Here is a 56,436-nt window from a genome sequence, read left to right as displayed (position 1 = left end):
CTCGTCGTCAAACCGGAACTCAAGCGCGACTTCGAGGAGGCGTTCGGCACGAACGTGATCGAGGTCGCCGACCGCGAGGAGCTCGCGGACGTCGTCGCGGCCGCGAGCGAGGCGGGGATCGCCGTGATGGCCCAGAAGCGCGTCGACATCGCGACCGGCCGAGACCACTCGCTGGCGTCGTACGTGCCGCCCTCGGGCGTCGACGACGCGCTCGCGGTGGTCGGCAACGCGGCGGTCCGATACCCGCAGCAGTTCGGTACCTCGTGTCTGGTCGAGACGGCAGACGAGCCCGCGATCGAGGCGCGAGCGCTCGCCGTGCTCGACGACGCGGGATACCACGGGATCAGCGAGGCGGAGTTCGTGTACGACAACGACCGCGGCGAGTTCCTCCTGCTCGACGTGAACACGCGCCCGTGGAAGTGGATCTCGATGCCCGTCGCGGCCGGTGCGAACCTCCCGATGGCGGCGTACGCGGCGGTCACCGAGAGCGAGTACGAATCGCCGGGAGTCGAGCCCGCGCGCTGGGTGTACCTCCGGGACTACCTCGCGCTGCTCGCGGGCGACGACGCCGTCTGGGACCAGCTGTCGGCCGCGGACTGGCAGCGGTTGGTTTCCGGCGCGTTCGAGCGGGACGGTGGCCCGACGACGCCGACCGCGACGCTGACGACCGGCGTCTATCGGCCATCGGATCCCGCGCCGGCGGCGAAGCTGTTCGAGACCGAGTTCGTCGACCGCGACTACTACTGCGCCTGTTGAGCCACGAGGCGAGTCGGAGAAGCATATATAGACACCCGACCACGAGGACCTATGCTCCCGGAATCGCTCGCGCCCGTCGTCGCGAACCCGTACGGTGTCACCCTCCTCGTACTCGTCGCGTCAGTGCTCGCGGCAGCCGTGATGAACTTCGTCGTCGTCCGGTACCTGCGGATATACACCGACCGAACCGCGACCGACTACGACTCGATCGTCGTCGACAACCTCCACATCCCGCTCGTTATCACGGTCTCGCTGATCGGCTTTTCCGTGCTCGCGAGCGTCCCGTCGGTGACCCAGAACACGTTTCTCACCGCCGAGCAGGTGTCGACGTTCGTGGGAAAGCCGGCGATCACGGCCATCGTGTTGGTCTGGGCCTTCTACTTAAATAGGGTCGTTAACCGGCTAGTGAAGAAGATCAACGAGGAGGGGAAGGCGTCGGACAAGCGCGGGCGGGCCTACGAGTTCGCGCCGGTGTTCTCGAACATCTGGACGCTCACGGTCGTCGCCGGGAGCGCCGCAGCGGTGCTCCTCCTGTGGGAGTACGACATCTCGCCGCTGCTCGGTGCCGCCGGTATCGCGGGGATCGCGCTCGGCTTCGCCGCCAAGGAGAGCGTCGGAAACTTCCTCGGCGGACTCGCGCTGTACGTCGACGACACCTACACGATCGGCGACTACCTCGAGATCGACACCGGCGAGGCGGGGACCGTCGTCGCGGTCGGGATCCGATCGACGACGATCCGAACCCGGGACAACATCGACATCACGCTCCCGAACTCGATGCTCAACGAGGAGCGCGTCGTCAACCTCTCCGCGCCCCGGGGACAGACTCGACTCAAGATCGACGTGGGCGTGGCGTACGGCAGCGACATCGACCACGTGGAGTCCGTCCTCGTCGGCATCGCCGAGGACGAGGAGAGCGTCCCGGCCAACCCGCGGCCGAAAGCGCGGTTCGTCGCGTTCGGCGACTCCGCACTGGAGTATCGACTCGTCTGCTGGGTGACGCGACCGGAGCACATGGGTCGGGTCAAACACCGGCTCAACCGCGAGATATATCTCCGCTTCGCGGACCACGGCATCGAGATTCCGTACGCGACACACGACGTGAACGTGCGCCACGTCGCGACCGATTCCGTATCCGAGTCCCATCCAGACCCCTCACCTGACCCAGACTCCTCACCTGACCCAGACCCCTCACCTGGCCCCGATCCCGAACGACCGTCGGAGTCGGCCTGAGACCCGCGGCGACGGGGCGCCGCGGATCCGGCGATCCGCGTCGCCCACTCGAAGCGTTATCACCGAGCCGTTCGAGAACCATCCATGTACGCGATAGTCAACGGCACGGTTCACACCGCGACGGATCGAGGGACGATAGAAGGGAGCGTTCTCATCGACGACGGCGAGATCCTCGCGGTCGGCGACGTCGAGGTCCCCGACGAGGCGACCGTCGTCGACGCCGACGGCGGACACGTCACCCCCGGCCTCGTCGACGCCCACAGCCACGCGGGGATGGCGGAGTGGGGCGAACCGGAGGACGCCGACATCAACGAGGGAACGGACGCCGTCACGCCGCACGTGAACGCGTTAGACGGCTTCCACCCCCGCGACGAGGAGCTGAAACACGCGTTCCAGAACGGGGTCACCACGGTGTCGGCGCGGATGGGCTCCGGCAACGTGATCGGCGGCGTCATCTGCTCGATGAAGACCCGGGGGCGAACGGCCGACGAGATGCTGATCCGCGAGGACGGCATGAAGGCCGCGATGGGCGAAAACCCGAAGCGGTTCCACGGCGAGGAGGAGGGCCGACAGCCCTCGACGCGGCCGGGCGTCGCGGCCACCCTCCGGCAGGCCCTGATGGAGGCCGAAGACTACGTCGACCGGCGCGGGCACGCGCGTACCGAGGGCGAGCCGTTCGAGCGCGACCTCGGTATGGAGCACCTCGCACGGGTGCTCACCGAAGGCCTCCCGCTACGAGTCCACGCGCACCGCGCCGACGACATCATGACCGTCTTCCGGATCGCCGAGGAGTTCGGGATCGACGACCTGTCCATCGAACACGCGACCGAGGGGCACCTCATCGCGGAGGAGTTCGCCGCGCGCGACGTCCCCGCCGTCGTCGGCCCCTCGCTGTACTCCGGCGCGAAGTACGAACTGCGGAACATCACCTTCGAGACGCCGGCGATTCTCCACGAGGCGGGCGTCGACGTCGCGATCCAGACGGACGCGCCGGTGTTACCCCAACAGCACCTCGACGTCTGCGTCGGGCTCGCGGTGCGCGAGGGGTTCCCGGCGGACGCCGCCCTCGACGCGGTCACCAGGACCCCGGCCGAGATCCTCGGCATCGACGACCGGGTCGGGACTCTCGAACCGGGGACCGACGCCGACGTGGCCGTGTGGGACGGCGTGTTCCACGAGAACGGCAGCCGAACCACGCACGTGTTCGTCGACGGCGAGCACGCCTTCGACCGCGAGCGCGACGCGGTCGACCCCCGAGAGGAGTACGACTGGTAGGGCGGGGCACAAGCGCGGAGACACGTATAAGAGACCACCGAGCACCCGGCGGTGTGAGCGTTCACCCGTCCTGTGAGCGTTCACCCGTCCTGTGAGCGTTCACCCGTCCTGTGAGCGTTCACCCGTCCTGTGAGCGCACACCCGGCGGTGTGAGCGCTCACTCGTCGCCGTGGGTGTATCCGCGATCGGGAAGCGGCGTGCCGTCGACGGTGACACCCGCCGTTTCGTCGACGACGCGACCCACTCGCGTCAGCCCGTGAGGGCACGCCTCGCGCAGCCGCGCCACGTCTCCGTCCGGCACCGCACAGACCAACTCGAAGTCCTCGCCGAAGTGCGCCGCCAGCTCGAACCGGTCGGCCGCGTCTTCGGCGACGGCCTCGACCGCGGGATGAACTGGCAGCGCCGCCCGATCGACTTCGAACCCGACCTCGCTCGCCTCCGCGAGCTGGTGGAGCGACCGCGCGAGCCCGTCCGAGGAGTCCATCATGGCGGTCGCCTCCCCGGCGAGTGCGAGCCCGTCGGCGACGCGGGGCGTGAACCGGAACAGATCGTTCGCGCGCTCGACAGACACGTCGCCCCCCTTTTCAAACAGCCGGAGCGCGGCGGCCGACCGGCCCCACTCGCCGGTGATACAGAGCGCGTCGCCGACGGTAGCCCCCGACCGCCGCACGACCCCGCGGTCGGTCACGGAGCCGATGGCGGTCGAGGCCGTCGTGAACTCCTCGTGGGTGTCCAAGTCGCCGCCGACGTACTCCGCGTCGACCGCCTCGCAGACGTCGACCGCGCCGGCGATGAACCGGCCGAGGTCGCCCTCGGCGAACGACCGATCGGCGTAGACGGCCACCGCCGCGGTCGCGTCCGCGCCCATCGCCGCCACGTCCGAGAGCGACGCGCCGACCGCGCGCCACCCCGCGGTGTACCGCGTCGTGCCGGGCGGGAAGTCCGTCCGCTCGTGGAGCATGTCCGTCGTGATGACGGTGTCGTCGACGACGGCCGCGTCGTCGCCGGCGTGCGGGAGGTCGGCCGCGAGGGCCCGGAGGGCGTCGCGCTCGTTCACAGTGTCCGATCGATTCGGTACGACGAGTAATAAGTGTCCGATTCGAACGCGGTGACGATTCCCGCGCCGATCCCGGGGAGGAACGACTGCGTGAACCGGCCTCGTGTCCGCCGCACCACGTCGACCATGCGTGTTGTCACCACGAGCCATTTTAGGCGATAAAACACATTAACGAATATTATCATTATCAATCATTATGTTTATTACCACCCATCCGGACCTACCGAGTGCAATGTCAGTATCCGTACGCGGACACGCAGCACGACCCACGAACCGCTCGATCACCAGACGACCGCCGCAACCACCCACACGACCCGATGACACCTGACGACATCACGACCGCTGACGACATCGCGACGAACCGAGCGACTGATCGACCGACTGATCGACCGACTGATCGACCGACTTCTCCCCGAGCGATCCCCGGGCGCACCCCGATCACCGAGGAGGCCGGTGCGCCGATGGTCCCGACGCTGCGAGAGACGACTAGTCCACGGGATTCAACGGACCCCGACACCGGTACGCGTCGCCCGACCCGGCCGCCGACGGCCGAGGAGCGAGACGCGCCGCTGGTCCCGGACCTCCGGCCGAATCGCCGATCGCGAACCGACGGGGGCTCGCGGTGACCGCCGTCCCCATGGCGGGGACCGGCGACGGCCCCCGTCCCGATTCGACGACGTTCACGCGCCGCGCGACCGACCGCCACGACGACACGACAACGGAGTAACTTCGATGCATCCCAACGAACTCGACGACGACGTCTATCAGAGAGATATCGACAACCCGGCCGGCCGTCAGCTCCGCGAGCTGTTCGAGGAGCAGGAGTACACGTTCGCGCCCGGGATCTACCACGCGCTCGACGCCCGCCTCGCGGAGATGGCAGGGCTCGATGCGGCCTACATGAGCGGGTACTCGACCGTCCTCGGCCAGTTCGGCTTCCCCGACCTGGAGATGGTCACGATGACCGAGATGGTCGAGAACGCGAAGCGCATGGTCGAAGCGACGAACCTGCCGGTCATCGCCGACTGCGACACCGGCTACGGCGGCGTCCACAACGTCCGGCGCGCGGTCCGCGAGTACGAGAAGGCCGGCGTCGCCGCGGTCCACATCGAGGACCAGACCTCGCCGAAGCGCTGCGGCCACATCGCGGGCAAGCAGATCGTCTCCCGCGAGCAGGCCCGCTCGCGGTTCGAGGCCGCCGTCGACGCGAAGCAGAGCGAGGACACGGTCGTCATCGCCCGGACCGACGCGTACGGTTCCGCCAACGGCGACTGGGAGGAACACCTCGAACGCGGCCGGATCTACGCCGACGCCGGCGTCGACCTCGTCTGGCCCGAGATGCCCGACCCGTCCCGCGAGGACGCGATCGAGTACGCCGAGACGATCCACGAGACGCACCCGGACCTCGATTTGGCCTTCAACTACTCCTCCTCGTTCGAGTGGGGGGCACAGGAGGACCCGCTCACGTTCGAGGAGCTCGGCGATCTGGGCTACCAGTACATCTTCATCACGCTGTACGGGCTCCACTCCGGGGCACACGCCGCCTACGAGGACTTCGCGAACATCGCCGAGAACGACGAACGGGCGCAGTTCGACCTCGAAGAGCGGTACATCGGCCACGAGACGGAGAGCCACCACGAGCTCTCTTTCGTCCCGCGGTACCAGGAGACCGAGGCCGAGTTCGACCCCGACGCGCGGAAGCGACACGAGGAGTCGGCCGGTTACACCGAAGACGAGAGCGACCCGATAACGGCTTCCGAGACCGGCGACGACTGAATCCGAGACCGGCGGCGGCTGAATCCGAGACCGGCGACGACACGCCGTCGCCTCGCCCGTTTTTATTCTTGCGTTCGTTCCCGTTCGGGAATTGCGCCCCGTTCTGTTAGTTCCGCAATGTCGCCGTCGCCGTACCCGTACTCGCGTAACACCGCCTCCGTGTGCTCGCCGGCCGCCGGCGGGTGGCGTCGGACCGTCGTCGGCGTCCGCGAGAAGTGCATCGGCGACCCGGGGAATCGGACCGTTCCGGCGGTCGGGTGCTCGGCCTCGGCGACCATGTCCCGCGCGTGGATCTGCGGGTCGTCGAACAGCTCTTCCATGTCCCGGACGTGACTCGCAGGCACGTCGTGGGATTCGAGCGCGTCGAGCGCCGCCGCGGTCGTCCGCTCTGCGAACTCCGCCTCGAGTTCGGCGTCGAGCTCATCGCGGTGGCGCACCCGGCCCTCGTTCGTCTCGAAGCGCTCGTCGGCGGCGAGGTCCGGCCTGTCGAGGGCCGCACAGAGCGGCGGCCAGAACGGGTCCGACGAGCACGCGACGACGACGTACCCGTCCGCCGTCTCGAACGCCCGGTAGGGGGCGATGTTCGGGTGTTTGCTCCCCATCCGCCCCGGCGACTCGCCGCTCGCGAAGTAGTTGGTCGCCATGTAGCTCGTCCACGCGGCCTGTCCGTCGAGGAGGCTCACGTCGATCTTCTGGCCGTCGCCGTCGCCGAGTTCGCGCTCTAAGAGGGCCGCGAGGATCGCCTGTGTCGCGTACATCCCCGCACCGATGTCCGCGAGCGCGACGCCGATCCGCACCGGGGGGCCGCCCTCGACGCCGGTGAAGGACATGAAGCCGCCGCGCGCCTGCATCATGATGTCGTAGGCGGGCTTGTCGCGGTCGGGCCCCCACTCGCCGTAGCCGGAGATGCCGCAGTAGATCAGTCCGGAGTTGTCGTCGGCGAGGTCGCCGTAGTCGAGTCCCCACTCCGCCATCTTGCCGACGCGGAAGTTCTCGACGAGCACGTCGGCCTCCCGCGCGAGGTCGCGGAACACCGCGCGACCCGCCTCCGTCTGGAGGTTCAGCTGTACCGAGCGCTTGTTGCGGTTGACGCTGACGTAGTAGGCGCTCTCGGCGCCGTCGCCCTCGCCGAACGCGGGCGGGACCCACGTCCGGGTCTGGTCTCCCGCGCCCGGCCGCTCGACCTTGATGACCTCGGCACCGAGGTCGCCGAGCTGCATGGTACAAAACGGTCCGACGAGGACGCGTGAGGCGTCGAGCACCGTCACGCCGTCGAGCGGTCCCGTGTCGCTCGACGGACGCTCTGCTTCACCGACCATCGGGAGTCACCTGCCGCCGCGAAACCGGTTGACGGTCCATACGTTGGCGGTCCACCCGACGGGTAATGAGCCTCCCGGCGGCGACTCCCGCCGCGTCGCCAACCGTTAAACCGCCACCCGTCGATCGATCGGTATGGATCTCGATATCGAGGGGAACGTCGCGTTGACGACGGCGTCGAGCAGCGGACTGGGTTTCGCCGCCGCACAGGCGCTCGTCCGCGAAGGGGCGAACGTAGTGATCAACGGCCGCGACGCCGAAACGCTCGACGAGGCGAAGGCGGAGCTGGAGGCCGAGGCGGTCGGCGACGCCCGCGTCGTCGCCGTCCCGGGAGACATCACCGTCGAGGACGACCTCGACGCGCTCGTGGAGACGACGCTCGACGAGTTCGGGCGGCTCGACCACCTCGTCACGTCGGCCGGCGGGCCGCCCTCCGGCGCGTTCCTCGACACCGACGACGAGGACTGGGAGCACGCCTACGAGCTGCTCGTGATGAGCGTCGTCCGACTGACGCGCAAGTGCGCGGAGCCGCTCGCCGACGGCGACGGCGGCACGATCGTGAACATCACGTCGCGGTCGGTGAAGGAGGCGATCGACGGGCTCGTCCTCTCGAACGCGGTGCGGATGAGCGTCATCGGCTTAGAGAAGACCCTCTCGAAAGAGCTCGCGCCCGACGTCCGCGCGAACGCCGTCCTCCCCGGCCCTCACGAGACGAGCCGGATCACGGAACTCGTCGAGCAGGCGATGGAGCGCGGCGAGTACGACTCCTACGAGGAGGGGCTCGCCGACTGGGCGAACAACCCGCTGGACCGCGTCGGTGACCCGATCGAACTGGGCAACACCGTCGCGTTCCTCTCGTCGCCGAAGTCCGGGTTCATCAACGGGCAGTCGGTCGTCATCGACGGCGGCGCGGGCAACGCGAACTTATAACCGACGACGCTCCCGGCGTCGGGAGCGGCACTTACGGAGAATCGAGGAGAAAGCCTCGAGCTTTAGCGCGGGGATGAATCCGACACTACCCTCCACAGTCCACTGTCCGATGCCACGGCGGGATATTCCACGCTGCCCCAACACACACCATCAAGTAAGTTTGTCTACATAGGTTATGTATGGCGAAACAGGTCGTTACTCGCACCTACACTGCTTCCATACGGAATCAGTCTCGGGTGCAAGACGACCTTGATTCGCTCGGGTTCGCCGCCTCAAAACTCTGGAACGTCGGACGGTGGACGTGTAGCCGGATCTTGGACGAAATCGATCACATCCCGAACCACACCGAACTCACCGCGTACCTCAAAACCCACGAACGCTATGGTGACCTTCATTCTCAGTCAAGTCAGCGAGTCCTTCAGGAACTCGCTGAAGCGTTCAACGGTTGGTACGGTAAACGACAAAACGGACATTCGAAATCGAACCCGCCCGGCTACCGCAAACACGGCGATGAACACCCGCGTTCCACGGTCACATTCAAGCAGAAAGGCTTCAAACTCGACACTCAGTACGACCGTGTTCGACTCTCAAAAGGATCGAACCTGAAAGAGTACTGGTCGGATTTTGTCCTGTGTAAGTACCAAACTCGCCCCGACGTTGACCTCTCCGCCGTGGAGAACGTCCAACAAGTCAAGATTGTGTGGACGGGCGACGAATGGGAACTACACTTCGTCTGTAAGGTCGAGATCGACGTGGCTGAAGTCTCCGGCGAGAATACTGTGGGTGTTGATCTCGGGATCAACAACTTTGCCGCGCTCGCGTATGAAGACGGTCACAGCGAGCTGTACCCGCTGAACTGCTTGAAACAAGACGACTACTACTTCAGCAAGCGAATCGCTCGGTGTGACGACTCGGACTCCGAGCAGGCCACGCGGCTGAACCACAAAAAGTCGGCTCGCCGCATTCACTACTTCCACACCCTCTCGAAGCACATCGTCCAGCGGTGTGTTGACGAGGAAATTGGAACGATCGTGGTGGGCGACCTCTCCGGCATCCGTGAGGATGAGGAGAACGGTGAGTCAAAAGACTGGGGCACGAACGGTAATCTCGACCTACACTCGTGGGCGTTCGACCGCTTCACCGATCTGCTCGAATACAAGGCGGAGATGGAAGGCATCACGGTTGAAAAGGTGTCTGAGCGGGATACCTCGAAGTCGTGTTCGTGCTGTGGCCAGACGCGTGATGCGAATCGTGTTGAACGCGGACTGTATGTCTGCGATGAGTGCGGTACAGTGGCGAACGCAGATGTGAACGGTGCTGAGAACATTCGGCAGAAAGTATCTCCGAATTCATCGAGTCCTTCGGTGAATAGGAGTAACGGCTGGTTGGCACAGCCATCGACGTTCTTGTTTGACAAGGAAACTGGTGCGTTCGAACCTCAAGAACACGTAACATCGTAAACCACAATATCCCAACCCAGCGGTGCGGTACCGTGGGAATCCTCGCGCTTCAGCGCGGGGAGGATGTCAAACAAACGGGTGCAGTGGCTCTGCTGACGTCCTCCGTGAAACGGGGGTGAGGTACGGCGGTTCCTCCACGCGAAACGCGGGGACGGCGGCGGATCAGACCGGTGCCGGTCACGATTAGAGTACAAACGGCTCTGTGTCGGTGGCCCGCAGCGTGACGGTCGCCACTCTGAGCATATAGGCGGTGAGGATAATAAACGGTGCAAGGGCGATCGTGAACGCGGCGGCCACGAACGTCAGGAGCGGTGAGAGACCGAGAATCCATATTTGCGGGAGGATGTTCGCGTTTATCGCCAGAATCGTGACTGCAGTTACCAGGATGGCCGGGAGCGAGACAATTAACAGCGTTCGTGACAGCATCGAGAACTCTCGTCTGTAATACAACGTCTTGAAAAAGTGGCGTCCGGTCGTGATCAGTTCGAACGCGCGGATGAGGTTCTCGAACTTATTTTCACCGCTGTCAGAGAGCTCATCCGCATACATCAGATGTAACACGCGCGACCGGTCCATCAACGGACCGATATTTAAATCAAGCCCGAGCCACAGGGTACTGAACTCCCCCCCGTCCGTTTGATCAACGGACTTCTCAACGTATGCGATGGTCTGGAGAATGGTCTCAACGTGTTCGCTGATTTCCTCGGCGTCGCTCCCGTCGAGTTCCTCTGAGACCGTCGCTAATTCGTTTGCTCGCTCGTTGATAACTCCGATCATCATAGAGAGGAACGAAGTCGGGTTCATGGTGCTGTGCTCGGTGTCCGTCAGATGGCCGATTTCGCGGCGGAACGCTAGCGTGCCCCGAAGCCGGTCTTCCTGTGCGCCGATAGAGATAATATCGTATGTGAGGACGATTGAGTTGATCGATACGACGATCGAGACCAGCAGGATAATCCCTCCCAGGAAGGTGTTGAGAACCGTCTGGACGGCACCGGTCTCGGTGAGGAGTTGCTGCATTTCGAACGGCCAAATCGTGCCGATTGCGAGGATAGCGACGAACGTCATCGTGAGAAGCGCCCCGGTGACGGCGTGCCGATTTCCCTCCAAGAGCACCCACTGTACGAGTCTGACTCCACGTCTCCCCGATGGATCCGGGAACCACCCTCGCCAGCCTCCTGCTCGGCTCATTGTGTCACCCGGATGGAGCCGGAGATAACCGGTGGTTTGACCGACGGAGATCGATTCGGAACATCCATACGCCGACACGATCGCTTCCCAGTCATTTAGTTCACAGTACCGTTATCGCCGTGCACCTGATTGGAATAGCGGCGGAGAGACGAGCGAGAACGATGTGGATCTGCTTTCCGTCGGTGTCCAGTGGAACGCAGCGGACCCTCTGTGATGAATACGCCGCGCGTATCTCACACGGCTCCTCCTCCGAATTCGGCCCGTTTGGGTCTGTTTATTCAGATGAAAGAAACATTATTTAATACCGACTACTTCAAAAAGTTATTTTTACGGCGACCTCTAAAGGGCAGAGGTGGTTTCCAAGGAACTCGATAACGTGGATAAAGGCATACTCTATCTACTCCAGAAGGACGCCCGGCGTAACACGACCGAGGACATGGCGAAGAGGGTCGGTGTTTCGTCCAGTACGGTCGCTAATCGAATCAAGGATCTTGAGGAACGCGGCGTCATTCTCAGTTATCACCCGATCATAAGGTACACTAAAACGGGGTTAGGTCATCACCTCCTCGTCACCGCGACGGTCCCCCTCCGAGACCGAGATGAGATGCTGGACGACATCATGGAGGTATCCGGCATCGTAAGCAGTCGCGAGCTATTGACTAACAAGGAAAACCTGTCATTGGAAGTCGTCGGTCACACGTCGGAAGACATCGAGGATACCCTCGACGCCCTGGACTCACTCGGCGTCGATATTGAGCGGATGGAGATGATGAAACAGGAGCGAACCAACCCGTATAACCACTTCGGGAAGGAGTTTGCAAATGAGGAGGACGCTGGATAATTTCCAGCCCCTGTTAAGTCGCTCTAGAAATTATCAAATAGGCGATGGGTACAAGAAGGGTGGAATATTACAGTGGTCCATGGCCCAATCACAGACCTCAGCAGCGCACGTCGATAGTGTAATTTGCGAAGTAGTTACTAAGATAGCCCAAGCAGAAGACGTGGACCCTCTCGAACTCACTCCGCCGCTCTTCGAAGTAATCGACCCCGACGCCTTGGCTCAGATCCTCGCCACTACGCCGATCGCTAGTCGGATGGAAGTCCGAGTGACCTTCTCCTACAACGGGCACGAAGTTACGGTCGGAGGCGATAACGTAGTTAAGGTGGTGTCAAGGTGAGTGGCGCAGTAGCCTTTCACGTAGGGTTCCCCGTTGGAGAGAACGAACCGGGGCCGATACCGAGCGACGGGACCATCGACGATGATGGGTCCTTCGCACGTGACATCTGCGACTGGATTTCGAGTCTCAAGCGAGCGCTATAATGCCAACCTCGTCATCCCAACAAACCGAAGAAGGAACGTTCCGCGTCCTTCACGTCGATGACGAGCCCGAACTCTCGGAGATAGTCGGCATTTTCTTAGAGCGTGCAGACGATCGATTCGCCGTCGTGCAGGCGACCAGCGCCAGCGACGGCTTGGACCACCTCTCCGAGCAGGCGTTCGACTGCGTCATCTCCGATTACGACATGCCCGGCTGTACCGGTATCGAGTTCCTCGAGGAGGTTCGAGGAGAGTTCCCTGATCTCCCGTTCATACTATTCACCGGGAAAGGGACCGAGGAAATTGCGAGTGACGCGATTTCGGCGGGCGTTACCGACTACCTTCAGAAGCAGGTATCCACGTGTCAGTACACCGTGCTGGCCAACACCGTTTCGAACGCCATCGAGCATTACCGGTCCATCCAGATGGTCCGGCAACGCGATCAACAGCTCCGGGACGTCATCGAGCGTGTCACAGATGCTATCGTCGAGGTGGATTCGAATTGGCGGTTCACCCTCGTTAATCAGCAGGCCGAGGAACTCTACGAGATGGACGAGGAGTACCTCCTCGATCGGGACTTCTGGGAGGTCTTCAGCGAGGCGCTCGACACTCGGTTCGAAGCGGAGTATCGACAGGTCATGGAAACACGAGAACCCACCTCGTTCGTCGGGCACTTCTCCCAGCTCGACGGTTGGTTCGACATCGAGGCGTATCCCACGTACAACGGTGGCCTCGCGTTCTATTTCACCAGCGTCCCGAAACCGCGAGACCAGATACCAGTGAGTTAGCAACGTTGGCCCCGTCGGAAATCCGCAACCGGAGCACGTTCTCCCCGAATGGGGGGAGATCAATTCACTAGATGAGATGAGGTTTTGATAGCCTGTAACGGGTGAACTCGCGGGCTCTCTCCTCGATCGGCTGTGGAAACAGGAAGCCCTACCCGCAAGGAGCGAACGGGTCAACAGTGACGAGGGGGAACGCCTGTCTCACGCCCGAAGCGTGCTGATCCCGTTGATCTCGACGTAGCCGTAGCCGCACTCGGGGCAGCGCCACTTCGTCTTCTCGCCGAGGTGGAGCGTCATCGCCGCGGTCCGGTAGAACGACTGGGCCTCTCCGCACGACGGACAGTCCACGTCCTTTTCGAGCGCCATACGTGCGGATCCGCCCGGCGCGGATTTGAAGCTACTGATTCGACGAGCGCCGTTTGTGTCCCGAAACCCATTCTTAAGTCCCCGTCGCGCCCACGGATGGGTATGAACGTCGACCTCGGAAACGCGCTTGAAACGACGCCGGGACTCACGGAAGAGACGCTGGAACGGCTCGATTCGCGAGTCGCGGCCGCACACGAGAGAATCGCTGCCGGAATGACGGGCGACGAGTTCGGCTACGCGTCGCTGACGCTCCCGGAGACCACGGACGCGGACGCGATCCGCGCGGCGACGGACCGGTTCGACCGCCCCGAGGCCGTCCTCACGGTCGGCATCGGCGGGAGCGCGCTCGGCGCGGCGACCCTCGCGAACGCCCTCGAAAGCGACGTCGACGCGTACTTCCTCGACAACGTCGACCCCGACGCGGTCGACGCGCTGCTCGCCGACCTCCCGCTTTCGGAGACGGTCGTCAACGTCGTCTCGAAGTCCGGGACGACCGCGGAGACGCTCGCGAACTTCCTCGTCGTCCGCGAGGCGATGACGGAGGCGGGCGTGGACTGGACCGAGCGCACCCTCGTCACGACCGGTGAGGAAGGGAACCTCCGAGCGCTCGCGGACGACCACGACCTCCCCGCACTCGACGTGCCGGACGGGGTCCCGGGCCGCTTCTCCGCACTTTCACCGGTCGGCCTCGCGGTACCGGCCCTGCAGGGTCACGACATCGAGGCCGTCCTCGCCGGCGGACGCGACGGGATGGAGAGCCTGTCGGGATCGCTGTTCGAGACCCCGGCGTACGCCTACGGCGCGGCGACGTACGCGCTCGCGGAGCGGGGCGCGCTCACCAACGCGGTGATGCCGTACGCCGAGTCGCTGGAGACGTTCGCGGAGTGGTTCGCACAGCTGTGGGCCGAGAGCCTCGGTAAGGACGGGCTCGGCCAGACTCCGGCGCGGGCGCTCGGCGCGACCGACCAGCACTCGCAGCTCCAGCTGTACCGCGCCGGTCCGTCCGACAAGCTCGTCTCGCTGATCCGACCGACCGAGCGCTCCGGCACGGCCATTCCCGAGACCGACCTCGACGGGCTCGCGTACCTCGGCGGGTCGTCGCTCGCGGAGCTGCTCGACGCCGAGTTCGAGGCGACGGAGGCGAGCCTCGCGGCGGCCGACGTGCCGAACCTCCGCGTCGAGATCGACCGCGTCGACGAGCGAGCGCTCGGCGAGCTCCTGTACGCGATGGAGGCGGCCTGCGTGCTGTACGGCGAACTCGCGAGCGTCTCGACGTTCACTCAGCCCGCCGTCGAGTGGGGGAAGAAGGCCGCCCGCGGGCTACTCGGCGGCGGCGACTTCCCGGAGGCCGACGCCGTGGCCGACAAGCGCGAACTCCGCGTCGAGCGGTCCTGAGTCCGGATACACTCGGATGGCGTGTCCGACCGTGTCGCCCGCCCGGTTCCGGTGCCACTAACACGACGCGGATCCAACAGTCGTCGATGACGGACGACCTCCCGGTGCCGGTCGATCGCCTGATCGCGGTGGCGAGCGCGGTGTTCGCGCTCGTGTTCACGCTCGTCGTCGCCAGCGTCGTCGGCGATGTCGCCACGTCGCTCGCCGTCCGCACCGGGACCCTCGCCGAGGAGACGAACGCGCACACGATCTTTCAGACGGTCGCGACGTTCGGAAGCTTCCTTCCGGCGGCCGTCGGCTACCTCATCATCACCGACCAGCGCGACCTCGTACCGGTCTCCCGCCCGTCGCTCCGTCGACTCGGCATCGTCGCCGCCGCCGCGGTCGGGCTCTACGCCCTCCAGATCGGCCTCCTGTTCGTCCTCCGCGAGGTCGGGCTTCGAACCGGACAGAACCCGGCGACGATGGCCGCGGGCGATCCGGTCGTCTACTACGTCGCCATGATCGCCGTCTCGATCCTCGTCGTCGGCCCGGCCGAGGAGCTGCTGTTTCGCGGGGTCATCCAGAGCGGGCTTCGGCGGGCGTTCGGCCCGGTAGCGGCGATCGCCCTCGCGGCGGTCATGTTCGGACTCCTCCACGCGGGCGTCGACGGGACGGTCGTCGAGCAGCTCGCGTACATGGGCGTGACGGTGATCTTGGGGGCGATCCTCGGCCTGCTCTACGAGTGGACGGAGAACGTTATCGTCCCGGCGCTCGCACACGGGCTGTACAACGCGATCATCTTCGGGACGCTCCTCTGGAGCGCGCTGTGACGCGGGTGGCGTGTGAGGTCGTCTCGCTCGCCTCCGCTACTCAGATCAAAATCGCGTCTTTCCCCAGCGGAGATCGTCGTAGGTCGACTGCTGATCGCTGTCGAACCGCTCCTCGAACTTCCGGCGAAGCGCGGCCTTCTCCGTGGCGGCGATGCGCGCGAGCTCGTCCGCCTTCGCGACCGCCTCAGGCGGCCCTCGGGTCGTCGCGACGTCGGCGAGTACCTGTCGCGTGAGTCGCTCGCGGATGTCCGCGTCGCGGGTGAACGCGTACGGCGCCTCCAGCTTGTAGGTCACGTCGGTCCGCGGGTCGTAGACGATCATGAACGTGGGCTCGTACAGCTCGGGGTCGAGCCCCCGGTCGATCCCGAGCGCGTCGCGGTCGGCCGCCATCGTCTCGTCGGCGCCCCCGCGACTGCGGAACCACGTCGTGAAGGTGAGTTCGTCGTCGACGCGATCGCTGCCCTCCTGCCGCTCCAGTAGCCGCGTGAAAAGCGCCGTGTCGTCCGGCCACGGCGGTTCGAGTCCCGCCCTCGAGAGCGCCCGGACGATGGTCCCGCTCGTCGGGTTTTTCACGAAACCGGCCAGCGGCACGTCGCGCTCGACGAACCGCTCGACGAGCCGGACGTAGTTCTCGACGACCGCGCGCGGCTTCGCCTCGCGGGCGAGCGCGCCCAGCTCGGGGTTGCGGTCGTCCCACGTGAACAGCTCCTTCGGGTAGATGGGGCCGTCGAGCACGAGCAAGTCGTCGACGCGGTCGGCGTGATCGAGCGCGTGCGTGCCCTCGGCGAGGTATAAGGCGAGCGCGTGGACGACGCCCTCAGCGTACCGGTTCACTCGGGGCGCGTGGAGCACGCGCTGGCGGGTGTGCCCCTCGTCGCGATCGCGCCACGCGCCGTCGAAGTTCGCCGTCGAGTCGCCGGCGTGGACGGTCGCGACGATGGTGCGGTCGCGGTGGAGGTCCAGGTCAGTCGGGACGCTCGCCATCGCGGCGTGTGCGACGTCGACGACGAGCCCGTTCTTAAATGTCGTCGGGTTGATCGTGCCGGAGTCGAGGCCGTGGACCGTCTCGAACGGCCGGTCAGCGAGCGCGGCGTCGTCGACGTGTGCACGCCGGCGTTCGTGTTCGTCGACGGGCTCGATCACGACCCGACCGTCCCGGCGGAGCTCCGGGAGCCAGTCGCTCCACACCTGCCCGGCGAGGTCGTCGTGGTCCGTCGTGTCCACGTCGTTCGCGATACCGTACGCGAGCTGCGCGATGTTCTCGACGTGGATCGGATCGAGCGTCACGGCCGTACCGCGGTTCGGAGGAATATAAAACGCGTCGGCTCAGGCGAGCGAGCCACGCCGAACGAGCCGGAACCGTTGCGGTCGACCCCTGGACTGCGGACGCCGTTCCTTCGCTGTGCGGGTCGCGGAGCGCGGAGCGCTACTCACCTCCTCCTTCCTCGCGGGCCCGTTCGCTCACGATTTGGCTCTGCAATCGGTCGAGTCCGAGCGTGAGAAGAAAGAAGCTTCCGCCGACGTACAGGAGCGACTTCGGCTCGGTGGCGAGTCGACTTATCAGGCCGTTCCCGTAGCCGATCATCGTGCTCAGGTATCCCAGTACCGACCCGGTCCACCCGAGTCCCGTGAGACCGGAGAGCTGGTTAAGCAGATCATTATCGGCATCGCGTATCACTTGCAGCGACATGACGGTTGTATCATCACCTTAACCCGAGTATTCCACGAGGGTACATAAGTTATTTTCACAATATTGAGAATGTATCTATTTCGTGAATGTGCGGTTCTCAACGAAGTTCACCTCACGGACACAAACAGGGCAAGAACCTGTTAGAAGGACGGCCATCGAGTATCGGTGCGATTCCGCACGGCCCGTCGGAGGACGCTAGCTCGTTCCTCGGGAAACGTACCACCGTCGAGGTCGACAGTCTCAGCCGTGATATTTGGAGGGCGTGAATCTTTAACTGCTGCGACGATTGCTAGCCATGACCGAATCAGCGACCGGGACGGCGCCAGACGCGTCCGGATCGTCCGGAGTAGCGTCCGAGATCCGCGATATCGTCCGGTACATCCCGGACGGCACGTCGATGCCGGATGAGATGTGGGCGAGCCGCCATCGGAAGATCCTCTTCGTCGCCGTCGCGCAGGTCCCGTTCCTGCTCGGGTTGGGACTGTACGAGGGGACTGAGGGGACCGTCACGGGCGCAACAATTCCGGCGACGCCGCCGGTCATGCTCGCGGCGTTCGCGGGGATCATTCTCGGTAGTGCGGCGCTCTCGCTGTGGGCACCGGTCGGTCGCCGACAGCGCTCCGTGCTCGCGGCGTTCAGCGTCATGACGGTGTCGATGGCGCTCGTGAAGGTTTCGGGCGGGTACATCGAGGCGCACTTCCACTTCTTCGTGTTCGTCGCCGTGCTCGCGCTGTACGAGGACTGGCTCCCGTTCGGCGTCGGCGTGGCGTACGTCGCGGTCGGCCACGGCGCGTTCAGCCAGATCGACTCGAGTCTCGTGTACAACCACGCCGCGGCCGTCGAGAACCCCGTCGTGTGGGGCGGTATCCACGCCGTCTTCATCCTCGGACTCGTGGGCGCGCTGATGGCGAACTGGTACTCGATCGAGAAGTCGCGAGAGCAGGCGCGACGGCAGCTCGAACTCGTCTCACAACAGAAATCCGAGATTCGGGACGCTGAAAAGGCCAAAGCGGAGGTCGAACAGCGCCGCGAGGAGGTCGAGTGGCTCAACCAACACCTCGAACGGACGGCCGACGAGTACAGCGCGACGATGGACCGCGCGGCCGACGGCGACCTCACGGTTCGACTCGACGCCGACAGCGAGAGCGAGGCGATGGAACAGATCGGCGCGGCGTTCAACGAGATGATGGACGACATCGAGTCGACCGTCCGTGAGATCCAGTCGTTCGCGCACGAGGTGTCCGACGCGAGCGCGAAGACGACGGACGGCGTGAACACGGCCGAGGGGCTGAGCGAGGACGTCACCGCATCTATCGCAGAGATCGCCGACGGCGCCGACCAACAGCGCGAGATGCTCGAACAGGTGTCCGGAGAGATGAACACCCTCTCGGCGACGATCGAGGAGGTCGCCTCCTCGACGGAGACCGTCGCCGACGCCGCACAGCAGACCGCGACGATCGCCGACGACGGCGAGGAGACGGCGAACGAGGCGCTGGAGAGCGTCCGCGAGTCACAGGCGGCGATCGACGCGACCGCCGAGAAGGTCACAGTCCTTGACGATCGGATGGCGGACATCGGCGAGATCGTCGACCTTATCGGCGATATCGCCGAGCAGACGAATCTGCTGGCGCTGAACGCGAACATCGAGGCAGCGCGGGCGGGCGGTGGCGGCACCGGGGCGAGTGCCGGGTTCGCGGTCGTCGCCGACGAGGTGAAACAGCTAGCCGAGGAGACACAGGACGCAGCACGGGACATCGAGGAGCTTATCGCTGGCACGCAGGCGCAGACCGAGGCGACCGTCGAGGAGGTACGTACCGCCGAGGAACACATGGTCGACGGCGCGGACGCGGTTCGGAGCGCGGCCGAGGCGTTCACGCAGGTCGCGGACAACGCCACCGAGACCGACGACGGGATCCGCGAGATCAGCAAGGCGACCGACGACCAGGCCGCGAGCACCGAAGAGACGGTGTCGATGGCCGAGGAGGTGGCCGGGATCAGCAAGGAGACGGCCGGGGAAGCGGACGAGGTGTCCGCCGCCGCCGACGAACAGCTCTCGGCGATGTCGCAGGCGACCGCCGAGGCCGGATCGCTCGCCGATCAGGCCGAGCGGCTCCGGGCGCTGCTCCGAAAGTTCGAGGTGGGAGACGGCGCGACCGACGGACCCGGCGCGTCGTCGAGCGGAACCGTCGCGATGGGCGACGGCGGACAGTCCGACTGAGCGTTACTCGCGCGGAGCGAGCGCCGCTTCGAACGCCGTTAACACCCGCTTTACTTGTGCCCCGTCCTCGACGAACACGAGCGTTCGCGGCGGTCGCACTGCTTTCGGCCTGACGCGCAGGCCGACCCCGCTCGCCGCCTCGGCGACCGCGTCGGGCGCGGCGACGAACTCGACACGGACACGAGCGGGCTGAACGTACACCTCGGCGACGAGCTCAGCGGTCTCCGCGTCCGCCTGATCGTCCCCGTCTCCCGCGTCCGTCCGCACCGCCGTGTACGCCAACGCGCCGTCGGTCGTCGGCTCGACGTCGGGGTCGGCGTCGGCGAGCGCGAGTGCGCGAAGTCGTCCCTCGTCGCCCGTGATCTCGGAGGCGAGCAGCTGTGCGATCCGGACGCCGTCGCCGAGCCGGTCCGCGGTCATCGGTCGGCCTCCGTCGTTCCGCCGGTCTGGTCGTCGCTACCTCCCGCCTCGGCGAGTTTCTCGCGAACGTCGGCCGCGAGGTGGTCGACCTCCGCGCCCCGTTCTTTCGCGTAGAGGACGGCGGCCGCTTCGATGGTTATCGCCAGCGCGCGCTGGCGTTCGTTGATCCCGGCGACCGCGCGCTGCTTCTCGACGCCCGCCGCGACGATGGCGTCGAGAGCGGTCTCGAAGGTGGACTGCTCGCGGAGCACGTCCTCGTCGGGCGTGAACCCCTCCGGGACGACCACGTCGTCAGGGTCGAAGCGCGCGACGAGATCGCCGTCCTCCTCGTCGACCAGCCCGCGGCCGACCGCGACGTCGACGAGGCGCTTCGCCTGATCCGGCGAGAACCAGTCGCGATCGAGCGACAGCGCGACGACGAACTCCCCCTCGCCGAGTCGCTCCTTCGCGCGGTGTTTGAACGGGACGGCGACGGCAACCTCTAAGCTCATGTTCGATCGGCGGGCGGTCGACGGCGGTAAACCTACCGGACCGCGAGCCATCCACGCGTTGGTCGAGCGACCCGGACGACGCCGACAACCGTTATGCCGCGTCGACGCGATGGCACACGTATGGAGACCCGCCCGCTCGGAGACACCGGTCACGACAGCACCGTCATGACGTTCGGCGCGATCGCGCTCAACTGGCTCGAACAGGAGGGCGCGAACCAGATGATCGAACACGTCCTCGACTACGGAGTCAACCACTTCGACGTGGCCCCGACGTACGGCGACGCGGAGCTGAAGCTCGGCCCGAAGCTCCGCCAACACCGCGAGGAGATCTTCCTCGGCTGTAAGACCCAGGAGCGCACCTACGAGGGCGCGTGGCGCAAGCTCGACCGATCGCTGAACCGCCTCGGCGTCGACACGATCGACCTGTACCAGGTGCACGGGCTCGAGTACGACGAGGAACTGGACGCGATCACGGGCGACGACGGCGCGCTCGCCGCGTTTCGCGAGGCAAAAGAGCAGGGACTGATCGACCACATCGGACTGACGAGTCACGGCGATCCGGACCTCGTCCTCGACGCGCTCGACCGGATCGACGACCTCGAAACGGTGATGTTCCCGCTGAACCCCGTCGTCGCCGGCAAGGACGGAGACGAGTACGACTACGAGGCCGTCCTCGCCCGCGCCGACGAGAAGAACGTCGGGACGCTGGGGATCAAGGCGTTCGCCGGCGGCTCGTGGCCCTCGACCGACGAGCTCCCCGAGGCTGACCGGCCGTTCGCGAACTGGTACCGGCCGGTCACCGCGCCCGACGAGATCCGCGAGCGGTTCGATTTCGCCGCTGCACAGGGGCTCACCAGCGTCATCAACGCCGGCGATCCGAAGCTCGTCACGATGATCCTCGAGGCCGCCGCCGACTACGACGGGATGGACGAGGCCGCACAGCGGTCGCTGATCGAGCGGGTGCGCCACGACGACAGTCCCGTGCCCGAACAGCTGCACCACTGAGAAGAGCGGATGGACGTTCCGCACACGGTCGCGGCCGCGCTCGACGATCGACCGGTGGCCGGGAGGCGCTGTCTGGAGGCCGGTGCGGGCGTCGGCAACGCGACCGCCGGGCTGCTCGCGAACGGCGCCGCCCGGGTGTACGCCGTGACGAACGACCGGGACCACGCCCGGACGACGCGCCGACGCGTCGGCGACAGCATTGCCGACAGCGACGGCGACGCTGACGACGTCGGCGACCGCTTAGCGGTACTGGAGGCGGACCTCCGGTCGATCCCGCTCCCCGACGGCTCCGTCGACCTTATCAGCGCGCACGGGCTCTGTAACGTCCTCGAACCCGCGGCGCTGTCCGCCGTCGCCGAGGAGCTCTCACGGGTCGCAGTCCCGGGGGCACAGCTCGTCGTCGACGACTACGATCCGTTACCCGACGACGCTGCGATCGCGGAGCTGTTCGCCGTCGAGAACGCCGCGTCGGAACTGGCCCGCGGTCGCCCGGCGCTCACGTTCTACCCGGCGGGGTTCCTGCGACGATTCTTCGCGGGCCACGGCTGGGAATTCCGGCGGGAACGAACGCTTTTGGAACCGGTACCGTGGACCGAGAGCCACGTCTCCGCACACGCCGACCGAGCGGCCTCTATGGCCGCGGGAAACCCCGGTGAACCGGGCGACACGCTGGCGGCGACCGCTCGCCGCCTCAAGACTGAAATCGGATCGGAATCGGTCGGTCGGATGTACGGTCTCGCGTTCCGCCTCCCCGACTAACGAACGCCGCCTTGCGTAGCTAAACTCATGGCAGATCTCCCTGTCCCTTGGACAGGAAGAGACGCACCTCGGTCTCTCCGGGTTCAGGGCGCTCCCCGGCTGCAGGGTCCTGGCCTACCACGGACTCGAACGGGCGATCGGAGTCCACGAACTGGCTCCGGGGGAAGAATCCCGCCGCGAGGACGAGCTCCCTGGCACGAGTCCAGTGTCGGCCGACGACGTCCGGTACGGCGGTTTCTCGCTCCTCTCCGATAGACGGGGTAACGGTCACGAGAGTGCCGTCGTCTACCCAGATGCCAGCCTCCGGTCGCTGCGATATGACCTCCCCTGGCGGTCGGTCGGAAAAGACCGGGTTCACTGAGTTCCCTTGCAGTCCCAGCGATTGGAGGGCCGAAATTGCGTCAGTCTCACTCAGGCCTACAACGTCCGGGACGGTCACCCGACCCGCCACCAGGTTTCGCATCACGTCCTGAGCGTCGCCGGTCAGGGCAGCCGAGCTGTGTCCAACGTGTGGCACAAGTTCCAGACGGGTTCTACCTACACGCCCTTCAGCGTCTGCCAGTGCGAGCATGTCGTTGACCCATTTGTCACTTATCTCGAGGCGCGTAGTACCGTCGGCCGCGAGGTCTTGGTGAAAGGCATCCGTGCCCACCCGAGTCGCCGTCAGTTTCGGGTTCCCCCTCACACTGACTCGCGTCGTGTCGTTACTTCCCTTGCGACATTTCAGGCTCAACTGCATCTCTGCGGTATCGCTTGCCACCCCCTGCAGCGGAACCACGATGCTCTCGGTCCCGCTGCCAGCCGCACCCATCTGGAGCGCGTAGGTGTCAACGACATCACCATTGCTGAACAGCGTGCACCGTACGGTGGCGGGGAACGGATCGGCGTCCTCCGTGTCAGTAAGGACCACCTTGCCGCTCACCACGTAGCGTCCGGGCGGGACAGATTGATTGAGGACCGTCGTGTACTCCGGTGACTGGGCGATGTCGTCGGGACCGCTGGAGCCCTCCTCGTGGAAGGCATCCGTGCCCACCCGAGTCGCCGTCAGTTTCGGGTTTCCCCTCACACTGACTCGCGTCGTGTCGTTGCCCCCCTTCCGACATCTCAGGCTCAACGCTATCTCCGAGGTGTCGTCCGTCACGCCCTGCAGCGGAACCACGATGCTCTCGGTCCCGCTGTCGGCATCACCCATCTGGAGCGCGTAGGTATCGATGACGCTCCCGTTGCCGAACAGCGTACACCGCACGGTAGCGGGAAACGGATCGGCGTCCTCCGTGTCAGTAAGGACCACCTTGCCGCTCACCACGTAGCGTCCGGGCGGGACGGATCGGTTGAGGACCGTCGTGTACTCCGGTGACTGGGCGATGTCGTCGGGACCGCTGGAGCTCTCTTCGTGGAAGCCGTCCGTACCCACCTGAGTGGCCGTCAGTTTCGGGTTCCCCCTCACCCTGACTCGCGTCGTGTCGTTGCCCCCCTTCCGACATCTCAGGCTCAGCTGCGTCATCCCCGAGCTGGTAGTGGTCACGCCCTGCAGCGGAAACACGATGCTCTCGGTCCCGCTGCCAGCCGCACCCATCTGGAGCGCGTAGGTGTCAACAACGTCGCCATCGCTGAACAGCGTGCACCGTGCAGTGGCGGGGAACGGATCGGCGTCCTCCGTGTCAGTAAGGACCACCTTGCCGCTCACCACGTAGCGTCCGGGCGGGACGGATTGATTGAGGACCGTCGTGTACTCCGGTGACTGGGCGATGTCGTCGGGACGGCTGAACCGCTCGCAATGGGCTCGCCGACAGGGTTGTGAGTCCCTGTCTCGATCGCCGATAATAACGCTTACCGGCAGACCGGTAGCCTGTACCCACCCCTCGGGATCCGGCGTGACGTCGACCTCCAGCGGTTCGTCGTCGTTCCAACTGCTCTCATGTTCGATGCTTCCCATCCCGTAGTGCCACGGGGCCTCCTCGTCCGGGAACGCGTAGCGTCCGGGTGCGCTCAGTACCACTCCGAGCAAACGTTCGGGGTGGCGGACCAGATACCGATTGGCGAACTGTCCGCCCGCGGAGTGTCCGTAGAGATAGAACCGGTCCTCCGAGGTCGGGGCGAGCAGCGTCTCGACCTCTTCGAGAATCAGATGCAGGAACTCATCGGCGCCGACCTCCCGTCCGTAGAGGCCCCGGTAGCCGCCGTACGCATAGCCGTCGTCGCTGGCGTAATTATCCTGGTCGTAGGCGGGCGCGACAATGACCGCGCCCGTGGAATCCGCGAAGCCGGTCCAGCGGTTGATGAAGGTCTCGGCCAGTGCCGCCACGTCCTCGGTCTCACCTGGAGTGCCGTGGACGACGACCACCACCGCCGAATCGAACGAGTAGCTGCCGGGGACATAGAGTTGGTACGTCCCGTGCTCATGATTCTGCTCCAACACCACTCCTTGCTGAGCGGCCGGGCTACTCATGATTCGGCCCGTGTACTAGTTCCCGCCCCTCACCGCGGCCACGGCGATCCGTAGCATAGGCGGTTGCGTGTTCCGTGAACGCGGCTCGGACATCGAACAGGTCCCGTCGCCCTCCACGTCCGTGGCTGGCGATCTCTGTACCGTCGTCCGAGACGGCTCGGTGACGTTTCAGTTCCTCGGATGTGTGCGGTAGGGTGTTATTCATGAGATGACTCACGTGTACCGTTTCTGCGAGTCAGCACATTACGCTATTTCCTGAAATATCGGCAGGAGGTGACCGATCTGCAGGAGGTGACCGGACCGGAATCCGAGAGAAAAAGTCGGTGAGCGATAGGCGCTGTATGCAGCGCGGCTGCTGAAAGCTATCGCCGACTGAGTACGAACGCCGAAACGGTCGAAGCGCGTCGTCCAACCGCCGGAAAAATACGTCAGTCGCCCGCCGGCGTTGGCCCGTCAGTCGTCGTCGCTCGATGCGGGGGACCCGCCGGGAACCGCCGCCGGTGTCGGCGACACGTTGAGCGTGTATCCGGTCGCCGCGATGACGAACAGCGCGAGCGGCGAGAGGAACGCGAACAGGAAGTACGGCGCGTACTCCAGCGTCGGGACGCCGGTGACGCCGGCCATGTAGACGGCGCCGGCGTGCCACGGGAACAGCGCGCCCGTCGGCGTCCCGGCCGCCTCCACCGCGCGCGAGAGCTGGTCGCTGTCGAGGCCGAACTCGTCGTAGGTGTTTCGGAGCGTGACGCTCGGCAGGACGATGCTCATGTACTGTTGCGCGGTGAGCGCGTTGATGACGATCGCCGAGACGCCGGTGCCAGCGACGAGGGTGCCCGGGCTCCGAACCGCCGTGGTGAACGCGTGAGCGATCACCGCCAACACGCCGGTTCGCTCTAAAATCCCGCCGAGCGACAGCGCGGCGACGACGACGGTGATCGTCCACGCGGACCCGGTGAGCCCGCCCGTCGCGAGCAGGTCGTTCACGAGCTCGGACCCCGACTCGGGGGCGGTCCCGTACATGAACGTGTCCCACGCGGCGACGAACCCGGCCCCCTGCACGAGAATCGTCGTGAGCACCCCGGCGAAGACGCCGGCGACGAGGGTCGGGAGGGCGGCGTACCCGCGCAGCGCGAGGCCGAAGGTGACCACGAGCGGAACGAACGCGAGCAGCGTGATCGCGTAAGTCTCACCAAGCGCGCCCTGGATGTCGGCGATCCGACCCGCGGGAATCGCGCCGTCGGCGCGGAGGCCGAGCGCGAGAAAGCCGAGGACGGCGATCCCGAAGGCGGCGAGTGTACCGGCCCGCATCCGCCGAATGTGTGCGTACAGATCGGTGTTGGTGACGCCGGCGGCGAGGTTCGTCGTGTCCGAGAGCGGCGACTGTTTGTCGCCCGCGTACGCCCCCGAGAGGACGGCTCCGACGGTCATCGGGGCGGGAACGCCGAGCCCTGCGCCGATCCCGACGAAAGCGACACCGAGCGTCCCGACCGTGGTCCACGAGGAGCCGATAGCGAAGGCGACGACCGCGGCGACGACCGCGGCCGCCGGGAGGAACGTCGACGGAGAGAGGATCTCCAGCCCGTAGTACATGAGCCCCGGGATGGTGCCCGCGCTCACCCAGGTGGCGATCAGCCCGTAGATCGTGAAGATGATGAGCAGCGCCTGCAGGCCCATCACGAGCCCGTTGGCGACGCCGTCGAACAGCGCTTCCCAGTCGTAGCCGAGCCAGAGGCCGAACGCTCCGACGAAAGCGATACTCCACAGCAGCGGCGCGTGCGGATCGAGCCCCAGATACGCCGAGCCGACACCGAGGAACGCCACGACGGCGAGGACCGGAACGAGCGCCGCCGCGAGGCTCGGTCGTCGATCCGGATCGAGGTCGTCGAACGTCGTGGGCGTGAACGAGTTCGTCATGGAAGCGCATATTCCTTTGAAGCATAAATATATCTCGAAATATGCACAGTAAGGATAACGATCGTTCATCGGTATCGGCGGGGGGATTCCTCGCGTTTCCGACCATGTGCCGCTCTGACGCGGGACTCGCCGAACGGACGGTCTTATACGCGTCGGCGGCGAAGTCAGGCCAACATGATATTTGAGGGCCTCCCGACGACCCCCCGATCGGAGGAACTCGTCGACAAGGCGTTCTCGCGGGCGGCGCGCGCAGGACGCGCCAAACACGGTCACGACGCCCAGGAGTCGATGCTGCGGACGGCCGGAAACGTGCTCTCGGACAACTTGGAGAACGTCGTCGTCTCGTGGCCGGACTTCGGCTTCGACGTCGATCCGTTCTACTACGAGCTCGCGGACGCCATCGTCGACGTCGATCGCCTTCGGCAGGCGCTTTCACAGGTGATGTGGGCGAGCCGCCAGATCGAAGATCTCCGCGACGAGTACACCACGAAGGTCCGTAACTCCGACGTCGAAACGGCTCGAAAACACCGGAAGCAGGCGTTCGCGCGCATGGCCGACGTGATGGACCAGATCGAAGACGACCTCCGCTACATCGGCGATTCGCGGGACCAGTTGAAGGTGCTCCCGGACGTGCGACCGGACGAGCCCGCGATCGTGATCGCCGGCTACCCGAACGTCGGTAAGTCGTCGTTCGTCAACCGAATCACTCGCGCGTCGAACGAGATCGCCGAGTACCCGTTCACCACGAAAGGCGTCCAGATCGGGCACTTCGAGCGGGACCACATCCGGTACCAGATCGTCGACACGCCGGGGTTACTCGACCGGCCGGCAGACGAGCGCAACGACATCGAGCGACAGGCGGTCAGCGCCCTCGAGCATCTCGCCGACGTCGTCGTGTTCATGCTCGATCCGTCCGGCGACTGCGGCTACCCACTCGACGTCCAGCTCGAACTGCGCGAAGAGGTCCGTGAGCTGTTCGGGGACGAGGTGCCGTTCCTCACGGTCGCGAACAAACACGACCGCTTCGAGGCGGTCCGAGCGGAGTCGGTCGACGCCACGATGAGCATCACCGAGGACGAGAACGTCGAACACGTCCTCGACATGGCGGTCGAAGCCGCCGCCTTCGAGCCCGACCTCCCGACGCGCGACGGCGGTGAGTAGGGGCGCAGCGAGTCGAGGAGTCGCGCGTCGAGGGGTCGACCCGGCGTCCGATAGACGTGTCGTGTGCGTCTTCGCGATGTCCGCCTTGCAGGCGTTTTCTCTCAGGCCTCAGCGGCGTACACGACGGTAACGGTGACTCGCACGCTCACGTCGCCGGTCTCGATACCCGTGCCCGGTGCACCGCCGTCGTCGGCTTCCGCGAGCATCGCGGTGTCGCGCATCACGTACGGGGTCGACCGGGTGTCGCCGATCGACACCGAGTGCGCGCCGGTGACGGCGAGGTCGCTCGCGTCGGCGATCGCCGCGGCGTCAGCGTCGGCGTTTGCGACTGCCGCGGCGATCGCCTCGTCGCGGACCTCGCGTTCGCGCTCCTCGCTCAGCCCGAACTGAACCCGCTGTACCTCGTCCGCGCCGGCGTCGACGGCGACGTCGATGACCTCGCCGACCGCGTCGACATCCTCCACGTCGACCGCGTACCGGTGGACGCCCTGATACGCCTGCCGGTCCGGGTCCTCTCGCGACTCCCGCGTTTCGCGGACGTCGTAGCGGTCCGTCCGGATGTCCTCCTCGTCGAGCCCCCATTCGGCCAGCGCCGCCCGCAGCGACTCGTCACCGGCCGCGAGGTCGTTACGGACCGCCGCAGAGGTCGGTCCGGTTGCCGTGACCGCCACCCTGAGGGTCGCTCTGTCCGGCTCCGTCGCGGCCTCACCGCTCGCCGTCACGTCGATACTCCGGTCGAGGGCGCCGTCGTCGCCCAGTCCCGTGTCGGCCGTCGATCCGCCGATCCCCGCACAGCCCGCCAGTCCGACGAGCAGCGCGATGCCGACGACCGCACCGATGCTCCGCGTTCGTGTCCGGTTCATGTGCGGGTACACGGCGGGTACGGATAATACACCGCCGAAAGGACAAACAGCCGTTTTTGTTATTGATCCAGCTCGGAGACAGGCGCCGGCTCAGTTCGATCGGCGGTCGCCGTCGGTATCGTCAGTGTCGTCGCTGTCGTCAGTGTCGTCGCTGTCGTCAGTGTCGTCGGTATCGTCAGTGTCGTCGCTGTCGTCGCTGTCGTCGCTGTCGTCGCTGTCGCCATCGTCGGATGCCGTCGTATCTGCATCGGCGTCCTCCGGCTCATCGTCGTGGTCGGTGACGACCGCTCTGTCGGGCGGGAACTCCTCGTCCGCCTCCGTCGCTTCCGCGGCCTCCTCATCGTGCTTGACTTCTTCGCCAGCGACCGCGGAGACGGAGTTCCTCTCGGGTCGGTCCGGTTCGGCCGCGGTCGGCAGTCCCTCGTTTCGGCGACCCCTGCCGAACAGCCGGTCGCGGATCGAACGGTGCTGCGGTCGCTCGGCGAGCAGCACCGAGCAGTCGACGTCTTTGAGCACGTCGAGGTGCAGCGTGTCAGAGATGAGCCGCGACAGCAGCCCCTTCTCCGTCGCACCGATGATGACGAGCGTGTGATCGACGGCCTCGCGGGCGATCGCCGCCTCGACGTCGCCGCTATCGTCGACCGTCAGTTCGGCGTCTGCCAGCTCGTGGTCGGCCGCCCACGCCGCGAGGGACGCTTCGGCGTCCTCCCGGCCCTCGGGGTCGTCGACGACGTGTAGCAGCGTCACCTCGGAACCGGCCCTCCGCGAGAGAACGCTCGCGACCTCGGCGGCGAGCGTCGAGTCCGGACCGCCCGCGGTCGGCAGGAGGATCCGGGAGGTGTCGAGATCCTTCTCGCTCAGGATGAGGAAGTCACAGGGGAGCTGGTTGGTGAGCTCGTCTATCGGCCGCTCGGCCCGCGCTGCGCTCCAGAGCTGGTCGTCGCCCCATCCCATCAGTACCGTCTCGGGACGGGTCCGGCGGGCCATGTTGAACACCTCCTCGAACGAGCGATGGGTGACGACCGTCGACGTCGACACGTCGACGTCGTATCCTTCCGCGGTCTCGCGGAGGCCGCTCATCTGCTCCTCGGAGACGTCCGCGATCCGGCCGCCGCTGCTCCCGGAGCGGAGAGACATCTTATTCGGCGCCTGCACCACGTGGACGATGTGGACGAGCCCGTCGTCGTGGTCGCTTGCGAGCGCGCTCGCGAGTTCGACGATCTTCTCGTCCGTGCGGGGGTTCGTGATCGGCACCATCACGCGGTACCCCTCGTTGGCGAACAACGCCGCCTCGGCGGTGTCGAGGATGGGGACGTACGAGCGACCGGCCGCCCGTCCGAGCACCCACTCGGGGACCGAGAGCCGCCGCGTCATACCCTCGAACCGCGCCTCCGCGAGCCGCTTCTCGCTGGTCTGGTAATAGTTCACGAGCGTCACGAGGACGACGCCCCCGAGCGTGTTCCCGAGCAGCACGGGAAGCACGAACTCCGTCATTCCGCCGTACAGGGTGATGCCCCCGTCGTGTAGCCCCATGTTCTGTGCGAATAGCAGGTATATCACCTCCGTGAACGAGACGACGACGTGGTACAGGTTACCGAGGGGGATCGCGAGGAACGCGAGGTAGACGACGAGCAGTCGAGTTACCGAGTTCGTCGACGCGAATCCGACCCAGACGACCCCGGCGACGATCAGGCCGGCCACCGCTCCCTTGAAGAACAGCGACCACCAGCCGACCTCGAAGCCAGCGCTGGAGACGTAGATCGCCGCCTCGATCGTTTCACCGGTAAAGACGCCGCCGTACGACAGTACCAACGCGCCGATCGCGCCGCCGACGAAGTTGCCCGCGAGCACGATACTCCAGTGCCGCAGCAGCGTGGGGAGGCTCGCGAGCCGCTCCAGCGTCAGCGCGACGGGCGGGAGCGTGTTCTCGGTGAAGAGCTGGTAGCCGCCGACGATGATGTAGATGAAGCCGAGCGGGTAGAGAAGCACGCTCAATACCGGGTGGCCGTCTGTCGCGGCCGTCATCGAGGCGTATAGGAGGAACGTTATCGTGATCGCGAGTCCCGCCGCGATCCCGCTGAAGAACAGCTCCCGCTTTCCCGAGGTCACTTCCTCGTCCGCGGCCGCGATGATCCGCTGGAACACTTCGTCCGACGAGAACCGGTCACGGACCGCCTCGCCGACGGCTGGTGCGCCGCTGCGGGACCGTTCGACGACGTCCCGTATCGAATCGCCGTCGGGCCGTGTTGAGTCAGTCACTGTCCGTACGGTGGTGGACCCGTATAAAAAGTGCTTCCTCTTTGGTCTGTGTGGGTGAAAAAACACGATCGGTTTCTTTTCTCGCGTGTGTCACCCCGATCGATCCACTATGTGACAGAGTAGTCCGGACAGATCAGATCCCGATGGAACGATCCGCCGTCAGGCTCGCTCGATCGTCACGATCCGAACTTCGACACGAACGTCGTCTCCGGTCGCGGCGTCGATCCCCCGATTGAGCGCCTCTGCGGTGCCCTCTATCTCGGCACCAGGCGGTGCACCGACGGTGATGATCGCGCGCTCGGTCTCCAGCGGGGGAATCGTTCCGGTCCGTTCGACGTCGAGTTCCAAAAGCTCCATCCCGGGGTCGAGCGCTGCGAGCTCGTCACCGACCGCCGTCCGGATTTCCGCCTCGGTCGTGGAGGCGGCGTACGACTCGTAGGTGACGCCGCCGAGGAACACCGAGAGGACGGCGATAGCGGCGACGAGGACGGCGACGCGCTTGAGGAACGCGGCGCGAGCGTCGTCCTCGCGGAACCAGCGCTGCGGTCGGTACCCCTCGTACCACAGGACGATCAGCGCCGACAGGTTGATCGAGAGGACGTTCACCGCGACGATCACGCCGGCACCGAGGACGAGTCGGGGAATCGCGAACGCGATTCCGATACCGACCGCGGCGGCCGGGGGGATCAGGGCCACGGCGATCATCACGCCCACGAGCGCCGCGGAGACGCCCGTCATGAGCGAGACGATGCCAGCGATGCCCGCGCCGATCGCCACGACGAGCACGAGGACGTTCGGGGCGAGCCGCTCCGACACTTCGGCGAGCTGGATCGGGTCAAGCCCGGGCGGGACGAGCGCGAGCGTCCGGAGAGCGAACGCGAACAGCGTCGCCGCCGCGATGGCGACGAGGACCCCGACTACCTGCATCCGGACCCCGCGTTTGAACATCGATTCGTCGTCGACGACGGTACCGATCGCGGCTGACATCGCGGGGCCGATGAGCGGCGCGATCACCATCGACCCGACCACCGTCGCCGGCGAGTTGAGGAGCAGCCCAGCCGTGGCGATCACGGCGGAAATCACCGTCATCAAGACGTACGTCCTCATTCCGGAGGCAAGCTCGTCGGCCTTCGCCTGGAGCTCCTCCCGTGAGATGTGGTCTCCTCCGCGATCGGACTCCGCGGCGTATTCGTCTTCGAGCGCCTCGAAGCGCCGAGAGATGACCGTCTCCGCGGCGACGATCACCGTATACGTCCGCTCGTCGATCCCGGCCTCGCGGAGCCGTTCGAGGACTGGCTCGACGGCGGCGGTCGGAAGCGGGAACGTCGCGACCGCGGTGTACTCGCGCCCGCTGGTCTCGTCGGTGACGACGTAGTCCACTCCCTCCTCGTCGAGCGCTCGAACCACGGCCGCGCGCTTCCCCGCCGGGATCATGACCTGAACGAGTCGCACGATCGGTGATGTACGCCGACGGGGGATATAAGGGTCGGTGGCTGGGCAGGGACATCGAGCGTTCGACCCCGCGCGAAACGGAACTTTAATGCGCGAATCCCTCGCACCTTCGGACAAGAATGCTCTCGCCGCTGGTCATCGACACGTTCCTGCTCGACTACCACCTCGGGCACGTCCTGCTGCTCGGGTTCGTCGTCTCGCTGCTGGGAGCCGCGCCGCTGAAGTCCCAGCGGGTGATCGCGTCCGTGTTCGCCGGCTTCGGCCTGATCTTCATCGTCGCGCCGAACACGACGATGCCGCCGACGTACATCCTCCTCGGTATCCCGCTCGTCCTCATCGGTGCGCTGCTGTGGACGATGGCCGACTGACGCGGCGACGATCACCGAGCGGTCTCCCGTTGTTCGATCCCGCTCCTTTTTGCACTCCGGGCGACACTGGTCGCCATGGTCACGGTACGGGCACCCGCCACGAGCGCGAACCTCGGCAGCGGGTTCGACGTGTTCGGAGCGGCCCTCTCTCGGCCCGCCGACGTCGTCACCGTCGAGAAGGCGGCCGAGACGACGATCGAGGTCACCGGGGTCGGCGCGCAGTACATCCCTGAGGACCCGAAGAAGAACACGGTCGGCGCCGTCGTGGACGCCCTCGACGCGCCCGCCCGTATCCACATTGATAAGGGCGTTCGACCCGCCTCCGGGCTCGGTTCCTCGGCCGCCAGCGCCGCCGGCGCCGCGGTCGCGCTCAATCGGCTGTACGAACGGGGGTACTCGCGGTCGGAGCTGGTTCCGATCGCCGCGGAGGGCGAGGCCGTCGTCTCCGGCGTCGCCCACTCCGACAACGTCGCGCCCTCGATCCTCGGCGGGTTCACGGTGACGACGACGGAGACGACCCACTCCGTCGACGCCTCCGTCCCCCTCGTCGTCTGTCTGCCCGACGTCGCGGTCTCCACGCGCGACGCCCGGCGCGTCGTCCCCGAGACCGCGTCGATGGAGTCGCTCGTCGAGACGGTGGGAAACGCGGCGACGCTCGCGATCGGGATGTGTCGCTCCGATCCCGACCTCGTCGGCGCGGGCATGAACGACCCGGTCGTGACGCCCGAACGCGCGCGCCTTATCACGGGCTACGACGAGGTTCGGAGCGCCGCGTTCGACGCCGGCGCCGCGGGCGTTACCGTCAGCGGGGCCGGTCCGGCGATCATCTCGGTCTGTCGCGACGGCGACCGTCGGGCCGTCGCCGCCGCGATGCTCGACGCCTTTGCCGAGGCGGGCATCGACGCCCGCGCCTACCAGACGCGAATCGGGCAGGGGTCGGTCGTGTTGGACGAGTAGGTGGCTCCGCTCGGACGGCGACGTCGCCGGTCCTCGATCTGTGAGTCCGGCTACCGGGTTGCCACCGGTTGAGCAGCGGCGAAAGGGGGGTAACTGTGTTCTCGGCCGTCGCTTAGCTGTCGGCCATACTCCGGCAGGATTCGGCGCACTCCGTGAGAACCTCGGCGCAGACCTGGCAGTGGTCGGCGTCGTGGCGCTCGCACTCTTCGGCGCACTCCTCGCAGGCGTCGGCGCAGGCCTGTGCGAGCCGCGCGCTGTACTTCGAGCTTCGCGCCATGAAGCGGGCGTGGAGGGACGTGAGGTCGGCGACGTCCCGGCAGAGCCGGGCGCACTCCTCCATCTCAGCGTTGCCGAGGCACTCGTCGGCACACCATTCACACGCCTGGGCGGCCTCGGTACAGTTCTCGATACACTCGCGCTGCTCGTCGTTCAGGCCGTCGATTTTCGAGACGGTGTCTGAAAAAGACATACATCGTGTCGTACAGCCAGTGACCGCATAAACGATGAGCCTGCCAATGAAAGGGAATGAACCGAGGGCGTCGGACGCTCACACGATCTTCATCATCCGCGTCTCGAACTTACCGACGCGCACCCGGACCCACCCCGCCAGTTCATCGTCGAGCTCCGGGTCGTCGGTGTCCACCCGAAGCGCTCGCACGTCGTCGAGCTTCGCCCGCGAAGCGACGATTTGCACGTCGCACTGCCGGATCACTGCCGGCGACAGCTGCGGGTTACCGCGCCCGAAGACGAACCCCTGCCCGCCGATGGGCGAGACGACGATCACGTTCTCCTCGCCGAGCGCGTCGAGGATCGCCGACTCGTTCGCGTCCCGAACGACGACCTCCCCGTCGCGCCAGACGTCGACGCCGATCGGCGAGGGTTCGAAGTCGAGTTCCGCTTTAATCGCGCCGACCGTCGACCCCGGACCGAGCACGAAGGTGACGCCCTCGCCGTCGCGGTCACGGATGTCGTCGGCGACCCCTTCCGCCAGGGATTCGACCGTCCCGCTCGCGGTCTGTTTCGACGACTGGAGGTCGTCGGCGACCGGCACGCGCGCGACCGCGCGAAGCTCCGGGTGGACCTCCCCCTCGCGGTAGGCGTCCTCGTCGATGTCCATCACCTCGCGGCGCTCGGTCCGCGAGAACGTCGCCGCGATCTCCGCGGCGTCCTCCGGTGAGACGCCGAACACGGAGGAGTACACCTTGACGCCGGCGGGGACGCCGAGCATCGGAATCTCGGACCCCAGCTGTTCAAGCGTCACCGCGACGTCCGTGGCGGTGCCGTCGCCGCCGACGAAGAGGATCAGATCGACGGAGTCGACGTTCTCTCCGTCGCCACCAGCGGTACCACTGCCACCCCCCGCCGCGAACGCCTCGACGACGCGGGCGGTGTGCTCGGCGGTCGTCGTCGTCGGGTCCGGACGGTCCGGACGGTCCGCCTCCGACCGCGCGAACGGGTCGACGACCCGGACCGGCTCGAAGCCCGCCTCGCGGACCAGCAGCTCGCCCATCGGATCGGCCGCTGTCGAGATCGTCGTCTCCGGAGCGACCGTCGCGAGTCGTTCGAGCGCTCGACGCGCGCGGTCCGGCGAACGCGGCTCCGCGCCGCGGGCGAGCGCCTCGTCGACCTTCCCGTCGGTTCCCTTCAGTCCGACGCGGCCGCCCATCCCGGCGACGGGGTTCATCACGAATCCGACGTGCATACGTCGCACTTCGACGGCCGCGACTTAAGCGGCGGCGTCTCACCGGCAACACGAGAGCCGATCCCGCCCCGAATCGCCCGACAATCAATACTTAAGACGCCCCCAGAACAACCTCGATTCATGATCCTCGAAGCCGCCGTCACCGAGCCGCTCCCGATCAACGCGACCGCCGCCGTCGTCCTCGTCGCGAGCCTCGCGCTCGTCGCCGTGTGGGTCGCGTATCTGTATCGGTGAGCGCCTGACGAGTCCGTCTCGCTCGGTACGACCGGATGCAGATACGTGACACCGGATCGACGGTGAACGCCGCCAAAGCCCCGGCCGCGAGGCGCGGACCGTTTCGCTACTTCGAGTCGACGATATCGACCAGCTCAGACCGCTCGCGGACCCACGCGGCCGCCCGCTCCGCCTCGTCGGCGGTCGCCGCGGTGATCTTCACTGTCACGCTCTCGCCCGGGTAGGAGCCGACGCTCACGTCGAACGCCTCCTGAAGCTCGGTGAACCGGTCCAAGAGCGCGCTCTCCGGCTCGTCGACGTCCACCGTGACGGTGTGAGTCGGCGTGCCGTCGAACTCGTCGACGATCGACTCGAACATCGCCTTCATCTCCGTCGGCACGCCCGGAAGGACGTACACCGACTCGACGACCGCACCGGGTGCGACGCCGGCCTCGTTGGAGAGCGGCCGACAGCCCGCCGGGAGGTGCGTCGTCTCCGCGGTGAGGTCGTCCGCGCTGTATCCGTGGTCCGCGAGCCACGCGGCCGCCTCCTCGTTCTGGACGCACTCCCGGCCGAACGCGGCCGCGACCGCCTCCATCGTCACGTCGTCGTGCGTCGGTCCGAGGCCGCCGGTGACGATCACGGCGTCGTACTCGGCGTGGTACTCGTTGACGACTCTCGCGATCTCGGCGACCTCGTCCGGGACGACGGTCACGCGGCGAACCGGTACGCCGCGGTCGGCAAGCCGAGCGCAGAGCCACGTGGCGTTCGTGTTCTCGGTGTCACCGACGAGAAGTTCGTCCCCGACGGTGACGATGGCTACGTTCATACGCTAAACAAGGCGGTGCGCGTTCAAAAGGTCGCTGGAGTCGGAGACGCGCGGACACCCCCTACGGCGACGAGGGGGCTCTGATCGCGACGGCGGACTTCCGCTACTCGTCGTCGTCCTCGTACACGCCGAGGCCCATCTCTCGTCGCTTCTCCTGCAGCTCCTCAAGCTGTCGGCGGAAGTAGACGGTCCCGACTCCGGCGACCGCGACCGCGATGACGAGGATCACGCCGAAGACGAGCAGATCGGTCTCGCGGTACGACTGGACCACGATCGATCCGCTCGTCACCGAGTCCCACGTGATTCGGTCCCGTCCGTTCACGGTCACGACCTCGTGATCGCGCGGCGAGACGTGACCGACGAGCGGAACGTCGGTGCTGAAGCCCTCCGGCAGCGTCACGGCGTACGACCCCTCGACGTAGGTGAGGCTGGTGAAGCGGCGGGGGGAGCCGGCCGCGGTGAAGGCTATCTTTCCGGCCTCCATGTCGTCGGCGAACCGGATCCACGTCTCGTCCGGCGTCCGGTCGACCTCGCCGCCGCGAGCGCGGAACTCGCTGCCGTCGATCACTTCGCCGCTGGGGTAGTGGTACCGGAACGCCTCGAATTCGAGCGGCTGATCGCCCGCGTACACCGTCCCGCCGTACAGTCGAAGCTCGTCGATCTCGGAGACGTTGTACACGACGGTGTACTGCCCGTCGGTCGCGAGGTCGAAGTCGGCGTCACGGTCGGTGTCGAAGTCGTACTCGCGTGGCGGGTCGGCGTCCAGCGTCTCGTTCGCGACCTCGCCACCGCCGGTCACGTAGCCGAGACAGCCGGCGCTGACGACCAAGAGGAGGACGAGCGCCGTCGCGACGAGGAGGCGTCGGTTCACGGTGTCAGTTCATCTCAGACGACACAGCGCATCTCGGCCGGGAGATACGAGCCGATCGAGGCCAACAGGCCCGGCGGGTCGGTGTTCTCGGTGCAGACGATGCTCTGTTCGAGCAGCCCGAGCCGCTCGACGGTGATGATGTCTTGGGCGTGGCCAGCGCGGTTCACCGTCGCGCGGACCTCACCTCGAGTCGCGGAGTTGACGGTGACTCGCCCGTCGCCGCGCTGCCAGTCGTACAGCCGGTCGCGCTCGGCGTCGGCCAGCCGGTTCGGCTCCGCGTTCGGGTCGCCGACATCGCCGCCGTAGACGAACCGCATGGGGAGGTGTTGGACCAGCCCGAACCGCTCGACGACCTGCGCCGGGGACCCCCTACCGAGCCCGATCTCGTCGGCGGGGACGAACACGTCCTCGCCCGCGTCGAGGACGAACCCGTCGTCGTCCCACGATTCGAGCGTGCCGATGTACTCCTCGCCGGGCGCTAAGCCCTCGTCGTGTGCGACGATCTCGCCCCACGTCTCGGCGAGGACGTTGCGGGCGACCGCCGCGTCCTCGCCGGTCACGTCCACCTGCACGAAGTCGTCGTCGCGGACGCCGACCTGCCAGTCGACCGCCAGGTCGCCGATATCGTTGCCGACGAGGGAGTTCATCCCGTCGAGCGCTCGGTCGCGGGCGTCGCCCTCGACGTAGCACTTGGTTGCGAGAACGACCATTATCCGGTCACGTCCACGTTGAGCTCGTCACGGAGCTCCTCGATGCGCTGGTCCATCGCCTCGCGGAGCCGGTCGTTGTCCATCGCCTCGACCGGGGAGCCGCACTCGGGGCACTCGAAGCCGAAGTCCATCGCCTCGCCGAACTCGAACCGGATCGAACACACCTCACACAGGTAGAACTCGTGGGTGCGCTCGTACTCCTCGCGGTCCTCCAGGGCGTCGAGCAGCCGGTACATCTCCTCTTCGAGGTTCTCCGGAATGTTGTCGTAGTGGAACGTCCAGAGGTACGTGAGCCACCCGGAGTCCTCGTCGCGCACCCGACGATAGGTGGCCAGATCGTTCTCGTACAGGATGAACAGCGCGCGGCGGACGTCGTTAAGCTCCAAGCCGAGCTCCTCGGCCAGCTCCTCGTCGGTGACCTCGCCGTCCGGCGGCGCGGCCGCGACCGGCATCCCCGTCGGTCCCACCAACTCGTGGAGGTACTTCTGGATGACGGGGTCGTTCAGTAGATCCTCAAAAGCCATTACCCGAATTTGGGAGTGGAATCGGGTTAAAAGCTCCGAAAGCTACACCCCGACGACACCGCCGAACGGGCGCGTCGCTCCGGCAAAGCTTTACGCCGGGTGGCTGACGGTTGTGTCGTAATGGGAGGACACGGGCGGGTCGGACGAGCGGTCGGCGCGGTCGCGCTGCTGGCGGTGCCGGTCGTGATCGTAGCGCTCCCCTCCGTCCCGCTCTTCGCCCTCCTCGGTCCCGTCGGACTCGACGTCTTCGGGCCGGGAGCAGTCGGCGGGTTCGTCGCCGCCGCCGTGCTCGGCGTCGGCGGCTCCGCGCTCCTCGGCCCGATTCTCGTCGACCGGCGGATAGATCGGCTCCCCGAGGCCGGACTGGAGGACCGCCCTGCCGACTTCGTCGCCGACCGCGTGGCGACGCTCGCGGACGAGGTCGGCGTCGACGCGCCGTCCGTGATCGTCGTCCGCGCCGACGCCGCCAACGTCGCCGCAGTCGACGGGTACCGCGGCTCGCGGCTCGTCGTCTCGACCCGACTGCTCTCCCTCCCGCAGGACGACCGCGACGCCGCGCTCCGACACGCGCTCGTCCGGATTCGGACGAAGCAGGCGGCGGTCACGACCGCGCTCATCCCGGCGTTGGCGCTCGTCGAGACGCTCGCGCTCGCGGCTACCCTGCTCGTCGGGCGGCGCGACGAGCGGACCGCGGCGGACCGCCGCGTCAACCGGATTCACGGGTACGAGCCGGAGCGGAACCGCGTCCCGTCGTGGGCGTACGCGGTCGCCGGGCTCGTCTTGTGGCTGATAGCGCTCCCCGCGTGGATCCCGGCGGCGGTCGGCGACCGCCTCTACGTCGCCGGGGGCCGACGACGCGCCGACGCGGCGGTGGCACGGCTCGGCGCGAGCGAGCGCGACGGGCTCGGGAACGCCGTCGCGTTCGCGAGCGACGCCGTCGGCGCGGCCGACTGGCCGCCGCTCTTGGACCGGCTCTCGTTCGTGTCGATGGCCGACGCCGAGACGGGTCGCGTTCGCGGGACGAGCCGGCAGGAGGCGCGCGTTCGACTCGCGCGGCTGCGCTCGAAACGGAGCTTGTAGGGGCGGCGCGAACTCCCCGTAGCGTGTAGGGGCGGCGCGAACTCCTCGTAGGGTCGGTGTGGACCCCTCGTCAGGGATCGATCGGAACCGAGAGTCCGATCGTCGTGCCCCCGTCGTCCGCCGACACCGAGAACTCCCCACCGGCCTTATTCACGACCCAGTACATGAGCCAGATCCCGAGCCGATCGGCGTGGGTCAGGTTGGTTTCGCCGTGTCCGAGCACGTGGACCTCGTGGTCCGGAATCCCGGGACCGTCGTCTTCGATCTCGATTGCGATCCACTCGGGACCCCGTCGTTCGACGCGGACCGCGACCGTGGGCTCGGTCCGGTCGTTGTGTTTGACGGCGTTTTCGACGGCTTCCTCGATCGCGGTCACGAGGCCGACGACCGTCACGTCGAGCGAAGCGTCGGGAAGCGAGAGGGAGAACGTCGCGTCCGGATACCGGTCGCTCATCCGGCTCACCAGTTCGGGTAACCGCTCGGTGAGGTCAGTCGCGCTGTCCGCAGACGGCGTCTCGGCGAGCGCGTGATCGATTTTACGGACCGTCTCCGCGATTCGCATCAGATCGTCCGCCGTCTCGGAGATGATATCGAGCGGCTCCTGAGACGCCTCGTCGTCAACCGTGCTCCGGAGCAGCTCGGCGTAGCCGTCGATGAGGTTCATCTTGTTGCGGAGGTTGTGATTGAGCACGCGGCCCATCACTTCCAGTCGCCGCTCGCGGATCTTCCGGTCGGTGATGTCGGTCTGGAAGCCGACGTAATGAGTGACCTCGTCGTGCTCGTCGCGGAGCGGCGCGATCGTGAGCCGATTCCAGAACGTCTGCCCGTTTCGTCGGTAGTTCAGGATATCGGTCGAGATCGGCTGCTCCTCGTCTAGCGCCGCGCGGATTTCGGCGCGGGTATCGGGGTCCGTCTCCGTTCCCTGCAGGAACCGGCAGTCCGCGCCGAACATCTCCGAGCCGTAGCCGGTGAGCGTTTCGAAGCCGTGATTCGTGTACACCAACGGGTTCTCGCCCTCGCCCGACTCCGCGACGGTGATGCCGACCGGAGCCTCGTCCATCGCCCGCTCTTTCAGCCGGAGGTCCGCGACGGTCTCCGTGAGCCGCCGCTCGCGTTCGGCGAGCCGGAGCGACGTCCGACGACGTTCGACGAGGTTGGCGATCCGCGAGCGAAGCGCTCGCTTTCGAACGGGCAGTTCGACGATATCGTCGACGTGCTCCCACGCGTGATCCCGCATCGGTGCGGTGTCGTCACCGACGAGGAGGACGAAGGGGAGAAAGACCGGTGCCGCAAGCGCTCGTCGCGGCTGGATCGTGCCGGCGACCCGGGTGAACTCGTGTGCGTCGAAGACGCAGCAGTCGAACGTCGATTCGAGCGTCTCCACGTCCGTCGTCGTCTCGACGGCATACCGCTCGCTCAGCGCCGCCGTCAACAGCTCGCGGTTCCGACCGGGTCGCATGAACAGCAGGATCCGGGGGATGTCGTCGAGTTCGGGCGGTTTCTCCGGATCGGTGGCGGGTTCAGGCGGCCCCGAGTCGTCGTCGGGTTCAGGCGGCCCCGAGTCGTCGTCGGGATCGGACGACTCCTCCGGATCGCTCGCGGGGCCGGGCGACTGTTCCGGAGTGTCGGCATCTTTGAACGGCGGATCCCCCTTGATCCCGCCGGAAGGCGGCCCATCGCCGGTCTCATGTGGGCCTGCGTTCATCTTCTCTGAGGGGAGTGTACACACGCACTAAGAGCTATCTGTCTGAGACGATAGAACTCTGCCGTACCGGTGGCCGCGACGGAGTCATCCGCTGCCGCTGTCAACGCGGTTGGTATAATACCCGGCGCGCTCACGATCCGCACATGTCACCGTCACTCGCGGAGCGAAAGTCGACAGGGAGTTCCGGACTCGACGAGATTCTCTCCGGAGGCCTCGTGCCACAGCGGAGCTACATGGTCCGCGGACAGGCTGGCAGCGGCAAGACGATACTGGGCTTTCACTTTCTGCAACAGGGGATCGACGAGGGGGAAACGGCGCTTTTTATCAACCTCGAAGAGGATCTCCGCGATCTCAAATCCAACGCGGCGGCGTTCGGCTTCGACACCGACGCGATCGAGTTCCTCGACCTGAGCCCGTCCGCGGCCGAGTTCACCGAGGATCAGTCATACGAGGTGTTCAGCGCCGCCGAGGTGGAACAGGAGCCGCTCACCCAGCGGATCGTCGATGGCGTCGCTGCGGTCGATCCCGACCGCGTCGTCGTGGATCCGCTGACGCAGCTCCGATTTCTCATGTCCGACGAGTATCAGTTCCGCAAGCAGGTCGTCGGATTTATGCGCTTTTTGCGGGATCAGGGCGCGACGGTCGTGTTCACCGTCCAGAACACCGAATCGCATCCGACCGACGACCTCGAATTCATCACGGACGGAACCGTTCGACTGGGAACCGAGGAGTACGGAAAGACGATATCGGTGCCGAAGTTCCGCGGGTCATCGACGCAGAGCGGGAAGCACGCCTACCGGATCACCGACGCGGGCATCGAGGTGTACCCGGCGCTCCAGCCCGGGGAACACACGGGCGGGGTCGACCTCGAACAGGTCTCCGCCGGCGTCGAAGAGGTCGATACACTGCTCGGCGGCGGGATCGAGCGCGGGACGGTCAGCATCCTCAGCGGACCGACGGGAGTCGGCAAGACGACGCTGGGGACGCAGGTCATGAGGGCGGCCGCCGAACGCGGCGAGCGCTCCGTCATCTACCTGTTCGAGGAGACGAAACAGACCTTCCTCGCCCGCTCTCGAGCGGTCGACATCCCGGTCGACGAGATGATCGAACAGGGCACGCTACAGGTGAACGAGGTGGAGGCACTCGAACGGTCGCCACAGGAGTTCGCGCGAATGGTCCGGGAAGAGGTCGAAGCGCGGGACGCGGACATCGTGATGGTCGACGGGATCGCCGGGTACCGCCTGACGCTCCGCGGCGAGGACGGGATGCTGCTCCAGCAGATGCACGCGCTGGGTCGCTACCTGAAGAACATGGGCGTGACGGCGATATTCATCGACGAGACGCGGAACATCACGGGCGAGTTCCAAGCGACCGTCGAGAACATCAGCTACCTCGCCGACAACATCGTCTTCCTGCGGCACCTGGAGCTCGACGGCGAGATGCGAAAGGCGATCGGCGTGTTGAAAAAGCGGACGAGCGACTTCGAGCGAACCATCCGAGAGTTTCGCATCACGGGAGACGGAATCGCCGTCGGCGAGCCCATGTCGGGAGTTCGCGGCATCCTGAGCGGGACTCCGGAGTTCGTCGACCGGCGAGCGGACGGGAGCGATTCTGCGGCCGGAGACGACGAGTAGGTCAGTTCACTTCGCTTCGCTGCCGCTGTCGGCGGCTTCGTCCGCGTCGACGACCGTCTTTCCGGTGGCTTCCGGGACGACCCTGCGGTCGGCGTCGACCCACTCGCGTTCTAACTCCGCTCCCTCGAAGATCCGGTCTAAGAAGACGGCGAGTCCGGCGACCTCGGAGTGCGGCTGGTTCGTCACGCCGACGTTGAAGTCGGCGCGCTCGTACAGCGCCCACGGCACCTTCTCACCGCCGACGACGACGAGGAGGTCGCGGGGCGCGGCGGGAGATTCCTCGTCCGAATCGGCGGGCTTGCGGTCACCGAGCCCGACCGCCGCTCGGATCTCGGCTTCGACGTCTTGGATCCGTTCGCCGTACATCGTGAGGTGAACGACGACCCCCTCGAAGTTCCGGACGATCGCGTTCTGGTCCTCGCGAAGCTCGACCTCGAAGGGGCCGCCGAACCGATCCGTGATGTCGCGGACCGTCTCGGCCGACTGGCCGGCGTTGTCGGGGAATACGACCCGATCCGCGCCGAGCGCGCGGGCCGTGAGCCCGACGTGCGTCGTCATGCGGTCGTCGCGGCCCGGCCGGTGACCGTACCGGAGGACGACGACCTCGCGTTCCTCGTGCATACTCGGAGGAACGGGGGGACGGCCGTGGTCCTTTCGATGCGGACCGACACGGACGCCGCTCGACGGCGACCTCGCCGAGCATCCGGCTCCCGAAGACCCACGAACATGGATCATTCGAGTGATCGACGGTGAGAGGTGACCACGTAAGTGAAAGATTCATTTGTGAGGCGGTCGCCGAGTGAGGTATGACGAGCGTCAAGGAGTTCCGCGTCGACGAACCCGCAAGCGCCGACAGGCTCGGTCGCGGTCGGTTCGTCTTCACGGACGCCTACTCGGTGTTCGACTGGGGACAGATGCCCGACGCCATCCCGCGGAAGGGCGCGAGCCTCTGTACGATGGGCGCGTTCAACTTCGAGCTGCTGGAAGCGGAGGGGGTCCCGACCCACTACCGCGGCGTCGCGGACCCCGACGGCGATGAAGTCGTACAACTCGCCGGGGCGAGCGCGCCGCCGACCGAGATGGCGATCGGTCTGACACGGGTCCCGGACCTGCCCTACGAGGGCCCCGAAGCGGGCTACGACTACGACGCGTTCCACGCCGCGGGCGGCGACAACTACCTCGTCCCCCTCGAAGTCGTCTTCCGAAATCGGGTTCCCGTCGGGTCGAGCCTCCGCCGCCGCACTGCGCCCGCCGACTTCGGGCTCGACGATACCCCCGGAATCGACGCCGAGGCGTGGCCGGACGGCCCCGTCGACCTCCCGGAGCCGGTCGTGGAGTTCTCGACCAAATACGAGGAGCAGGACCGGTACCTGACCCGCGCCGAGGCCGACGCGATCGCGGGCGTCGCCGACGTCGAGGCGCTCGAATCGCTCGCTCGCGAGGTGAACCGCGTCGTCACCGAACGGGCCGACGAAGTCGGCTTCGTCCACGAGGACGGGAAGATCGAGTGCCTCTACTACGACGGCGAGCTCCGCGTCGCCGACGTGGTCGGGACCTTCGACGAGAACCGCTTCTCGTACGGCGGTCGCGGGATCTCGAAGGAGGTCGTCCGCCAGTGGTACAAGGCGAACGATCCCGCGTGGGTCGACGCCGTGAGCGACGCGAAGGCGGCCGTCGCCAACCGCGACATCGACGACTGGCGCGAGCTCTGCGAGGTCGAGCCCGACCCGCTTCCGCCCGCCGTCGTCGACGCGGTCTCGGCGATGTACGCGGCCGGGACGAACAGGTACACCGGCCGAGAGTGGTTCGACGCGCCCGACATCGACGCGGCGCTCGACGCGGTCGACGAGCTGTAGGTCGGCGGCGTCGGCGACTCGTCTCCCGACCCCGCGGAGAACGGCCGAGAGAACCCTCACGATCGACGAAACGCGTGAGAACCTCTTTAGCCCCGACGCGTGTGGATCGACGCATGTCCACTGACGACGACTTCGGGGAGCGGCTCGAAGCGCAGACCGCCGCGTACCTCGATCGGATCGGCGACTGTGTCGCTCTGCTCCCGCAGGCGCTCGACGAGTACGCGAACGACGGCTCGTACCGCGAGACGGTCGCCGAGATCGCCGCGATCGAGAGCGAGTGCGACGACCGAGTCAGGACGATTACCGGCACTATCACCAACGCCGGCCCGGACGACATCGGCCTGTTGAACACCCGGATCAACTTCAACGAGTCGGCGCTGCTCGACTTTTATACGGAGCTCGACGTGGTTCCGAACCACACAGAGCGGATCGTCCAAGAGGTGCTCATGATGCAGCCCGACGCCGGCGTCGACTCCTTCCGCGACATGCGCGAGATGGCCGACCTGATCGTCGAGATGACCGCGGTCCTCGGCGACGTCGTCGAGCGGTTCGTCCACGGACTGGCGCGCAGCGACGCGACCGAGACGCTCACGGCGGGGATCGAGTCGATTCGCGACTCGGAGAGCGCGTGCGACGAGCTGCGCAACGACGCCATCGAGACCGCCTTCGCCGACGGCGCGATCGACCAACCGCTCGTCTACCGAGAGCTCGCGATCCTCTTGGACGAGCTCGCGAACACCATCGAGGACCTCACCGATCGGATGGTCGTCATCGCCAGCAAGGAGCCGGGGATCGTCACTGAGGCGGACCCGAGCGGCGGTTCGGCGTGAGCCGCGTCTCGATGTGAGCCGCGTCTCGATACGAGCCCGGCTTGCGGGTGCGGTGTAGCCCGCCCCACACGATCGCGTCGTGACGAATCGAGCGCTTACCGCCGCGCCCAGTCGAGCATGCGCTGATAAAACGGGTCCGACGAGAGCGCGTCGGCGTCGCCGACGAGCGTCAGCTGCTTTTTCGCTCGCGTGAGCGCGACGTTCATCCGGCGGTGGTCCTCGAATATCGGTCCGTCGAGGTCGCCGGTCGCGACGAGCGAGACGACGATAACCCCCTTCGAGGAGCCCTGGAAGCGGTCGACCGTGTCGACGGTCACGTCGACTCGCTTGCCGATCTCCGCGACCTGCGCGCGGAACGGAGCGATGACGCCGACGTCGTCGGGGTCGACGCCCGCGGCGAGGTAGGCGTCGACGATCGCTGCGACGCGCTCGGCCTCCCGGACGTTGCGGTTCCCGTCGCGCTCGCCATCGGGATCGACGAAGCTCACGCCGCCCGTGAGTTCGGGGGCGAGGTCGTTCGAGTCGACGCCGAGGTCGGCGAGCGTCTGTCCGGCCACCTCGGGGGTCGCCGGGCGGAGCGCGCCGTCGTAGAACTCCGCGGAGGCGAACGCCTGGATCCGCTGGCTCATCCGGTACTGCCGGTCGAGCATGACGCTCGCGTCCGGGTAGGTCTCGATGAGCCGCTGGAAGAGGGAGGTCTGGAGGTCGTTCTCCGCGCGGACCACGGGCGGCAGCTGCTCGTGGTCGCCGACGAGCACGAACCGGTCCGCGAGGTTGATCGCGGCGTGGGTGCCCGGCTCCGTGAGCTGTGAGGCCTCGTCGACGAGCGCCACGTCGAACTCGCACTCGCGCATGACCCGAGAGCCGCAGGCGGCGGTGGTGGCGGCGACGACCGGCGCGTCCCGCAGTTCGGCGGCCTTCGCGTTCGGGTCGCCGCGCTGGACGAGCCGCACGTCCTGCATGTCGCTTCGGACGCCGGTCTCGGTGCCGACCCGTAGCACGGTGTCGAACCCCTGCTCCCGCAGCGCTTCGAGGGCGTTGTCGACCGCGCGGTTCGTGAACGCCGAGAGCAACACCCGATTTCCCTCGGCGACGAGCGCGCGGATCGTCCGGGCGATGGTGTACGTCTTCCCGGTGCCGGGCGGCCCGTGGATCAGCGCGCAGTCCTCGGCGTCGACGGCGAGTTCGACGGCCTCGTTCTGCGCCGCGTTGTTGTCGATGTAGGCGCCCGGCGCGTCCCGAGGGCGGTCCTGTTCCGCCCGGAACGCCGGCTCGCGCCGCCCGAACAGCACGTCCTTGCGCCGCGCGCTCCCTTTTAAGATCGCGTCGTGGAGCGCGGTGAGCGACCGGTCGACGGAGATCTCCGAGGGGTACACGTCGAGGCGGCGGAGTTCGACGGGCTCGTCCGTCTCGACGACGACCTCGTCGCCGAGTTCGACGATCCGCCCGAGCTCGCCGTGGCCGGTGACCGGGTCGCCGTCGCTCGCGAGCGCCACGTCGCCCTCGCGGAGCTTGGAGACGGCGTCGCCGGGCTTGCGGGCGCGGAGCCGCCAGCGGTTCTCCGCGATCTCGGTCTGACCGATCGGGTCGAGGTCGACGAGCGCGCGGTCGTCCGCGGCCCGTTCCTCGGGCGTCTGCTCCCACAGCTTTCGGTACTCGGCGTGGGTCTCGCGGCGCTCCTCCTCTAAGGCAACGTAAAAGCGGTCGAAGTACTCGCGCTCTTCGGCGGGGACCGGCGTCCCGACGGACCCGGCCTTCGACTCCTGATCGAGGCGGCCGGAGACGACCATGCAGGTGTCCTGCTCGAAGCAGTACTGACAGGTCGCGTCGGCCTCGTACCCAGTCGGGACCGTCGGGCGCTCGCCGGGGTCGTTGAGCGCGCGCCACTCCATCGCGGCGAGGGCGTTGCGCTCGCGGACGACGAACGCCAAGAGCCCGCGCCCGACGGAGAACTCCTTGGCGGGAGCCAGGTCGCCGCGCTCCTCGTTGCGATCGAGGGCGGTGTTCTTGGTGTATAAGAGCGTCCCGATATCGGGGTCGACGCCGCGCTCCGCTAACATGAGGGCGTAGCAGGCGGCCTGGATCTTGTCCTGAAATCGCGGCTCGCGCTTGGTGTTTTTCCCCGTCTTTAACTCGACAGGGGTGCCGCGGCGGAGCGCGTCGGCGCGCCCTTTTAACCCGAACGTCGGCGAGATGAGGGTGAACTCCGATCGCCACGTGTCCTCGTCGGTGAGCGTGCCCTGCGCGAGCCACCCCTCTATCGCGGCCGCGTTGCGCCGGACCTCGTCGGCGACCTCCGCGGCCTCGTAGCCGAGGAGGCCGAGTTCGAGACCGGCCTCGTCGACGCGCTCTTCCACGGACGCCTCCAGCTCCATCCCGCGGAGGAGGTCGCCGAACACCTCGTGGACGATCGTCCCTTTGACCACCGGGTAATTGAGCGGAATGCCCGAGAGCTTGTTTAAGTAGTACATCCGCGGACACTGCACCCACGACCGGATCCCCGTCACGTCGACGAGGAAGTCCGGTTCGAGGACGACCCACGAGTCGCCGGTCGTCGCGTAGCCCGTCTCGCCGCCGAACTCGTCTTCCTCGGCGTCCGTGACGAGCAGTTCCATGCCCGGTTCGGCGTGGTCGGCGGTCTCGGTCCACTTCCCCCACAGCGTCACGTCGACCGGTGCGCTCGCGCCGCGGTCGGGGCGGATCCGCAGCTCGCGGAGCTCGCGGTCGCCGTACGACGTCGACACCGTCCGCGCCTCCCCGACGGAGAGGATCGGCCCCCGAACGTTCACGGTCGACGTGTGCGCCGGCGCCGAAAAACGCTGTCGGTGGGGATCATCGCCCGGCCGATCGGAGCCGACTCTCCCACCCGAACTGAAGCGAACCCTCGCGCCTGAGCCGAACCCTCGCGCCTGAGCCGAACCCGTAGCTGCCTTATATATCGCAGTTACTCTGTGTGACCATGAGCGACTCGACGTTCGACCGCTACGGACGCCCCGCAATCGCCGTCGTCGTGATCGTCATGGCGGCGCTCTCGCTGTTCAGTGGCTACCTTCGATTCGAGCAACAGGGAGTCGTCGCCCTCGCCGACAGCGCCGTGAGCCTCTACATCGCCGGGCTCATGCTGTGGGGTCTGTTCCGCGAGGGGTTCGACACGTTCCGCTTCCGGGTCCTGTTGTACCTCGGGCTGATCCTCTGGGGCAGCGTCGACTTCCTCCTCGGCACCGATTCGACGTTCTCGATGGTCCTCATCATCGGCGGCTCGCTCCTGCTCGCGCGGGCGGCGTACCAGTACGCACAGCAGCAGCGAAAGCCGGTGTACGACCGGTAATCGGCCGCTCACTCCCCCCGGCACAACGGTTTTCCCGACCCCCTACGTGGGTGATCCATGACCGGCACCGGATCCGCGTCCCTGTTCCGTCTCGACGAGGTCGGGTCGTGGGGAGCGTTCTACTGGCTCGGCCTGGTCTGTTCGGTCGGAATCGTCGGGGTCAACCTCTACGTCTGGACGCTGACTGGGATGCCCCAGTTCCTCGCGGTCGCCGGGAGCTTCGCCTTCGGCGTCGGCCTCTTTTTCACTCGGTTCTGGAGCCCGGCGCTGTACCTCCTCGGCGTCGTCCACGTTATCGCGCTCGGGGTCGTGTGGCTGCTCGGTGGGCGCGCGTACCTCGTCCTCGGTGCGGTGAACGGCGTCTTCAGCATCGGGTTGCTGTCGGTCGCGCTGTCGCTGTTCTTCGTGGAGCATCGCGAAGGAGACGACTGAGACGAGCGGAGCGTCCAGGCGGGAGCCGAGCGAGCGGCTCCCGACCGCCTTCACCGACACGCTCAAGCGGACGTGTTTATAAGAACACCACAGACATGCGCGTCCGAGACTGGGACGATATCCTCGCGACCGTCGCGAGCGAGTCCACCGATCCCGACGGCTGGCGCGCCGTCGCCGGCTCCCGACGCGAGGGCCTCGGCGAGGACCTCTATTTCGGCCACCCGAGCGTCGGCGTCTATCACCTGAAGACGTACGCGAAGAACCCGCGGGACCTCCGTGGAGTCGGCGCGCGCGTCGCCCGCAAGGTCGACGGCGACCTCGACCCGCTCTTGCCCGACGAGGAGGCGGGCGGCCGGTTCGCGGTGCAGTCGGCGCCGGAAGACGAAGACCAGGCGAAGGAGATGGCGACGCGGCTGCGCGAGACGCTGAAGGTGCACGCCGAGGCGCCGACGAGTCCCGACCACCTCTTCGAAGACGTGATGGAGGCGGTCGACTCGCCCGCTTTCGGGCCGATGGAGTACGCCTTCGACGGGCGACCGGACGAGCTCGACGAGCTCTCCGACACCTTCGACGAGGCCGAGGAGTTGCTGTCGGCCGAACTGGAGGACCTGATCGACGACGACGACGTCGGCCGCGGGTTTCACTAGCCCGCCGACGCACCGGTCAGAACGCGTTCCGTCTTCTACCCCTCGGCCGTCCTCGCTAGATCTCGTCGACGTGTCGGACCTCGCTGGCGACGCCCCGCGTCGAGTCGACCATCTCCGGGCCGGACATCTCCGCGCGACCGACCGCGAACGCCTTCGGTCCCTCGATGACGACCTCGTCGCCGACGCGAATGTCGTCGTCCGCGTCGACGACGCCGGGCGCGAGCACGGAGCCGTGCGGGACGAACGGGTCGATCTCGACCCGCTTCGTCGGCGCGTCGCTCGCGACCCACCGGCGAGCGCCTTCGATGGTGAAGGATAGCGTCCCGTACTGCGGGACCATCGTCGCGAGCTGGGGGCCGGGCTCGCCTTCGCGCCCGCGCTCGGGCTCGTCCGCCCACACCTGTAGCTTCGGGTAGCGGCCGGTCGTCCGGATCTCGGGGTCGTCGCCGGCGTCCCCACCCCCGAACAGCGCGTCGCCCGCGCCGTCGCCGAGCAGGTAGTCGGCGATCGCTTTGACCGTGTTGTGCTCGCGCTCGCGCTTGCTGTACGCCGGTTCGCCCTGCAGGGCCGCGTTCAACTCGCCGAGCGACTCGTCCGTCGTCGGGTGATCGACGCAGGTGTACTCGAACGGGACGTCGATCGCGGGGTCGGCCTCGACCCGCTCGCAGATCTCGCGGTAGCCGTGGTCGGGGACGTGGGCGACGACGCGCGAGTAGTCGTTTCGCTTCAGATACCGCCGCAGAACCTCGCTGACGAAGCCGATCTCGTCCTCGCTCCAGTCGCCGGTGACGACCGCGTCGTAGTGCTGGGCCGGATACGTCGTCTCCAGCTCCTGGGGAACCACGCCGATCGGCGAGGTCATCGAGACGGTGTGGCCGCGCCACTGGATCGCGTCGTGGAACTGTCGGTGGCTCTGCGAGTCGCTGTACGGCTTCGTCGCCGAACAGGGCACGAGAACGAGCGGCTGGTCCGTGAACCGATTTTCGTACCGGCTCGTCACCCGGTCCGCGAACCGTTGGATCTCGACGCGGTCGAGCGTCTCCGCGGTCGCCGCCGTCACCTCGGCGTCGCGCATCAGGGGCGTCCGCTCCTCGACGTACGCCCACTGGTCGTCGAACTCGCGGAACGCGGCGGTGAGCCACTGCTCGTGGCGCGCCTGCCCCTCGATGTAGTCGCGGAGGCGTCCCGCGCGAATCCGCTCGCGGACCCGCCGGAGTTCGGCGCGCAGGGCGTTGGCGTTGTGCTCCGCGCAGTCCTCGCGGGTGAACGCCGCCCGGGGTCGGGCGCAGGCCGGACAGGCGCACGGCAGTTCGTCGAGGTCTTCGAGGAAGTGCTCGGCGTCGGCGGTGAGGTACATGCCCTGGGTCCCCTTCGTGCGCGCGAGCGACGCGTCCACGAGGTCGACGCCCGCGTACGCGAGCAGCGCGACGTTCAGCGGGGTCGCGACGCCGAAGAGCGCGAGCGCGGTGTCGGCCGGAAGCGCCGCCTTCGCCGAGACGATCGCGTCGCGAAACGCCTCGCCGTGGCCGATGAACCCCTGCGCGTCCGCGAGGACGTAGGCGTCGGCGCCGACGTCGCGGGCCCTCGCGCTGTCGACGACGGCCGCCGAGGGGAAGTCGACGTCCGGGTGGTCGACCGCGAACGACTCGCGGACTTCCTCGCGGGTACCGGCCGGGAACGATCGGTGCGGCAGGACCGTGAGCGATGATTCGTCGCCGTCCGGGACCTCGCGGTCTCCGGCCCAGAGGCTCCCCGCGTCCTCGAGAAACGGGTCCGCGAGCGCCGGCGTCGTCACCGAATCGGTGAGGCGGAGCTCCCCGAGTCGGGCGGCGCCGTCGCGCTCGTGAACCTCGAAGTAGTCGGTCATACCTCTTCTCGCGGAGGGACGGTCAATTCTCTTGTGTTCCGCGGCTCGCAACGACCCGCGACGGAGACGTGAGTTCACGGCTCGCGAGTGGCATCGACGCGACACCGCGATCCGCCACAACTGTTACCCCGTAACCGACCGAAACGGTTCCATGGACCCTTCCGGACCGTGGGACCGCGACCGCGTCGACGAGTTCCTCGCAGCCGCGCGGATCCCGGTTCGGATCGGCTGTCGCACCCCGAAAGGCGCGCCGTGGATCGTGTCGCTGTGGTTCTCGTGGGACGGCGCCGTCCACTGCGCGACCAGCGCGAGCGCCGACCTCGTCGACTTCCTCGCGCACGACGACCACGTCTCCTTCGAAGTCTCGACGAACGACCCGCCGTACAAAGGCGTCAGAGGCCGCGGCCGCGCGACGGTATCGGTCGACGAAGAGAAAGCGGTGCTCCGGTCGCTGCTCGACCGCTACCTCGGCGGCGTCGACAACGAACTGGGCGAGCAACTCCTCCGGCCCGGCCGCGAGGAGGTCCACATTCGGATCGAGCCCGAGCGGCTGCACACGTGGGACTACTCCAGTCGGATGCCGTCGCCGTCACCGTCGAAACAGGGGTAGTCGACTGCGATCGCGATTGACGGACTCAGCGACCTAATTTCCGTAAATTCTCCGTCTCGACGCGGTCCGGAACGCGGTCGAGTGCCGCCTCGGCCCAGTCGTCGTGACCGAGCGTGACCGACGTCTCCGGGTTGGCCGTCGCGAGGCTCGCGACGCCCTCGGCGGCCGCGACCTGCGCCGCGTCGTCGACCCGTTCGGGGACCTCCGCGGTGAGCGGGTACGTCTCCGAGAGCGCTCGCGGGAACGGTCCGAAGGGCGGTTTAACGCGCCACACCGCGTCGTACGCGTGATTCGACGGCGCGTTCGACTCCGTGAGCAGGAGCGTGTCGGGGACCGCCAGCCGGGCCAGTCGGTCGTGGTGGCGTCCGACCTCGGGTCGTCGCGCGGACTCGTGAGAGGTGTAGAAGAACGCGTCCTTCGAGACCGGGTCGGTCCGCTCCAGCTCGTCGGCGTGGTCGAGGAGCGCTCGGTAACCGTCGAGCATCGCGGGGTGACCGCGCGCCCGGCGGTCGACCAGGTCGAGGAGGGTCCCGTTTCGGATCGCGGCTTTCACCCGGCGGAGTTCCTCGAAAGTGACGTGGAGGTTGTGCTCGGCGAGGAGCTGCTCCGCGGATCGGTCGGCGTCGCTGTCACCGTCGCTCGCGTCCAGCTCCCGGAGCGCCGCGGGCGTGTGCTCGGCGCAGACGGGACACGAACAGGGGAAGTACTCCATCTCGTCGAGGTGTTCGGTCCCGGACACCGTCAGGTAGCGCCCGTCGCGTGCCATCAGCGCGTAGGCGGCCGAGTCGAACAGGTCGCACCCGGCGGCGACCGCGAGCGCGAGCATCATCGGGTGGCCCGCGCCGAACAGGTGGACCGGCGCGTCCGGAGCGAGCCCGCGTTTCGCCGCTCGAACCGCCTCGACGACGTCTGCGTAGCGGTAGGAGTTCAGCAGGGGCACCATCGCGCCGACCGGGAACACGTCGAGGTCGGTCGCGCTCGCGTGACGCCCAGCCTCTTCTCGGAGGTCCGGAAACGTCGAGCCCTGGACGGGCGCGTTGACGAGCATCTCGCCGGTATCGGCGGCCTCGGCGTCCGCGAGCGCCCGCTTCGTCGTCTCCAACTCCTTCTCGGCGCGCTCGCGATTGACATCGGGCGGCGTCGGAACGTCCACGGGGGTCGCCACGTCGCTCCCAATCTGCCGCTGGAACTCGATGATCTCAGCCGTGGTCACGTCGATGTCGCCGTACTCGGCGAGCTGGAAAGAACCGGAGTCGGTCATGATCGCGCCGTCGAACCCCAAAAAGTCGTGGAGCCCCTGTTCGAGCACGCGGTCGCGGATACGGTCGGTGCTCCGGATGATGTAGGAGTTGGTGATCAGCATCTCCGCGCCGAACTCCTCGGCGAGCCGGCGCGGCGCCACCGTGAGGACGTTCGGGTTGACCACGGGCAAGAGCGCCGGCGTCTCGACCGTCACGCCGGCGCGAGGGACCTCCAGTCGGCCGATTCGGCCGGCGGCGTCGTGGTCCCGAATTTCGAAGTGATCGCGCATACCCGGAGTGGGCGGACGCGGGCGGTAAGGGTTGCGTTCGGGGGCGGCGGATCACGGTCGGTGCGGGCAGTAGCCCGTGAACGCGGTCCCGACTCAGAGCCCCGTCGGGTGACTCAGGAACGTCGTCTCCAACCCCCAGTCGGCCGACAGCGACTCCAGCGACCGAACGCCGAACGTCTCCGTCGCGTAGTGGCCCGCGAGGAACACCGTTACCCCGGCCTCCCGCGCGTCGTGGTACGCCTGCTGTTTCCCCTCGCCGGTGATCAGGGCGTCGGCGCCGGCCTCGACGGCTTCGTCGAGCCACTCGACACCGGAGCCCGTGACGACCGCGACCCGGTCGATCGTCTCCGGGCCGAAATCGAGTACCCGCGTCGGTGCGTCCGCGTCCTCGGAATGCCCCTCGAAGCCGTCGAGCGTCTCGCGGATCGCCGCGGCCGTGAGCGGTCCGCCGTCGAGGTCGCCGATCGTTCCGATCGTCACCGGTCCGATCTCGCCGAACGGCTCTCGGTCTGTAATTCCTACCGCCTCTGCGACACCCGCGCCGTTGCCGATCTCCGGGTGGCCGTCGAGCGGGAGGTGCGAGACGTACAGCGCGATGTCGCGTTCGACGAGCGCCGCGATCCGGTCGTACGTCCGCCCCGTGACCCGATCGATGCCGCCCCACGAGATCCCGTGATGGACGACGAGAGCGTCGGCGTCCGCCGCCGCGGCGGCCTCGATCGTCGCGGCCGCGGCGTCGACCGCGAACGCGACGCGCTCGACCGTTCCGGTCTCCGGACCGACCTGTAGCCCGTTCGCACTGGCGTCGACGTCGGCGTACGCGGCCGTGTCGAGCTCGGCATCGAGCCGTCGCACGTACTCGGACAGATCCATGGCTCGCGGTACGCGAGTGCGGGAATAAAAGGCCGCGGACCGCGGTCGGTCGTAGGCCGCGGACCGCGGTCAGTCGTCGAGCTCTTCGACGAGCGAGTCCGGCGGCGAACCGACCGCGCTCCCGGGGGCGTCTTCCGCGGCCGCTCCCGGCCCCTCGGGCGGGGCGTTGAACTCGGGATCGAACAGCGTGAGTGCGGTGCGGATCGTCTCCCAGTCGTCCTCGCCGGCCGCGTCTCGGAGGGACCGCGTCGGCGCCGCGAGCAGCTGGCCGATCAACGCGTCCGCCAGGTCCTCGACCGTCTCGCGCTGTTCGTCGCTCAGTCCGCCCTGCGCCTCCAGCCGCGAGACGGCCCGATCGACCTCGCGGGCTTTCACGCGGTCGGCACCGGCGTACATCGCCGAGATGGCGTCGTCGGCACGCTTCCGCTTGTACGCCTGGAGAATTCGGTCGAGCTCTTCATCGATGATCGACTCGACTTCCCGGGCCTCGTCAGCGCGGCTCTCGCGGGTCTTCCGGGTCACGTCTTCCAACGCGTCGATGTCGTACAGCGTCACTCCGTCGCGGTCAGCGGCTTCGGGGTCGACGTCTCGGGGCTGTGCGATGTCGATACACACCAGTCGGCCGACGCCAGCGACGTGTTCCGATTCGATTACCGGGTCGGGGCTGCCGGTCGCCGAGATCACGAGATCCGCTTCGGGGATCACCGCCGGGAGGTCTGCGAGCGGGATCGCCTCCGCCGATGTCTCCATCTCTTCGGCAACGAACTCCGCGTTCGGGATCGTTCGGTTCGCGACGACGATCTCTGAGACGGCGGTGTCGTCAAGCGAGCGCGCCGCGAGCGTTCCCATCTGACCAGCACCCACGACGACGGCGGAGCCGTCGGTCAGGTCGATCTCGCCTGCAGCCAGCCGGACCGCCGCCGAGCCGAGCGAGACGACGCCCTCGTTGATCGATGTCTCATTGCGTGCGCGCTCGCCGACGTGGAGCGCTTTCGTCACCGCGTCTTTGAGGACGGGGCCGATTCCGCCCGCCGACTTCGACTCCTCGTACGCCTCCCGCAGCTGTCCGATGATCTGGTCCTCGCCGAGGACGAGCGACTCCAGTCCGGAGGCGACGCGCATCAGGTGTTCCAAGCTCTCCTCGTGATCGAGCCGCCGGACTGCACCGCTGCGGACGTCCGGCGCGAACGACTCCAACGCGACCGCGCCGTCGACGGTCCGGTCGGTGACGACGAACGCCTCGGAGCGGTTGCACGTCTGGAGCGCGAACGCCTCCTGAACGCCGTCCCGGGCGAGCAGATCGGAGACCGTTGCGCGGACGCCGTCGCCACCCGATAGCTCGATTTCGTCAACGCTCGCACGGGTGTGTGCGACGCTCACACCGCTGATGGCCCCGGTGTCGTTCATTGACTGAGTACCTCTTCGATCACGGAGTACGCCTCTTGTCGGGCGTTAGATTCCCCCTCATGTAAAGCCTTCCAAACCCCCTCGGATCGCACGACGCGACGGATCGCCTTCCGGCG

Annotated in this window: 53 protein-coding genes (2 of these 53 cut by a window edge); 26 read left to right on the top strand and 27 right to left on the bottom strand. The window is 66.9% G+C overall.

All coding sequences use genetic code 11. The features are described from left to right. The 3 genes from ACNSN4_RS12735 to ACNSN4_RS12725 all read left to right on the top strand — a co-directional run. On the top strand, positions 1–756 hold the 3' portion of the coding sequence (locus ACNSN4_RS12735) for a carboxylate--amine ligase (RefSeq protein ID WP_418286191.1). 600 nt of this gene lie to the left of the window's left edge; the window shows 756 of its 1,356 coding nt (coding positions 601–1,356); its start codon lies off the left edge, out of view; the stop codon is at positions 754–756. 51 nt (positions 757–807) lie between these two features. Beyond that, positions 808–1,989: a mechanosensitive ion channel family protein gene (locus ACNSN4_RS12730; RefSeq protein ID WP_418286190.1), complete on the top strand. Its 1,182-nt coding sequence runs from the start codon at positions 808–810 to the stop codon at positions 1,987–1,989. A gap of 84 nt (positions 1,990–2,073) precedes the next feature. Continuing rightward, a complete protein-coding gene (locus ACNSN4_RS12725) occupies positions 2,074–3,264 on the top strand; it encodes an amidohydrolase family protein (RefSeq protein WP_418286189.1) in 1,191 nt (396 codons plus the stop codon). Between the two features lie 157 nt (positions 3,265–3,421). On the opposite strand, the gene thiL is transcribed toward ACNSN4_RS12725, so the two are convergent. After that, positions 3,422–4,321 carry a thiamine-phosphate kinase gene (gene thiL / locus ACNSN4_RS12720; protein WP_418286188.1) on the bottom strand — a complete coding sequence of 300 codons (900 nt, stop codon included), beginning with the start codon at positions 4,319–4,321 and terminating at the stop codon, positions 3,422–3,424. Positions 4,322–4,638: 317 nt separating this feature from the next. On the opposite strand from thiL, the gene ACNSN4_RS12715 reads away from it, so the two are divergent. After that, the gene (locus tag ACNSN4_RS12715; RefSeq protein WP_418286187.1) at positions 4,639–4,947 is read left to right on the top strand and encodes a hypothetical protein; all 309 of its coding nucleotides are present in this window, start codon (positions 4,639–4,641) and stop codon (positions 4,945–4,947) included. Positions 4,948–5,053: 106 nt separating this feature from the next. Next, entirely contained in the window at positions 5,054–6,097 is a 1,044-nt protein-coding gene (locus tag ACNSN4_RS12710) for an isocitrate lyase/PEP mutase family protein (protein ID WP_418286186.1), read from the top strand. Positions 6,098–6,159: 62 nt separating this feature from the next. Here ACNSN4_RS12710 and ACNSN4_RS12705 read toward each other — a convergent pair whose 3' ends face one another. Then, entirely contained in the window at positions 6,160–7,416 is a 1,257-nt protein-coding gene (locus ACNSN4_RS12705; RefSeq protein ID WP_418286185.1) for a CaiB/BaiF CoA transferase family protein, read from the bottom strand. Between the two features lie 133 nt (positions 7,417–7,549). Here ACNSN4_RS12705 and ACNSN4_RS12700 point away from each other — a divergent pair, with 133 nt between their 5' ends. Further along, positions 7,550–8,344, top strand: coding sequence for an SDR family oxidoreductase (locus ACNSN4_RS12700; RefSeq protein WP_418286184.1), 795 nt, complete (start codon positions 7,550–7,552; stop codon positions 8,342–8,344). Between the two features lie 179 nt (positions 8,345–8,523). Next, positions 8,524–9,804, top strand: a complete 1,281-nt coding sequence (locus ACNSN4_RS12695) for an RNA-guided endonuclease InsQ/TnpB family protein (RefSeq protein WP_418286183.1) — start codon at positions 8,524–8,526, stop codon at positions 9,802–9,804. A 183-nt stretch (positions 9,805–9,987) separates the two neighbouring features. On the opposite strand, the gene ACNSN4_RS12690 is transcribed toward ACNSN4_RS12695, so the two are convergent. After that, on the bottom strand, positions 9,988–10,992 hold the full coding sequence (locus ACNSN4_RS12690) for a DUF7972 family membrane protein (protein ID WP_418286182.1): 1,005 nt from the start codon (positions 10,990–10,992) through the stop codon (positions 9,988–9,990). A 352-nt stretch (positions 10,993–11,344) separates the two neighbouring features. Between ACNSN4_RS12690 and ACNSN4_RS12685 the strand changes: the two genes are divergently transcribed. The 3 genes from ACNSN4_RS12685 (at position 11,345) to ACNSN4_RS12675 (ending at position 13,098) form a co-directional block, all read left to right on the top strand. Beyond that, entirely contained in the window at positions 11,345–11,833 is a 489-nt protein-coding gene (locus ACNSN4_RS12685; protein ID WP_418286180.1) for an Lrp/AsnC family transcriptional regulator, read from the top strand. Continuing rightward, a complete protein-coding gene (locus ACNSN4_RS12680) occupies positions 11,814–12,170 on the top strand; it encodes a HalOD1 output domain-containing protein (RefSeq protein ID WP_418286179.1) in 357 nt (118 codons plus the stop codon). Before ACNSN4_RS12685 ends, ACNSN4_RS12680 begins: the two co-directional genes overlap by 20 nt. Before the next feature lie 142 nt (positions 12,171–12,312). After that, the gene (locus ACNSN4_RS12675; protein WP_418286178.1) at positions 12,313–13,098 is read left to right on the top strand and encodes a response regulator; all 786 of its coding nucleotides are present in this window, start codon (positions 12,313–12,315) and stop codon (positions 13,096–13,098) included. A 198-nt stretch (positions 13,099–13,296) separates the two neighbouring features. Here the strand turns inward: ACNSN4_RS12675 and ACNSN4_RS12670 are convergent, their stop codons facing one another. Then, on the bottom strand, positions 13,297–13,461 hold the full coding sequence (locus ACNSN4_RS12670) for a DUF7838 family putative zinc beta-ribbon protein (RefSeq protein WP_418286177.1): 165 nt from the start codon (positions 13,459–13,461) through the stop codon (positions 13,297–13,299). A 102-nt stretch (positions 13,462–13,563) separates the two neighbouring features. On the opposite strand from ACNSN4_RS12670, the gene ACNSN4_RS12665 reads away from it, so the two are divergent. Both ACNSN4_RS12665 and ACNSN4_RS12660 read left to right on the top strand, forming a co-directional pair. Further along, positions 13,564–14,856 carry a phosphoglucose isomerase-related protein gene (locus ACNSN4_RS12665; protein WP_418286176.1) on the top strand — a complete coding sequence of 431 codons (1,293 nt, stop codon included), beginning with the start codon at positions 13,564–13,566 and terminating at the stop codon, positions 14,854–14,856. A gap of 86 nt (positions 14,857–14,942) precedes the next feature. Continuing rightward, the gene (locus ACNSN4_RS12660; RefSeq protein ID WP_418286175.1) at positions 14,943–15,668 is read left to right on the top strand and encodes a CPBP family intramembrane glutamic endopeptidase; all 726 of its coding nucleotides are present in this window, start codon (positions 14,943–14,945) and stop codon (positions 15,666–15,668) included. Positions 15,669–15,713: 45 nt separating this feature from the next. Here the strand turns inward: ACNSN4_RS12660 and ACNSN4_RS12655 are convergent, their stop codons facing one another. Then, complete coding sequence (locus ACNSN4_RS12655; protein ID WP_418286174.1) at positions 15,714–16,955, bottom strand: DNA double-strand break repair nuclease NurA; 1,242 nt, start codon at positions 16,953–16,955, stop codon at positions 15,714–15,716. A gap of 139 nt (positions 16,956–17,094) precedes the next feature. After that, complete coding sequence (locus ACNSN4_RS12650; RefSeq protein WP_418286173.1) at positions 17,095–17,346, bottom strand: hypothetical protein; 252 nt, start codon at positions 17,344–17,346, stop codon at positions 17,095–17,097. A gap of 307 nt (positions 17,347–17,653) precedes the next feature. Between ACNSN4_RS12650 and ACNSN4_RS12645 the strand changes: the two genes are divergently transcribed. After that, on the top strand, positions 17,654–19,576 hold the full coding sequence (locus tag ACNSN4_RS12645) for a methyl-accepting chemotaxis protein (protein ID WP_418286172.1): 1,923 nt from the start codon (positions 17,654–17,656) through the stop codon (positions 19,574–19,576). 3 nt (positions 19,577–19,579) lie between these two features. On the opposite strand, the gene ACNSN4_RS12640 is transcribed toward ACNSN4_RS12645, so the two are convergent. Both ACNSN4_RS12640 and ACNSN4_RS12635 read right to left on the bottom strand, forming a co-directional pair. Continuing rightward, positions 19,580–19,996, bottom strand: a complete 417-nt coding sequence (locus ACNSN4_RS12640; protein ID WP_418286171.1) for a DUF7993 family protein — start codon at positions 19,994–19,996, stop codon at positions 19,580–19,582. Then, positions 19,993–20,487, bottom strand: coding sequence for a DUF2240 family protein (locus ACNSN4_RS12635; protein ID WP_418286170.1), 495 nt, complete (start codon positions 20,485–20,487; stop codon positions 19,993–19,995). The genes ACNSN4_RS12640 and ACNSN4_RS12635 overlap by 4 nt, the downstream gene beginning before the upstream one ends. A 120-nt stretch (positions 20,488–20,607) precedes the next feature. On the opposite strand from ACNSN4_RS12635, the gene ACNSN4_RS12630 reads away from it, so the two are divergent. After that, positions 20,608–21,492 (top strand): aldo/keto reductase, encoded by an 885-nt coding sequence (locus tag ACNSN4_RS12630; RefSeq protein WP_418286169.1) that lies wholly within the window; start codon positions 20,608–20,610, stop codon positions 21,490–21,492. A 9-nt stretch (positions 21,493–21,501) separates the two neighbouring features. Continuing rightward, positions 21,502–22,251, top strand: coding sequence for a class I SAM-dependent methyltransferase (locus tag ACNSN4_RS12625; protein ID WP_418286168.1), 750 nt, complete (start codon positions 21,502–21,504; stop codon positions 22,249–22,251). A gap of 25 nt (positions 22,252–22,276) precedes the next feature. Here ACNSN4_RS12625 and ACNSN4_RS12620 read toward each other — a convergent pair whose 3' ends face one another. Then, a complete protein-coding gene (locus tag ACNSN4_RS12620; RefSeq protein WP_418286167.1) occupies positions 22,277–24,700 on the bottom strand; it encodes an alpha/beta fold hydrolase in 2,424 nt (807 codons plus the stop codon). A gap of 453 nt (positions 24,701–25,153) precedes the next feature. Further along, entirely contained in the window at positions 25,154–26,611 is a 1,458-nt protein-coding gene (gene arcD, locus ACNSN4_RS12615) for an arginine/ornithine antiporter ArcD (RefSeq protein WP_418286166.1), read from the bottom strand. Between the two features lie 174 nt (positions 26,612–26,785). Between arcD and ACNSN4_RS12610 the strand changes: the two genes are divergently transcribed. After that, positions 26,786–27,772 carry an NOG1 family protein gene (locus tag ACNSN4_RS12610; protein WP_418286165.1) on the top strand — a complete coding sequence of 329 codons (987 nt, stop codon included), beginning with the start codon at positions 26,786–26,788 and terminating at the stop codon, positions 27,770–27,772. A gap of 101 nt (positions 27,773–27,873) precedes the next feature. Here ACNSN4_RS12610 and ACNSN4_RS12605 read toward each other — a convergent pair whose 3' ends face one another. From ACNSN4_RS12605 to ACNSN4_RS12595, 3 genes are all read right to left on the bottom strand, one after another. Next, positions 27,874–28,635, bottom strand: coding sequence for an SIMPL domain-containing protein (locus tag ACNSN4_RS12605; protein ID WP_418286164.1), 762 nt, complete (start codon positions 28,633–28,635; stop codon positions 27,874–27,876). 90 nt (positions 28,636–28,725) lie between these two features. Then, positions 28,726–30,894: a formate/nitrite transporter family protein gene (locus ACNSN4_RS12600; protein WP_418286163.1), complete on the bottom strand. Its 2,169-nt coding sequence runs from the start codon at positions 30,892–30,894 to the stop codon at positions 28,726–28,728. A 159-nt stretch (positions 30,895–31,053) separates the two neighbouring features. Next, positions 31,054–32,328 carry a TIGR00341 family protein gene (locus ACNSN4_RS12595; RefSeq protein WP_418286370.1) on the bottom strand — a complete coding sequence of 425 codons (1,275 nt, stop codon included), beginning with the start codon at positions 32,326–32,328 and terminating at the stop codon, positions 31,054–31,056. Between the two features lie 137 nt (positions 32,329–32,465). Between ACNSN4_RS12595 and ACNSN4_RS12590 the strand changes: the two genes are divergently transcribed. Both ACNSN4_RS12590 and ACNSN4_RS12585 read left to right on the top strand, forming a co-directional pair. Continuing rightward, positions 32,466–32,714, top strand: coding sequence for a DUF8006 family protein (locus ACNSN4_RS12590; protein ID WP_418286162.1), 249 nt, complete (start codon positions 32,466–32,468; stop codon positions 32,712–32,714). A gap of 75 nt (positions 32,715–32,789) precedes the next feature. Further along, entirely contained in the window at positions 32,790–33,671 is an 882-nt protein-coding gene (locus tag ACNSN4_RS12585; protein WP_418286161.1) for a homoserine kinase, read from the top strand. Positions 33,672–33,783: 112 nt separating this feature from the next. On the opposite strand, the gene ACNSN4_RS12580 is transcribed toward ACNSN4_RS12585, so the two are convergent. The 6 genes from ACNSN4_RS12580 to ACNSN4_RS12555 all read right to left on the bottom strand — a co-directional run bounded on the left by ACNSN4_RS12580 (position 33,784) and on the right by ACNSN4_RS12555 (position 38,520). Next, a complete protein-coding gene (locus ACNSN4_RS12580) occupies positions 33,784–34,140 on the bottom strand; it encodes a four-helix bundle copper-binding protein (RefSeq protein WP_418286160.1) in 357 nt (118 codons plus the stop codon). A 78-nt stretch (positions 34,141–34,218) separates the two neighbouring features. Continuing rightward, positions 34,219–35,373, bottom strand: coding sequence for an ATP-NAD kinase family protein (locus ACNSN4_RS12575; RefSeq protein WP_418286159.1), 1,155 nt, complete (start codon positions 35,371–35,373; stop codon positions 34,219–34,221). A gap of 340 nt (positions 35,374–35,713) precedes the next feature. Further along, positions 35,714–36,415 (bottom strand): competence/damage-inducible protein A, encoded by a 702-nt coding sequence (locus ACNSN4_RS12570; RefSeq protein ID WP_418286158.1) that lies wholly within the window; start codon positions 36,413–36,415, stop codon positions 35,714–35,716. A gap of 103 nt (positions 36,416–36,518) precedes the next feature. After that, positions 36,519–37,286 carry a DUF5803 family protein gene (locus tag ACNSN4_RS12565; RefSeq protein ID WP_418286157.1) on the bottom strand — a complete coding sequence of 256 codons (768 nt, stop codon included), beginning with the start codon at positions 37,284–37,286 and terminating at the stop codon, positions 36,519–36,521. A gap of 14 nt (positions 37,287–37,300) precedes the next feature. Further along, on the bottom strand, positions 37,301–37,996 hold the full coding sequence (locus ACNSN4_RS12560; protein ID WP_418286156.1) for a DUF2110 family protein: 696 nt from the start codon (positions 37,994–37,996) through the stop codon (positions 37,301–37,303). Next, positions 37,996–38,520, bottom strand: coding sequence for a transcription factor (locus ACNSN4_RS12555; RefSeq protein ID WP_418286155.1), 525 nt, complete (start codon positions 38,518–38,520; stop codon positions 37,996–37,998). The genes ACNSN4_RS12560 and ACNSN4_RS12555 overlap by 1 nt, the downstream gene beginning before the upstream one ends. A 120-nt stretch (positions 38,521–38,640) precedes the next feature. Between ACNSN4_RS12555 and ACNSN4_RS12550 the strand changes: the two genes are divergently transcribed. Further along, positions 38,641–39,600, top strand: coding sequence for a hypothetical protein (locus tag ACNSN4_RS12550; RefSeq protein ID WP_418286154.1), 960 nt, complete (start codon positions 38,641–38,643; stop codon positions 39,598–39,600). Positions 39,601–39,670: 70 nt separating this feature from the next. Here ACNSN4_RS12550 and ACNSN4_RS12545 read toward each other — a convergent pair whose 3' ends face one another. After that, positions 39,671–41,305, bottom strand: a complete 1,635-nt coding sequence (locus tag ACNSN4_RS12545; protein WP_418286153.1) for a PAS domain-containing protein — start codon at positions 41,303–41,305, stop codon at positions 39,671–39,673. A gap of 143 nt (positions 41,306–41,448) precedes the next feature. Between ACNSN4_RS12545 and ACNSN4_RS12540 the strand changes: the two genes are divergently transcribed. Then, positions 41,449–42,939 carry an ATPase domain-containing protein gene (locus ACNSN4_RS12540; protein WP_418286152.1) on the top strand — a complete coding sequence of 497 codons (1,491 nt, stop codon included), beginning with the start codon at positions 41,449–41,451 and terminating at the stop codon, positions 42,937–42,939. A 6-nt stretch (positions 42,940–42,945) separates the two neighbouring features. On the opposite strand, the gene ACNSN4_RS12535 is transcribed toward ACNSN4_RS12540, so the two are convergent. Further along, positions 42,946–43,560: a tRNA (cytidine(56)-2'-O)-methyltransferase gene (locus ACNSN4_RS12535; RefSeq protein ID WP_418286151.1), complete on the bottom strand. Its 615-nt coding sequence runs from the start codon at positions 43,558–43,560 to the stop codon at positions 42,946–42,948. A 185-nt stretch (positions 43,561–43,745) separates the two neighbouring features. Between ACNSN4_RS12535 and ACNSN4_RS12530 the strand changes: the two genes are divergently transcribed. Together ACNSN4_RS12530 and ACNSN4_RS12525 are read left to right on the top strand one after the other, a co-directional pair. Continuing rightward, entirely contained in the window at positions 43,746–44,795 is a 1,050-nt protein-coding gene (locus ACNSN4_RS12530) for a phosphoribosylaminoimidazolesuccinocarboxamide synthase (RefSeq protein ID WP_418286150.1), read from the top strand. 113 nt (positions 44,796–44,908) lie between these two features. Next, a complete protein-coding gene (locus tag ACNSN4_RS12525) occupies positions 44,909–45,625 on the top strand; it encodes a DUF47 domain-containing protein (RefSeq protein ID WP_418286149.1) in 717 nt (238 codons plus the stop codon). Positions 45,626–45,720: 95 nt separating this feature from the next. Here ACNSN4_RS12525 and ACNSN4_RS12520 read toward each other — a convergent pair whose 3' ends face one another. Further along, positions 45,721–48,414: an AAA domain-containing protein gene (locus tag ACNSN4_RS12520; RefSeq protein ID WP_418286148.1), complete on the bottom strand. Its 2,694-nt coding sequence runs from the start codon at positions 48,412–48,414 to the stop codon at positions 45,721–45,723. A 170-nt stretch (positions 48,415–48,584) separates the two neighbouring features. Here ACNSN4_RS12520 and ACNSN4_RS12515 point away from each other — a divergent pair, with 170 nt between their 5' ends. From ACNSN4_RS12515 to ACNSN4_RS12505, 3 genes are all read left to right on the top strand, one after another. Then, positions 48,585–48,953: a hypothetical protein gene (locus ACNSN4_RS12515; protein WP_418286147.1), complete on the top strand. Its 369-nt coding sequence runs from the start codon at positions 48,585–48,587 to the stop codon at positions 48,951–48,953. A gap of 57 nt (positions 48,954–49,010) precedes the next feature. Then, complete coding sequence (locus ACNSN4_RS12510; protein WP_418286146.1) at positions 49,011–49,385, top strand: hypothetical protein; 375 nt, start codon at positions 49,011–49,013, stop codon at positions 49,383–49,385. 95 nt (positions 49,386–49,480) lie between these two features. After that, the gene (locus ACNSN4_RS12505; protein WP_418286145.1) at positions 49,481–50,032 is read left to right on the top strand and encodes a hypothetical protein; all 552 of its coding nucleotides are present in this window, start codon (positions 49,481–49,483) and stop codon (positions 50,030–50,032) included. 55 nt (positions 50,033–50,087) lie between these two features. On the opposite strand, the gene arcS is transcribed toward ACNSN4_RS12505, so the two are convergent. Then, positions 50,088–51,899 (bottom strand): archaeosine synthase subunit alpha, encoded by a 1,812-nt coding sequence (gene arcS / locus ACNSN4_RS12500; RefSeq protein ID WP_418286144.1) that lies wholly within the window; start codon positions 51,897–51,899, stop codon positions 50,088–50,090. 151 nt (positions 51,900–52,050) lie between these two features. On the opposite strand from arcS, the gene ACNSN4_RS12495 reads away from it, so the two are divergent. Beyond that, entirely contained in the window at positions 52,051–52,509 is a 459-nt protein-coding gene (locus ACNSN4_RS12495; RefSeq protein ID WP_418286143.1) for a pyridoxamine 5'-phosphate oxidase family protein, read from the top strand. A gap of 25 nt (positions 52,510–52,534) precedes the next feature. On the opposite strand, the gene tgtA is transcribed toward ACNSN4_RS12495, so the two are convergent. The 4 genes from tgtA to ACNSN4_RS12475 all read right to left on the bottom strand — a co-directional run. After that, positions 52,535–54,040 (bottom strand): tRNA guanosine(15) transglycosylase TgtA, encoded by a 1,506-nt coding sequence (tgtA, locus tag ACNSN4_RS12490; protein ID WP_418286142.1) that lies wholly within the window; start codon positions 54,038–54,040, stop codon positions 52,535–52,537. 93 nt (positions 54,041–54,133) lie between these two features. Then, on the bottom strand, positions 54,134–54,913 hold the full coding sequence (locus tag ACNSN4_RS12485) for a Nif3-like dinuclear metal center hexameric protein (protein WP_418286141.1): 780 nt from the start codon (positions 54,911–54,913) through the stop codon (positions 54,134–54,136). Between the two features lie 69 nt (positions 54,914–54,982). Next, on the bottom strand, positions 54,983–56,320 hold the full coding sequence (gene hemA, locus ACNSN4_RS12480; protein WP_418286140.1) for a glutamyl-tRNA reductase: 1,338 nt from the start codon (positions 56,318–56,320) through the stop codon (positions 54,983–54,985). Further along, positions 56,317–56,436 carry the 3' portion of a precorrin-2 dehydrogenase/sirohydrochlorin ferrochelatase family protein gene (locus tag ACNSN4_RS12475; protein WP_418286139.1) on the bottom strand. It continues 558 nt past the right edge of the window, so the window shows 120 of its 678 coding nt (coding positions 559–678); its start codon lies beyond the right edge, outside the window; the stop codon is at positions 56,317–56,319. The genes hemA and ACNSN4_RS12475 overlap by 4 nt, the downstream gene beginning before the upstream one ends.

Origin of the sequence: Halorubrum marinum, assembly GCF_048381195.1 — an archaeon.
GTDB lineage: Archaea > Halobacteriota > Halobacteria > Halobacteriales > Haloferacaceae > Halorubrum.
Note: the sequence above shows the minus strand (reverse complement) of the source record. Positions and strands in the feature narration are given on the sequence as shown.

Coding starts and splice junctions, on each gene's coding strand:
- ACNSN4_RS12730 (WP_418286190.1), top strand. CDS start 808: ATGCTCCCGGAATCGCTCGCGCCCGTCGTCGCGAACCCGTACGGTGTC.
- ACNSN4_RS12725 (WP_418286189.1), top strand. CDS start 2,074: ATGTACGCGATAGTCAACGGCACGGTTCACACCGCGACGGATCGAGGG.
- ACNSN4_RS12715 (WP_418286187.1), top strand. CDS start 4,639: ATGACACCTGACGACATCACGACCGCTGACGACATCGCGACGAACCGA.
- ACNSN4_RS12710 (WP_418286186.1), top strand. CDS start 5,054: ATGCATCCCAACGAACTCGACGACGACGTCTATCAGAGAGATATCGAC.
- ACNSN4_RS12705 (WP_418286185.1), bottom strand. CDS start 7,416: ATGGTCGGTGAAGCAGAGCGTCCGTCGAGCGACACGGGACCGCTCGAC.
- ACNSN4_RS12700 (WP_418286184.1), top strand. CDS start 7,550: ATGGATCTCGATATCGAGGGGAACGTCGCGTTGACGACGGCGTCGAGC.
- ACNSN4_RS12695 (WP_418286183.1), top strand. CDS start 8,524: ATGGCGAAACAGGTCGTTACTCGCACCTACACTGCTTCCATACGGAAT.
- ACNSN4_RS12690 (WP_418286182.1), bottom strand. CDS start 10,992: ATGAGCCGAGCAGGAGGCTGGCGAGGGTGGTTCCCGGATCCATCGGGG.
- ACNSN4_RS12680 (WP_418286179.1), top strand. CDS start 11,814: ATGAGGAGGACGCTGGATAATTTCCAGCCCCTGTTAAGTCGCTCTAGA.
- ACNSN4_RS12675 (WP_418286178.1), top strand. CDS start 12,313: ATGCCAACCTCGTCATCCCAACAAACCGAAGAAGGAACGTTCCGCGTC.
- ACNSN4_RS12670 (WP_418286177.1), bottom strand. CDS start 13,461: ATGGCGCTCGAAAAGGACGTGGACTGTCCGTCGTGCGGAGAGGCCCAG.
- ACNSN4_RS12665 (WP_418286176.1), top strand. CDS start 13,564: ATGAACGTCGACCTCGGAAACGCGCTTGAAACGACGCCGGGACTCACG.
- ACNSN4_RS12660 (WP_418286175.1), top strand. CDS start 14,943: ATGACGGACGACCTCCCGGTGCCGGTCGATCGCCTGATCGCGGTGGCG.
- ACNSN4_RS12645 (WP_418286172.1), top strand. CDS start 17,654: ATGACCGAATCAGCGACCGGGACGGCGCCAGACGCGTCCGGATCGTCC.
- ACNSN4_RS12640 (WP_418286171.1), bottom strand. CDS start 19,996: ATGACCGCGGACCGGCTCGGCGACGGCGTCCGGATCGCACAGCTGCTC.
- ACNSN4_RS12635 (WP_418286170.1), bottom strand. CDS start 20,487: ATGAGCTTAGAGGTTGCCGTCGCCGTCCCGTTCAAACACCGCGCGAAG.
- ACNSN4_RS12630 (WP_418286169.1), top strand. CDS start 20,608: ATGGAGACCCGCCCGCTCGGAGACACCGGTCACGACAGCACCGTCATG.
- ACNSN4_RS12625 (WP_418286168.1), top strand. CDS start 21,502: ATGGACGTTCCGCACACGGTCGCGGCCGCGCTCGACGATCGACCGGTG.
- ACNSN4_RS12620 (WP_418286167.1), bottom strand. CDS start 24,700: ATGAGTAGCCCGGCCGCTCAGCAAGGAGTGGTGTTGGAGCAGAATCAT.
- arcD (WP_418286166.1), bottom strand. CDS start 26,611: ATGACGAACTCGTTCACGCCCACGACGTTCGACGACCTCGATCCGGAT.
- ACNSN4_RS12610 (WP_418286165.1), top strand. CDS start 26,786: ATGATATTTGAGGGCCTCCCGACGACCCCCCGATCGGAGGAACTCGTC.
- ACNSN4_RS12605 (WP_418286164.1), bottom strand. CDS start 28,635: ATGAACCGGACACGAACGCGGAGCATCGGTGCGGTCGTCGGCATCGCG.
- ACNSN4_RS12595 (WP_418286370.1), bottom strand. CDS start 32,328: ATGATCCCGGCGGGGAAGCGCGCGGCCGTGGTTCGAGCGCTCGACGAG.
- ACNSN4_RS12590 (WP_418286162.1), top strand. CDS start 32,466: ATGCTCTCGCCGCTGGTCATCGACACGTTCCTGCTCGACTACCACCTC.
- ACNSN4_RS12585 (WP_418286161.1), top strand. CDS start 32,790: ATGGTCACGGTACGGGCACCCGCCACGAGCGCGAACCTCGGCAGCGGG.
- ACNSN4_RS12580 (WP_418286160.1), bottom strand. CDS start 34,140: ATGTCTTTTTCAGACACCGTCTCGAAAATCGACGGCCTGAACGACGAG.
- ACNSN4_RS12575 (WP_418286159.1), bottom strand. CDS start 35,373: ATGCACGTCGGATTCGTGATGAACCCCGTCGCCGGGATGGGCGGCCGC.
- ACNSN4_RS12570 (WP_418286158.1), bottom strand. CDS start 36,415: ATGAACGTAGCCATCGTCACCGTCGGGGACGAACTTCTCGTCGGTGAC.
- ACNSN4_RS12560 (WP_418286156.1), bottom strand. CDS start 37,996: ATGGTCGTTCTCGCAACCAAGTGCTACGTCGAGGGCGACGCCCGCGAC.
- ACNSN4_RS12555 (WP_418286155.1), bottom strand. CDS start 38,520: ATGGCTTTTGAGGATCTACTGAACGACCCCGTCATCCAGAAGTACCTC.
- ACNSN4_RS12550 (WP_418286154.1), top strand. CDS start 38,641: ATGGGAGGACACGGGCGGGTCGGACGAGCGGTCGGCGCGGTCGCGCTG.
- ACNSN4_RS12545 (WP_418286153.1), bottom strand. CDS start 41,305: ATGAACGCAGGCCCACATGAGACCGGCGATGGGCCGCCTTCCGGCGGG.
- ACNSN4_RS12540 (WP_418286152.1), top strand. CDS start 41,449: ATGTCACCGTCACTCGCGGAGCGAAAGTCGACAGGGAGTTCCGGACTC.
- ACNSN4_RS12535 (WP_418286151.1), bottom strand. CDS start 43,560: ATGCACGAGGAACGCGAGGTCGTCGTCCTCCGGTACGGTCACCGGCCG.
- ACNSN4_RS12530 (WP_418286150.1), top strand. CDS start 43,746: ATGACGAGCGTCAAGGAGTTCCGCGTCGACGAACCCGCAAGCGCCGAC.
- ACNSN4_RS12525 (WP_418286149.1), top strand. CDS start 44,909: ATGTCCACTGACGACGACTTCGGGGAGCGGCTCGAAGCGCAGACCGCC.
- ACNSN4_RS12515 (WP_418286147.1), top strand. CDS start 48,585: ATGAGCGACTCGACGTTCGACCGCTACGGACGCCCCGCAATCGCCGTC.
- ACNSN4_RS12510 (WP_418286146.1), top strand. CDS start 49,011: ATGACCGGCACCGGATCCGCGTCCCTGTTCCGTCTCGACGAGGTCGGG.
- ACNSN4_RS12505 (WP_418286145.1), top strand. CDS start 49,481: ATGCGCGTCCGAGACTGGGACGATATCCTCGCGACCGTCGCGAGCGAG.
- arcS (WP_418286144.1), bottom strand. CDS start 51,899: ATGACCGACTACTTCGAGGTTCACGAGCGCGACGGCGCCGCCCGACTC.
- ACNSN4_RS12495 (WP_418286143.1), top strand. CDS start 52,051: ATGGACCCTTCCGGACCGTGGGACCGCGACCGCGTCGACGAGTTCCTC.
- tgtA (WP_418286142.1), bottom strand. CDS start 54,040: ATGCGCGATCACTTCGAAATTCGGGACCACGACGCCGCCGGCCGAATC.
- ACNSN4_RS12485 (WP_418286141.1), bottom strand. CDS start 54,913: ATGGATCTGTCCGAGTACGTGCGACGGCTCGATGCCGAGCTCGACACG.
- hemA (WP_418286140.1), bottom strand. CDS start 56,320: ATGAACGACACCGGGGCCATCAGCGGTGTGAGCGTCGCACACACCCGT.